Genomic DNA, 56,450 nt, shown 5'->3' with positions numbered 1-56,450 from the left:
CCATGACTTTCATGTCATTGGCCTTGGCCTTGGCGACAATGGCCGGGCCCAGCGAAACATCTGGCGGGCAGATAACGAAGCCCTTGGCGCCGTTGGCGGCAAGGCTGTCGATGGCGGCAAGGGTTTTTTCACCGTCTGGCACGGCGATTTTGATGACCTCGAAACCAAGATCCTTCCCGGCTTTCTCGGCAAAGGCCCATTCCGTCTGGAACCAGGGCTCTTCAGCTTGCTTGACCAGAAAGCCGATCTTGATTGTCTCGGCGGCGGAGGAAATGCCGCTCATGCCCAGAACGGCAGTGGCGACGGCAACACAGCACAGGGAGCGAATCCCGTGGCGACTCAACATAGCTAACTCCTTATTTTTATTGAATAGCTACCAGCGTCCAGCGGAGGGTTGTTGGGACACCGCAAGGACGTCAAAACAACAGAAAACAGTCATATCATATTATGAATGCCGACTATGTAACCTAGTGTCACGGCATCCTGAGGACAGCGAATTCATCCTGCAAAACGGTGGCAGGCCATGCCTTGCACACCCACATCTGCCATCAATAACGCGCCGTCGAACTGCCCCCTGGCATCGGCGGGCGCGGCGCTGGTGACATACAGCGTAGAAAGATCCGGGCCGCCGAATACGCAACTGGTGGGATGGCTGACCGGTAATTCCACCAGCCGGTCGACGCTGCCGTCCGGGGCGAAGCGAATCAGGCAATGACCGTCCCAGCGTGCGTTCCAGATATACCCTTCGGCGTCCATGGCTGAACCGTCCGGCGTGCCGCGAGCATGCTCGGCCGCCCAGACGTCACGCGAACCCAGGCGGCCATCAGCGTGAATCGGATAACGATAGATCACCCCGTCCAGGCTGTCGGCGCTGTACACCTCGTCGCCCGCAGCGTTCCACAACAGCGTGTTGACGATGCCTTGCCCGGCGAGCAACGGCGTGACGCTGGCGTCATGATCGACGCGGAACAGACCGCCCGAACGACGCTTCAACGGCAAGTCGCCGCCTTCTTCATCCAGATTGTTTTGCATGCTGCCCAGCCATAGACGGCCGTGCGCGTCGCAGCGGGCTTCATTGGCGCGGTTGCCGCTGACCGGATCGGCGACACACAGCAGGCGCAAGCGCGGCTCATCGGCGGGGGAATCAAGATCCAGGCGGTACACGCCGTTGGCCAGGGTTACCAGGGCATCGCCAGCATGGGTGGGGATGAATGCAGATACCGCTTCGGGCATCCGCCATTTACGAAAGTGGCCATCAACCAGGCGGCAGGCCAGCCGCGCCGCGATATCCACCCAATACAACGCCAGTGTTTCGTGATCCCAGAACGGTCCTTCGGCCAGCATGAAACGGTGCTCGGTTACGGGCTGCCAGTGCATAAAATCACCCTTGTTATTATTTTTTTTGGTTAATCGGTACTGCGTTTACTCCGCCGATTGCGCGGCGGCCTGACTGGAGAAAAACCCGGCAATCACCACTGCCGCCTGTTCGATCAGAGTCATGCACGCCCAGACACCGCGCGCTGCATCCCGTGTGGCAATCGCATCGGCCAGTTCCTTGTGCAGCGGCAGCGTCTTGCCCAATTCCCCCGGCACTGCCGAGGTCACTTCGAACGACACCGCCAGCAATGCACCCAGCGCCGGCAACATCTGCTCGATGAACTGGTTGTGACTGGCCGCCAGCACCGCCTCATGAAAGCGCCGATCGGCCAGGTTGTAATCGCCCTTGTCCGCCACGGATATCGCCAGGGCCTCGTATGCCATCTGGATCTCCGCAATCTGCTCCGGACTGGCTCTTTCACAAGCCCAACGCACCGCCATCGGCTCGATGGTGCGGCGCAGGTCGAGCAGATCCATCACAAACCCTTGCGACAAACCCTTGCGTGCCAGCCAACCCACAACCTGCGGATCGAACAGATTCCAGCTCCGCATTGGCATGACCCGTGTCCCGACTTTGGGCCCTACTTCCAGCAACCCTTTGGCGACCAGCGTCTTGATCGCCTCGCGAATCACCGTTCGACTGACGCCCAATTCCTCGGCCAATACCGCTTCAACCTTCAACACCTGCCCCGGCGCTACATTGCCTGCCGCGATCCAGGTGCCCAACCGGTCCACCGTCGACGCGTGGAAATTACTGCTCATCGTGCTTACGCCTCGCTATGCGGTTTTTCCGCAGATCGAGGCTAATCATCACATGATTGAGCGTCAAGTCAGCTCAACGGCCCTGCAATCGACTTTGCCAGACGCTGATGAGAACCAATAATCCCGTGCAGCTACTAAATAGTATTACGATTAAATTTTCAAGCACGCTTTTATCGTCTATAAATCCACTTATCGTTAAAATCACGAATGAATAGTCTTACCAATCAAATGAGGTTTACGTACGTCCCACTGCAGATCGAACCATCGGTACTGCGCAAAACAACAAAAAAAGGTAGAACAACCCATGAAACCCTCTTCTCTGCTCAGCAGCTTTGGACTGTCCCTGATGATCGCAACCCTGACGGCCAACGCGGCCGGGCTTTCCAGTGAACACAGCGCCTTTGGTGCTACCAGCGATGGCACCGCCGTCGAGAAGTACACCTTGCGCAACAGCCATGGCATCGAAGCCAACGTCATAACCTATGGCGCGACGCTGCAGTCGCTGCTGGTGCCGGACAAGAACGGCAAGGTCGACGATGTGGTGCTGGGTTTCGATGATGTGCAGGGCTATCAGAACAACGGCACGGTGTATTTCGGCGCGACCATCGGTCGTTTTGGCAACCGCCTTGCGGGCGGCCAGTTCAGCCTCGACGGCAAGACCTATCAGGTTCCGCAAAACGACAAGACCAATGCCTTGCACGGCGGCCCCCAGGGTTTTGACAAGCGGGTCTGGAAAGCCGAGCCGAGCAACGGCAATGGCTGGGTTGGGGTGAAACTGACCTACCTGTCGGCCGATGGCGAAATGGGTTTTCCCGGCGCACTGAACACCGAAGTCACCTACAGCCTGAACGAGAAAAACGAGCTGCGCATTCAGTACCGCGCCACCACCGACAAACCTACGGTGCTGAACCTGACCAACCACAGTTACTTCAACCTGGCTGGCGCCGGCAACGGCGATGTGCTCAAGCAGGTCGCGACCCTGCACGCTTCGCACTACACGCCGGTGAATGAAAAGCTGATCCCTACGGGCGAGCTGCCCGCCGTCAGCGGTACGCCCATGGACTTCCTCAAACCCACGGCCATCGGCAAGAACATCAAGGCCGATCATCAGCAGCTGAAATACGCCGAACCCAAGCAAGGCGGCTTCGATTTCAACTGGGTGCTGGACACCAAAGGCGACGTGAGCAAACTCGCCGCCGAGGTCAGCGATCCGCAATCCGGGCGGCGTTTGCAGTTGTTTACCAGCGAACCCGGCGTGCAGTTGTACACCGGCAACTTCCTCGACGGCAGCATCCATGGCAAGGCCGGCAAGGTCTATCCGCATTGGGGCGCGTTCACCCTGGAAACCCAACACTACCCGGATGCGCCGAACCAACCGAAATTCCCAAGCACGCGTCTGGATCCGGGCAAAACCTACACCCAGACCACGGTGTTCAAGTTCATCGGAAAATGAACCTGTTGGAGCGAGGCTTGCCCGCGAAGGCGATTTTGCTGACGAATCCCGTTTGGCTGACACAACGCCTTCGCGGGCAAGCCCTGCTCCAACGGGACCGTATCGGGTTTACTGCCCTTTCATCGCCGCCGCCAGCTTGTCGACGTTGTAGCGAAACATCTGCGCATAGCTGGCGGCCGGGCCGTCGGCGGGCGACAGGGATTCCACGTACAGTTCGCCGCCTGGCTGGGCGCCGCTGGCGTCGGCGATTTGTTTGACCAGACGCGGGTCGCCAGAATTTTCAAAGAAGTATGCACTGACGTGCTCGGCCTTGATCTGGCGGATCAACTTGCCGACATCTGCCGCCGACGCTTCAGATTCGGTGGAGAAACCCAATGGCGACAGGAAGGTCACGCCGTAAGCATCGCCGAAATAACCAAAAGCATCGTGGGAAGTCAGGACCTTGCGCTTGGCGGCCGGGATCGACTGGATCTGCGTCCGCGCGTAGCTGTCGAGTTCCTGCAACTGCGCCATGTAGCGTGCGCCGTTAGCCTGGTAGACACTAGCACCCTCGGGATCAGCCTTCTTCAAGGCCACGACGATATTGCGCACGTAGATCACGCCATTGGCGGCGCTGTTCCAGGCGTGGGGATCGGTGATGCGCTTGCCGTCTTCTTCCATGCTGCGGGTCTTGATGCCATCGGACAGCACCACCGGCTGGCCCTTGTAGCCCGAGGCTTTGATCAAACGGTCGAGCCAGCCTTCCAGATGCAAACCACTGACGAACGCGACATCGGCCTTTTTCAGGGCCAGCGCATCGGCCGGGGTCGGCTCGTAGACGTGGGGATCGCCGTTTGGTCCGATCAACGACGTGACATGCACCCGATCACCGCCGACGTTATGCACCATGTCGGCAATCACCGTGAACGAAGCCACTGCTTCAACGGGTTTGGCCTGGGCCAGCAGACTAAACGCAGACAGCACAAAAGCTGCCATTGAGCTCAACAGCATGGAGTTCTTCATGACATTTCCTTCGGTTTCAGTGAGCGAGATGGGGTTTGGGGAACAGCTGCCGCAGGATGCCGGTGCGACCGAACAACAGGGAGAACCCGTAGAACGCACTGGCGGTCAGCACAATCGCCGGACCCGACGCGACGCCCAGATGGTAGGAAATGATCAAGCCGATCAAACCCGAGAGCGTCGCCACCAGCGTCGAAATCAACACCAGCGCACTCAGTGAGGTGGCCCAGAAACGCGCCGCCGTCGCTGGCAGCATCATCATGCCGACTGCCATGAGCGTGCCCAGCGCCTGAAAGCCCGCCACCAGATTGAGCACCACCAGCAACAGAAACAGCACGTGATACAGCGAGCCGCGCCCGCCCACCGCGCGCAGAAAGCCGGGATCGAAACACTCCAGCACCAAGGGGCGATAGATCAGCGCCAGCAGAAGCACAGTGAAAGAAGCGATGCCGCCAACCATATAAATCGCGTCAGCGTCGATGGCGAGGATGGTGCCGAACAACACATGCAGCAGATCGACGTTGGAGCCATGCAGCGAGACAATCATCACCCCGGCGGCCAATGACGTGAGGTAGAAACTGGCGAAGCTGGCGTCCTCACGCAGGCTGGTCAGCCGACTGACCAGCCCGGACAGCAGCGCAACGGCCAGACCGGCGATCAACCCACCGATGCCCATGGCGGGCAACGACAAACCGAAAAACAGGAAGCCCAGCGCCGCGCCCGGTAGCACCGCATGACTCATGGCGTCGCCCACCAGGCTCATGCGCCGCAGCATCAGCAACACGCCCACCGGACCGGAACCGATGCCCAGCGCCAGACAGGCGACCAACGCCCTGCGCATGAAGCCGAATTCGACAAAGGGCTCGATCAGCAGCGAATACAGAATCATGCCCGGCGCTCCTGCTCTTCATCGGCATCCAAAGCACACAGCTCGGCGTCGGCACTCCAGAACTCGGCCATATTGCGCGCCTTGCGCAGGTTCACGACGCTCAAGACATCAGCGGTGGCGCCCCAGGCAATCGCTTCCCGAGCCATCAACAAGGTTTGCGGAAAATGCAGACGAACCTGATCGATGTCGTGCAACACGGCGATGACCGTACGGCCTTGGCCATGCCAGACGCGCACCAATTCCAGCAGATCCCGCGTGGTGCGGGCGTCGATGGCGTTGAAGGGTTCGTCGAGCAGAATCACCGAGGCGTCCTGCAACAGCAATCGGGCGAACAGCGCGCGCTGGAATTGCCCGGCCGACAACGAACCAATGCTGCGCCCTTCAAAACCGTCCAGCCCCACGGCCTGCAATGACGCCTGGGTGCGCCGGGCCAGATCCCGACTCAAACCGCGAAACGGGCCGATGCGGTGCCAGGCGCCCATGGCCACGGTGTCGGCCACGCTCAAGGGGAAACTGCGATCAATCTCGGCGGCCTGGGGCAGATAGCCCAGGGTTTTCGCCGCCAGATGGCCGCGATCGACATGGCCCGCAGCGGGTTTCATGGTTCCGGCGATGGCTTTGATCAGGGTGGATTTGCCAGCGCCGTTAGGGCCGACAATAGCCGTGAGGCTGCCGGCCTCGAAGCGTCCGCTGATGTGATGCACGGCGGGGCGGCGTTCGTAGGCGACGGTCAGGTCGTTCAGGGCAATGGCGGCGCTCATGGGATGGCCACCGCCCAAACGATGGCCAGCCAAAGCAGCACCAGCATTGCCAGCGCCAGCACTGTCCGCTTCCAGGCGGATTGGGCCAGCACTGAACCGGTGATGGAGGGAACGCGGGGAGCTTTCATGAGCAAGTAACCTGCAACGATTTGTTACAGTATTACATAGCTCAAATTCTAAGTGTTATAAAATAACACTTAGCCGCGTCATCACCCTTTTATCGCGGCGAAACCTCGGTTCAGGTCCGCTTGCAACGCGGCCACATCTTCCAGCCCGATGTGCAGACGCAGCAGCGGATTCAGGGCCTTGTCGGCCACATTGTTGCGATCACTGACATCCGCCACGGTAATCAGGCTTTCGTAACCGCCCCATGAAGCGCCCAGACCAAACAGCTCCAGGGCGCCAATGAAACGCTCCAGTTGCGCAGGGTCTGCGTCCGCCAGCTCAAAGGACAACAAGCCGTTGCTGCCACTGAAATCGCGTCTGAACAGCGCGTGATCCGGGTGATCGTTCAAGGCCGGATGGAACACGCGTTTGACTTGCGGCCGCGCTTGCAGCCAATGGGCGATTTCCAGTGCCTGGCGCTCATGCACTTCCATGCGCGCCGCCAGGGTTCGGGCGCCGCGCAGCACCAGATACGCATCGTCCGGGCTGACGGTATTGCCGAAACTGTCGCTCATGCGCGCCAACGCAGGCCAGGCCGCTTGCGTGGTACAGACGCTGCCCATGACCACATCGCTATGACCGCACACATACTTGGTCAGGGCCATGATCGAAATATCCGCGCCAAGGGTCAGTGGCCGGTACAGATAGCCCGAGCCCCAGGTGTTATCGACCGCGAGCAGAATGCCTCGCGGTTTGCATAACGCGGCAATCGCTGGCAGATCGCACAGTTCGTACAGCAGCGAACCCGGTACTTCGGCGTAGACCATTTTGGTATTGCTGCGCAGCTGCCCTTCGATGCCCCGCCCATCCGCAGCGAAATACTCCACCTCGATGCCGAATGGCTGCAAAAAGTCTTTAGCCAGGCGGCGAACCGGGCCGTACACCGCATCGGTAATCAGCACATGATCGCCGGGCCGCAGGTACGCCAGGAACGTCTGCGCGACGGCCGCCAATCCGGTGGCGAACAGCTTGCTGCGATGACCGCCTTCCAGTTCGCTGACCAGATCCTCCAGGGCGAAAGCAGTCGGATTGCCACGCGCGCCGTAACTCAATACGCGCTCGCTATCCCGGCGTTTGCGTGCGTCACGCATCTGCCCGAGGCTGTCGAACAGCACCGTGCTTAAACGCGTGACCGGCACATTCACCCCGCGTCCACCGCTGCCCTTTTCAGTGCGCGCGGCATGGACCAGCCGGGTGCGCACCAAAGGATCTGCCGACGAGCGCTCAGGCTTTTTTGCATTGAGCGGCATGAGGCTGGCGATTTCCGCGTCGGTCATCTGCGCCAACAGGCCGATTTCCCAGGCCAGATATTGCCGCGCCGCATCCTTGTTACCGGAGTGACGGTCGTGGGTGAAGAACAGAAAATCGATGCATTGCTCATCCGGTAGCGCGGCGGCATCTTCTATCACCGCCAGCCCCGCGTCCTGCCAGGCTTGTAAACCGCCATCCAGCAGGCGCACATGAGAACGCTGAGCGTCAGGCAGTTCCAGCACGGCCAGCTGGGCCACTTCCGGACTGTCGGCGACCAACACCAGCGGCCGATGCTCGTCAGCAACTGCGGCGGCGAGCAACGAGCGAATCGACCAGCGCGAGCCTTGAATATGGCCCTTGCGAAAACTCATGCTTGGGCGCAGATCGATCACTGCCACGGCGGCGTCTTTTAGCGCATCGCTCAGCTCAGGTGCGCTGATAGTCGGCAACGACGGCCCGGCAACCAGACGTGCGACATCGAGGGCAGCATCAAGCCCAAAACCAGAATCGATTCCGCCTTCCAGCACATAAGCATCGTGGCCCAACTGGCGCAGCCAACTGGCCACAATCGGCGCGCGAATTCCGTCGCTGTCTACCAGCACCAGGCGCGCATGACGCACGCCGACATACAAATCAGTGGACTGAATCAACTGCCCGCCGGGCGTATGGTGCGCACCGCGCAGCGTGCCTGCGGTGAATTCTTCGGCAGTGCGCACGTCACACAGAAACAGACTGCGCTGCGCATCGGCGGCCCAGGTCGCTGCCACCTCGGCACTTACCGTCGTGACGCCAGCGCGCCGAGCCAAAGCCTGGGCAGCGCTGCGTTGTTTCGCCAGAGCGAGCGGCGATACCGCGTCCGGATAGCGACGGCTGCTGCCATGCTCCAGCTGCAAGTCCGCGAGAAACCAGCCTTGGGTGCCGTTTTCCAGGGCATAGACCGGGTTTTTCACGCCCAGATCGATCAAGGTCTGGGCGCCGATGATGCTGCGGGTGCGCCCGGCGCAGTTGACGACGATGGGCGTGGTTTCGTCCTGCAACAGCTCAGGCAGGCGGTAACCGAGTTCACCGTTGGGGCAGCAGATCGAGCCGGGAATGGTCATCTTGCGGTATTCATCGAACGGGCGACCGTCCAGCAACAGCAGCGGCTCGCCACGGGCCTGCCAGCCAGCCAGTTCGCCAGCGCTGATATGCGGCGTGTGACTCGCCTCTTCCACCAATTCGCCAAAGGCCTTGGATGGCACATGCACCCCTGCGAACAACTGCAAACCGGCCGCCTGCCAACCCTCGGCGCCGCCTCGCAGAATGTGCACCTGCGTGTAGCCCAGCGCTTCAAGACGCGCCGCCGCGCGCGCCGCCAACTCAGTGCCGTCCTGATCGTAAATCACCAGACGCACGACAGGATTGGGCGCCAGACGCGGCACTTCCAGTTCCAGTCGGCTGTACGGCAGGTTCTGCCCGTGAAACAGGTGCGCCTCGCCGTACTGACCATGCTCGCGTACGTCGAACAGGGCGATTTCCTGTCCATCAAACAGCCAGTGCTGAAGCTGCGCCGGGGTGATGATTTGGCTCATGGGGTTCTCTGATTTGTTATGAATACAGCTTCTGTACAGACTGTGTGGGAGCGAGCTTGCTCGCGAAAGGGCCAATACAGCCGCCCCGTTTCGAGCCGAAAATCGACTTCGCGAGCAAGCTTGCTCCCACCAGTCTTTGCTTGGATTTACTGCAAGGCCAACGACCGCTCAGCCGCCGCCACTTCCCTGCCCTTGGCATACGCACGCTGCACGGCCGGGCGGGCCTTGATGCGTTCGCGCCAGGCGGTGATGTTTGGATACACAGCCAAATCCTGCCCCTGACGCAGCGGCTGAATCCACGGGAAAATCGCCATGTCGGCGATGGAATATTCCCCCGCCACAAACGGCACCTCGCCAAGACGTTTTTCCAGCACGCCATACAGACGCGTCGCTTCGGCGTTGAGCAGGTCCAGGGCAAACGGAATCGGCTCGGGCGCCTTTTCCTTGAACAGCTGCAACTGGCTCAGATACGGCGTGATATGCCCGACCTGCCAGAACAGCCATTCCTGCACTCGCTGGCGTTCGACGCTGTCAGCGGCAGGCAAAAAGCGCCCGGCCTTGTTGGCCAGATAATTGAGGATCGCGCCGGACTCGAACAGGCTCAGCGGTTCATTACCTGCATCCGGTGCATGATCGACAATCGCCGGAATCCGCCCGTTGGCACTCAGGCGCTGGAAGCTGTCCTGCTTCTGTTCGCCAGTACGAATGTTGATCGGCAGCGTGCGGTACTCCTGCCCGAGTTCTTCGAGCAGGATAGCAACTTTCAGGCCGTTGCCGGTGGGCCAGTAATAAAGGTCGATCATGCGTAGGCCTTGATCGACGGGGCCATTTGCGAGGCGTTGTAATTGAGCACGCGGCCTTCTTCGTTGACGCCGTAACGGCCATTCAACGACTCCAGCGGGCGACCGTACAAGTGGAAGTGCAGCGTCGGTGTTTCACCCTCGACAAGGATGCCGTGCAAGTCATCGCCGAGGAAACCGATCGGCGTACCCGGCTGAACCACAACTTCCTTGTCCAGCACCAGTTTGGCGTACTGCGGATCGCTGCCGTCGTCGCTGCGCGCCCACACGTAATTGATTTCCTGACCCTGCACGGCAACGATCACCGCCCAGGTTTCGTGGTTGTGCGGCAGGGTTTTCTTGCCCGGCAGCAGCGAGTTCATGTACAGCGTTGGCGTCTCGCCATCATCGTTCAAACGGTAGCGAAAGGCGGTGTCGCCCTCGCCCGGCACCGGCGACGGGAACGCGTCGAAATTGAACAGATCGTGACGCGCGGCCAGCCCTTCGAGCAGGCCGATGATTTCCTGCAGCGCAGCACGGTCTACGCCGCGCTTGTTGATGACGCGGACTTGCTCGAGAAGCGTCTCGATGGCTTGGGCACGGGTTTCGGTAGTCATGAAAAATACTCCTGGGAGGTCATTGCAGTCGGTTTTTTATAAAACTGCACGCAGGTAACGCCTGCTTCGCAGGTCTTCTGGTCATTCAAACGGACAAGCTGTAACGGCTGATATTGCTCAACAAAAACGGATCACCCTTGGGCACCGGACGCCGCCCGGCATCGCCCAGGGCATGACGCAGGAATTCGTGGGTACGTTCACTGGTCGGGTGCTGAAAAATCTGTTCGGCACTGCCGTGTTCGACAATCAGGCCGTTTTCGGTGAAATACACCACGTCGCTGATTTCCTCGGCGAAACGCATTTCGTGGGTGACCAGCACACAGGTCATGCCCTCTTCGGTCAGCTCGCGAATCACCGTCAGCACTTCACCAACGGTTTCCGGGTCCAGCGCCGAAGTCACCTCATCGAACAGGATCAATTCAGGGCGCATCGCCAGGGCGCGAGCAATCGCCACACGCTGTTGCTGGCCACCGGACAGTTGCCCCGGATAAGCATCAGCCTTGTGCTCCATGCGAACCTTGGCCAGCAAGGCGCGGGCTTCCTGCTCGGCGTCGGCGCGATTGCGCCCCAGCACCTTGCGCGGCGCGATCACCAGGTTTTCCAGCACCGACAAATGCGGGAACAAGTTGTATTGCTGAAACACGAAACCCACGCGTTTACGCAGTTCGATGCGCTGCGCTTCATTGGCCAGCTTGTCCACTTCGGTGTCGCCAACGCGAATCGTGCCGCGCTGGGTCGGCAACAAGCCGGTGATGCAGCGCAGGATGGTCGATTTACCCGAGCCGGATGGACCGATGATCGACACTGCCTGGCCGCGCTGCACGTCAAGGTCGATGCCTTTGAGCACATGATTGCTGCCAAATGACAAATGCAGGTCACGCAGGCTGACCAAGGGCTGCGAAGCGGTTTCAATAGAAGGCATAACGGCGCTCCAGGCGTTGGGTCAGTCGGGAAATCGGGTAGCAATAAGCGAAGAACAACGCCAGCAAACTGAAGTAGATCAGTACGGTGAACCCAGTCTGGTTGACGGTATTGCTGGCGATCTGCGCGGTGTCGATCACGTCATGCACGCCCACCAAGGAAGCCAGCGCGGTGCCCATGGTGATCACCGCGTACAGGTTCATCCACGGCGGCAACATGCGTTTGAAGCACTGCGGGAGGATGATCGAGGTGAAAATCTGCCAGCGCGTAAAAGCCAGGGAGCGCGCCGCTTCCCATTGCGTGCTGGGGATCGAGGCGATGGCGCCACGGAAGATCTCCGCGACGTTGGCACTGGCGGGCAGCGCCAGGCCGATGGTCACCTTTACCCAATCAGGGAACGATACGTACGAGCTGCCAATATGAATCTCGAACGGGAACACATAGGTCGTGAAGTAGATCAAGACCAGCCACGGCGCGTTGCGGAAGATTTGCACCCAAATGCGTGCCGGCAAACGCAGCAGCCAGGTCGGCGAAAGCGCCAGCGCACCGATCAGCAGCCCCATGACTGAACCCAGACCGATAGCCACCAGGCTGATCAGAATGTTCTGCCCGAAACCTTTCGCCAGCGCCGGGGACCATTGCACCAAGGCCAGAAACACCGGGCTGTGCGGCGCGGCAACTATCAGCCAGGCAAATGCGGCCAGCAGCACGACCAGTTTGCCCATATGGCGACGCGGCCAGGCCAGCGGCGCAACGGCAGATGAATCAATGGCCATAGCCGGGCATCCTCAGGCGCGATTCAAGGGCGCGACCTACACAATTGACGACAAAGCTCAGCAAGCCGAAGAACGACAGGATCAGGATCATGAGTTCCAGCACGTTATCGCTCTGGGTCCAGATCATGATCGCCGCATAAGTGATGTCGCCCACGGCGATGGCCGAGGCAACAGCGGTCATTTTCACCAGGTCGATCAGGTTGTTGATCAGCGATGGCAGCGCAAAGCGCAGGGCCAACGGCAGCTGCACATTCCACAACAACTGGCGACTGCTGAACGCCAGGGAACTGGCGGCTTCCAGAGTCACGGCCGGCACCGCTTCGATGCCGGCGCGCAAGGCTTCAGCGTGAAACGCGCCCTTGTGCAGGGAAATCACGATCACCACCCAGGCAAACGGCGTCAGCGGATTGGCCGCGCCGACCGCCTGGGTCAACAGCATGTTCAACACCAGAAACGCGCAATACAACTGCACCAGCGTCGGCGTGTTGCGGGTGACTTCGATGAATACCCGCGCCGGAGTCGCCAGATAACCTTTGCCCGAGGTCAACATCGCTGCCAGCGCGACGCCAACCAGCAGGCTGCCGACAATGGTGAAAGCGCACAGCAGAATACTGGTCAGCGCACCGTCCACCATCGAGCCGCGTTGATAAGCATCCAGCAGGAAGCTGTAATTGAGACCAAAACCCGCAGTCCAGTGAACGAACAGTTCCAGCCAATGACTCATTGCGGCACCTCGATCAACAGGCGCTCACAGGCAATCGCAATGCGGCGACCCGCTTCGGCAACGCTGCTGGTGGCGGTGGCAATCGACAGGCGAAACCACGGCGATAGACCGTAAGCGCTGCCCGCGACACCGGCGACACCGGATTCCAGCAGCCAGTCCACCACGTCAGCGTCGCTGTCCAGGCGCACGCCGTCCGGGCGATAACGACCGAGCAAACCTGCGCAACGCACAAACACGAAGAATCCGCCTTGTGGCTCCAGCACTTGCAAGCCTTGCACGGCGCTCAATGCCGAAACCAGCAAATCCCGGCGCTGCTGATACGCCGCAACCTGTTCCGGGAGGAATCCCAGCCCGCCCTCAAACGCCGCTAAAGCCGCCGCCTGCCCCACCGAAGACGCGCCGGAGGTGGACTGCGATTGCACCACGGTCATGGCGGTGGTCAGTTCTTTTGGCCCGGCGCCAAAACCGATGCGCCAGCCGGTCATGGCGTAGGTTTTCGACACGCCGCCCACCAGCAGGCAGCGGGATTGCAGATCCGGCGCGACGTTAAGCAGGTTCAGCGCCGAATGATTATCAAAACGGATGTGCTCGTAGAGCTCGTCGAGCAAAACCAGCACCTGCGGATGACCGCGCAGCACCTCGGCCAGCGCCAGCAGTTCTGCCTCGCTGTACACCGCGCCGCTCGGGTTGCCGGGACCGTTGAGGATCAACCAGCGGGTGCGCTCGGTGATGTGTTGCTCCAGTTGAGTCGGCGTCAGCTTGCAGCCCTGCTCCAGACCGCACTCGATGAACACTGGCTCGCCACCGCTGAACCGCACGCTGTCCGGGAACGACGGCCAGTAGGGAACCGGCACCAACACTTCATCGCCGTCGTCCAGGGTCGCGGCAAAGGCGTTGTAAATGATCTGTTTCGCGCCGTTGGCAATCACGATGGACGGCAACGGGTAATCCAGACGGTTCTCGCGCTTGAGCTTGCTTTGCACAGCTTCGCGCAAGGCCCGCACGCCGGGGGTCGGCGTGTATTTGGTGTCGCCTGCGCCAATCGCGGCGTAAGCCGCTTGCTTGATGTGTTCCGGGGTATCGAAATCCGGCTCGCCGGTGGTCAGATCGAGAATATCGACGCCCGCGTCACGCAACGCAGTCACTCGGGATTTCGCCGCTGCATTGGCGGACAGCGTGACGCGCTGCACGCGTTTTGACAGACGCACGCTCATAGGGATTCTCCGTCGTCGTCCAAGGCAAATACCTTGCCCGGATTAAGCAGATTCTGCGGATCCAGGGCGCGCTTGATGCGCCGCATCAGATCCAGTTCCACCGGGCTTTTGTAACGGGGCAACATCGCCAGCTTGCGTTGACCGATGCCATGTTCGGCACTGATGGAGCCGCCGTGGGCATGGGCGCTGTCGTGAACCAACTCGCTCAACGCCACATAGTTCTTCATGTGCGCCTCGACGCTGGAGTCCAGCGGATGCGCTACGTTGTAGTGCAGATTGCCGTCGCCCAGATGGCCGAACGTGAAGTTGCGCACGCCAGGAAAGTGCTCTTGCAGCAGCGCATCGGTGTGCGCCACGAATTCGACGATCCGCGAAATCGGCACTGAAATATCGTGCTTCATGTTGCGACCGGCACGTTTCTGCGCCTCGCTCATGTTCTCGCGCAGCAGCCAGAGCGCTTCACTCTGAGCCAGGCTTTCGGCAATCAAGGCGTCCGCCAGCAAACCCGACTCGAATGCTTCGCCGAGCACCTCTTCGAAGGTTTGTCGTGCATGGGCTTCGCTGTGGTTGTCCGAGAGCTCCAACAGCGCAAACCAGGGCTGCGGCGCATCCAGGAATGGCTGCGGCCCGTCGGGAAACTGTTCGCGCAGCAACACCAGGCAGTCAGCGGTCAACAATTCGAAGGCCGTGAGGCTCGCGCCAAATCCGGCCCGGGCGTGGGACAGCAAATCCACCGCCTGCGCCAATGAATCGAACGCCAGCAAGGCCGTGGCCTGCGCCTTGGGCAGCGGAAACAACTTGAGGGTTGCCGCCGTGATAATGCCCAGCGTGCCTTCGCTGCCGATGTACAGATCGCGCAGGTCGTAACCGGTATTGTCCTTGCGCAAACCGCGCAGCCCGTCCCAGATTTCACCTTCGGCGGTGACCACTTCCAGGCCGAGGGTCAACTCCCGCGTGTTGCCGTAACGCAGCACAGCGGTGCCGCCGGCGTTGGTGCCGAGGTTGCCGCCAATGGTGCAACTGCCCTCCGCGCCCAGGCTCAACGGAAACAGACGCCCGGCATCGCGCGCCACGTCCTGCAGGTTTTGCAGAATGCAGCCCGCCTCGACGGTCAGCGTGTCGTTGTCGGTATCAACCGCACGCACGTGATTCAAGCGGTCCAGCAGCAGCAACACCGACGTGCCGCTGCTGTCCGGCGTCGCTGCGCCCATCAGGCCGGTGTTGCCGCCCTGCACCACAATAGGGGCCGCATGGGCGACGCACAAGCGCACCACGGCGGCGACTTCTTCGGTGTTGGCCGGATGCACCGCCGCGATGACCTGCCCGACATACGTGCCTTGTTTGTCGGTCAGCAACGGGCTGGCCTGTTCGCTGCTCTGCACGTGGTTGGCGCCCAACAGCTGTTGCAAGGCCTGGAACAGGGCTGCACTCATGGCGTTACGGCCAGAGGTGCGGCGCCTTTATACTTTTCGTGCAGCTCACGCAAAGCCTGGGACGGTGCCATGCCAGTGCGCTGACCGACATCGATCAACCAGCCGCTGCGATGCCAGTCGCGAATGATCGCGTCGAGTCTGGCCTGCACGTCGTGTTCACCCTTGCGTACCCAGATCACCGAATTGGACGGGATCAGGTCGCTCGGCAGCGGCGTTTCGTAGCCAGACCAATCGGCATCGTCGAGCAACGCGTGCATGGTCGGGCTGACGTGCACCGCCGCTACGCAGCCATTGCCGCGCAACGACAGCAGCGATTCGGACTGGCTGCGGAAGGCCTTGATCTCGGCGCCGTAGGTTTCCTGCAACGGCTTGATGAAGTTGCTGCCTTGGGACACGCACACCGGTTTGCCTTTGAGGTCTTCCCACTTGCTGATGCCCGCGCCTTTGCGGATCAACGCGGCGCCGCCGACTTCTTCATATGGTGTCGGCGCGTAATCAAGAATCTGCGCACGCTCATCGGTGTACTGCATGTTGGCGATCAGCAGGTCGACCTTGCCCTGTTGCAGGAACTGCACGCGATTGGGCGCCAGTACCGAAACGGTCTCCAGCTCGACGCCCAGTTGCTTGGCGATGCCTTTGGCCAACTCGACGTTGTAGCCCAGATGCTCGCCGGTTTTCGGGTCGATGGTGCCGAACGGTGGTCCGCTGAGAATCACGCCGATGCTGACCTTATGACGCTGCTGGATCTTGTCCAGGGTCGCATCGGCGTGGGCCAGGCCAGCGCAAAGCACCAGGCCCAGGGCGGTCAGGGTTTTGCGGGCGAAGAATGTGTTCATGGAGATTCCTTGACTGGAGAGACCTGTAGGCGCGTGGCTTGCTTCTACAGACCTCAGCCTTTGAATTTGTCGTGCAACTCCACCAACGCTGGAGACGCAGGCGCGATGTGATGGCGTTTTTCCGCTTCGATCAGGAAGCCGCTGCGGTGCCAATCCTTGACGATCGCGTCCAGCTTGGCCTGGGTGTCGGTTTCGCCCAGACGCGTCCAGATCACCGATGGCGCAGGGTTGAGTTCCGGGGAAATCGCGCGGTAATCCTTCCATTCGGCGTTATCAGCCAACAGCGGATTGATCAGCGTGGCATCGTGAACAGCGGCGACGCAGTTGTTACCGCGCAGCGCCAGCAAGGATTCCGACGAGCTTTTGAAGGCTTTGAGTTCAGCACCGAACTCAGTCAGCGGCTTGACGTAGCTGCTGCCCTGAGACGTGCAGACCGGCTGGCCCTTGAGGTCCTGCCAGGTGGTGATCTTGCTGTCCTTGAGCACAGCGGCAGTGCCGCCGACACGGTAGAAAGGCGTGGGCACCGAACCCAGAATCTGCCCGCGCTCGGCCGTCCATTCCATATTGGCAATCAACAAATCAACCTTGCCCTGCTGCAAGAACTGCACGCGGTTGGCGGGCAACACCGGCACCAGCTCCACTTCGGCATTCAGTCGGCGGCCCAAGTCTTCGGCCAGATCGACGTTCAAGCCCTTGGGCTTTTGATTGGCGGGGTCGATGGAGCCAAACGGGCCACCGGACAACAACACGCCGACCACCAGACGATGGCGCTCCTGGATTTTGTCCAGGGTTGCATCGGCCTGAACCAAACCGCTGAATGCCAGCGAGAACAGAATACCCAGCACGGCGGGCATTGATTTTGAAGCTGGCAAACGAGTGTTCGGCATGGAATTCCCCTGGCTGATGATCGGCGTACCCCGACCTGATGTGTGGGCATCCTAGGTACAGCCAGCGACGAACGGAAATTCAAATATCAAATATGGTTATAACTTTCAGTATTCATAGCTGGACATACACGGCAAAAACTCAGTATTTATTGACCTAAACCTGAATACTCAATAAACGCTTTTCACATTCATATAAAAATACGTAATGTATTAAGCCCCTACGTTGATATGAATTCCGTAAAAAACCATGTCCGATAACGATGTCTCGCCCAGCGCCACGCTCGATCTGGATTTGCTCCGCACGTTCATTGCCGTGGTCGATCATCACAGCTTCGCCGAGGCCGGCGCGCAGCTGGCGCGCACCCAATCGTCAGTCACCCAGCACATGCAGCGCCTTGAACAACAGGTGGGCGTGGGTCTTTTTCAAAAACAGGGCAGGCAAAAGCAGCTGACCGAACCGGGCCGCCAGCTGTTGCGGCACGCGCGGCTGATGCTGTCACTCAACGATGAGGCGCTTAATTCCCTGCGTGAAAGCAGCTTGAGCGGCGTGCTGCGCATCGGTTCGCCTCACGATATCGCCGACACCATCCTGCCGCCGATCCTCAGCCACATCGCCCGTTCAGCACCGCGCCTGCGCCTGGAAATCGACGTCGGGCGCAGCCCGTTCCTGATGGATGATTTGCATCGCGGCAAAGTCGACATGGTGATTTCCACCCGGGAAGATCCGACGCTTGAAGGCTTTGCGCTGCGCACTTCACCGGTCTGGTGGATCTGCTCGGCGCAATACATTCATGTGCCAGACGAGCCACTGCCGTTGATCCTCGTCGACGAACCGAGCATCTATCGACGCTACGCGCTGGAGGCGCTGGAGCGCGCCAATATTGCCTGGCGCCAGGCGTATCTGGCCTCGAACCTGATCGGTATCAAGGCCGCCACCCGGGCCGGGCTGGGCGTGACGGCGCGGAGCATGGAAATGCTCGGGCCGGACATGCGCGTATTGGGGGAAAACGACGGCCTGCCGCGTCTCCCCGATGTGACCTACCACTTGTGGATCAGGCCCAACACGGTCAACCCGCTGGCCCGCAAAGCCTATGATCTGATCCGCGCGAGCCAGGGTTTGTAGCGCTTGATTCGACGCTGATCAACGGGGCAGATGCAGGGTCGCCGGATCGATCACTTTGGCCAGTCGTACCACCGTGACTCCAGGCCCAAGGTGACGCAACGAAGGCTGGACCAGCACGCAATTGTCGTACGGGGTGACAATGTCGCGCTCGCCATCACGGGCGATCACCGTACCGGCGCGCTCGATCAGTTCCAGCCCGCGAAAGTCCTCGCTGAAGGTGAAATCCATGCTGCTGGCGACCACCGGCTCAGTCACCTGCAAGAAGCGCTGCGCGACCGGTTTGTCTGCCGACAGGAAGGCCGCGACGTCACTTTCCTCGACCACTTTGGTAGTGATCAGAAAGCGTGCCGCGATATCCAGCGCGACGCGCTCGCTGCGCTTGGAGAAGTGCTGGCCGGTTTCGATCAACAAGGCGTTCTTCTTGCTCGCGGCATCGTTGAAGGCCTGGTAATCGCGCATACGCTTGCCGTTGGGATGCCCGGCATCAACGATCACCGTTTCCGGCACGCCCAGCGCGGCGGCAAATTCCAGCCCTTTGCTGCGTGCGCCGCTCATCATCACCGGCGCGGCTTCTTCGTGCATCGAGTGAATATCGAGCAGCAAGTCAACGCTGTCGATAATCGGTCGCAGCGCCCGCGCCCGGTTCAGTTCGACGGTGGATTCTTCACCGTCGAGCCGCGCAGGCAGCCAGACCCGGTTCATGTCCTCGTCGATATAACGAGTCGCGTCGATGTCCTGCGGATCGAAGCTGTGATACGCGTCGACGTTGCCGAACGCCAGGGTCAAACGGCCCTGACGTGGGCGAATGCCTGCGCGCAACAGCGCATCGACGGTAATCGCGCCGCTGACTTCGTTGCCGTGGGTCAGGGCCATGATCATCACGTGGGGGCCGGGCTCGTCGCTGGCAAAACTGTGCACGTATTCAACGCCATCAGTGCCGGTCTTCCATTGGCTGATGTCCGGAAACTCGACTTCCATGGGGTACGGTTGCAGCGTTGCGCGAACTTGCTCAAGGGTCTTCATTGCAATCTCCGACAGTCAAAAGCGTGTATCCGCCAGCCCCGTTGAGCTGGCATGGAATGATCTTGTTATGGGTGGGTTGAATATCAGTGCTGGACGGTGCCGCGCATACGGCGGCCCAGGGCGACGACGGCGATCACGCTGATCAGCGCAGTGCCCATGACGTAGAAACTCGGCGCCAGCTTGCTGCCGGTGGCTTCGATCATCCAGGTCACGATCAGCGGCGCGAAACCGCCGAACAAGGTGACGGAAAAGTTGTAACTCAGGGCTAGCCCCGTGCCGCGAATGCTGGTCGGGAAGATATCCGCGAGCATGGCCGGAATCGGTCCCAGACACGCCGCAATCAAGACCCCGACGATGGCCTGCACCAGCAACAACGTGGTTACGGTTGGATAGGTATTGAGCAGGACGAACATCGGGTACGACGACAGGCCGGTGATCAACAGCGCAATACTCAGCACCCGGAATCGGCCATGCGTGTCGGACAGCGTGCCGAACACTGGCGCCATGAACATCAAGGTCACGCCGGTCACCAGGGCGCCCATGTACGAGGAAGTCGCAGCAATGTGCAGCTGTTTGAGGGCGTAGGTCGGCATGTACAGCTTGTGCACGTAGTTGAACGCCGTGGCGCCGGCGACGACACCGATGGCCAGCAACAGGCTGACGTGGCCTTTGATCAGCACATCGCGCAGCGGTGTTCTTTTTGGCGAATCGGCGGCTGCGGCGACTTTCTGGAAGTCCGGGGTTTCGTCGATCTGGCTGCGGATGTAGAAACCGACCGGGCCGATCAACAAACCGACGCCGAACGCGACTCTCCAGCCCCAATCGTTGAGCTGCACGTCGGTCAACACATAACTCAGCAGCGCACTGACGCCAGCGGCCAAAACCGTTGCCAGGCCTTGGGTCGACAACTGCCAGCTGGCGAAAAAGCCCCGGCGCTTGGCATCGGCGTGCTCGACCATGAAGGCCGTCGCGGCGCCGAACTCGCCACCAGTGGAAAAGCCCTGCAGCATCCGCGCAACGATGATGATCAACGGCGCGGCGACCCCAATCTGCTGGTACGACGGCGTAAAGGTGATCATCGCCGTACCGATCATCATGATCAGGATCGACATCGTCAGCGAAGCCTTGCGCCCTGCCCGGTCCGCATAGGAACCCAGCACCATCGCGCCCAGCGGACGCATGAGGAAGGAAATACCGAACGAACCGACGCTGAGCAACAGCGACGTGGTTTCATTATCCGAGGGGAAAAACAGCTTGCCGATGACCACCGCGAAGTAGCCGTAGATCAGCAGGTCATAGAATTCGAGTGCGTTACCAATACTGGCCGCAACAATTTCCTTCCACGGACCTCGCTTTGGCCTGGCGATTGAAGCGTGCGTTGCAGTGGTTTGAAGTGTCATGAATGAGCCCCGGCTTCTCAGAGGCAAGTGCTCTTGTCGAATGGTCAGGGCGACAATGCACTTGCGATATTTTTATCAGCGGGAGTGCTCGAACAGCTGAAGATGCCTGATTCGTTCACCCTGGGACTAACTTGAATCAACACTTATGCCGGAACAATTGCTGTTTGGGCACATCCTTGAGCCCAATTGGCACGCCGGGCACCGCTGCTGGCTTTCAGCCGCCGCGACGTCGCGAAGTTTTTTTCATTTGCCCTCTATCGGTGCATCTTCTGCCAGGCCGCGCCAGATCCTCATTACCTGCTCGGCCTGGTTTGAACGGCGTCGATGCAGGGAAATATCAAATCCGATGGTCAACTCCGGCCCACCGGCGACCACCAATTCCCCTTCCTGCAACGCAGCCCTGACCACCATGCGCGGCAGCCAGGCCAGACCATTGCCGCGCTTGGCCATCTGCAGGATCGACTCATAGGAATCGGCTTGATAGGTCATGCGCAACGCCAGCCGCTGGGGCAAGTTGGCCAAGTGCTGGGCGAGTACCCCGCGCAATGCCAGGGTCGGCGAGAAAGCCAGCCACGGAACACTCGAAGCGCCGCCATCCGGCGTGATCTGAAAACGCGGTTGGCCGTTGGCATCAGGTGCACTGACCGGGATCATCTCTTCACGGGCCAGAACCAGCGAATCGAACCGTTCGGGATCGATCAGAATCTGGGTCAAGGGACTGGAAAAAATCAGCAGCAAATCCACGTCCCCCGCCGACACTCGACCGATAGCTTCCTGCGAACCGCTGGTGACCAGGGACACCGGGAACGAGCCAAAACGCTGATTGAGCGTCTCGTACCAGTCCGGGAAAAAATTACTGGCCAGGGTTCGTCCGGTGGCAATTCGCAACGGCTCGTCACGATTGAGCCCGACACTCTGAAATTGCGCGCGGGCCGCCGTCAACAGGCCCAGGGATTGGCTGGCAGCCTCGAGAAACAACAGTCCGGCTGGCGTCAGCGACAGCGGTTGTTTACGTTCGATCAAGGGCACACCGAACCAATCCTCCAGCGCCTTGATGCGTCGCCCAAACGCCGGGTGCGTCACGCAACGAATTTCCGCCGCCCGGGACAGACTCCGCGTGCGCGCCAGCTCGATGAAGTCTTCCAGCCATTCCAGTTGCATGGGTGATTCCTGATGAGAGTGCGCGGCGTTGAACAGTGACCGGCATTGGATTGCGCACATTACCTGCGAATGCCTGCGCAGCGAAGCGCCGTGCGCGTGCGTCGCCTTTCCGACCAGCGTCACGCCGCAGGCGATCCATTCCTTGAACCCGATGCATTGAGCGATTACTGTATATCCAAACAGTAACGGAGTTTTCCATGCAGCTGATCGATAAGCTCAGCATCCTCGCTGACGCCGCCAAGTACGACGCATCCTGCGCCAGCAGCGGCGCGCCCAAGCGCAGCTCCGAGGGCAAGGCCGGATTGGGTTCCAGCAATGGCATGGGCATCTGTCACAGCTATACGCCGGACGGCCGCTGCGTTTCGTTGCTGAAAATCCTGCTGACCAATTTCTGCCTGTATGACTGCCAATACTGCGTCAACCGCCGCTCAAGCGATGTGCCCCGCGCACGTTTCAGCCCTGCGGAAGTGGTCACCCTGACCCTGGATTTCTACCGGCGCAACTGCGTCAGCGGGCTGTTTCTGAGTTCGGGGATCATTCGCTCGGCGGACTACACCATGGAACAGCTGATCGAAGTCGCCCGGCTGTTGCGCGAAGAACATAACTTTCGTGGTTACATCCATCTCAAGACCATCCCGGAAGCTGATCCGCTGCTGATTGAACAGGCCGGCCGCTATGCCGATCGCCTCAGCGTCAATATCGAGTTGCCGACTGACCTGGGCCTCAAGACCCTCGCCCCGGAAAAAGACGTGGTCTCCATCAAGCAAGCCATGCAAACCATTTACACCGGGCAGCAAACCATCCTCAACGAACCGCGGGCGCCGCGGTTCGTGCCGGCCGGGCAAAGCACGCAGATGATCGTGGGCGCCGATGACACCGACGACAGCACTATCTTGCACAGCGCCGAATCACTCTACGGCGACTTCGGTTTGCGCCGCGTCTATTACTCGGCGTTCAGCCCTATTCCCAACAGCCCGAAAAGCGTACCGCTGGCCGCCCCGCCCTTGATGCGGGAGCATCGTTTGTATCAGGCGGATTTCCTGTTGCGCGGTTACGGCTTCAAAGTCAATGAACTGTTCAAGGGACCGGGGCATCTGGCGCTGGATATCGACCCGAAACTGGCCTGGGCCCTGGCCAATCGAGACGTTTTCCCGCTGGACCTGAATCGTGCCGAAGCCTCGCTGATCGCGCGTATTCCAGGGATCGGCATTCGCACCACCAAGCGACTGGTCGAGCTGCGCCTGCAACGGCGGATTCGCTACGAAGACCTGACCCGCCTGCGTTGCGTGCTGGCCAAGGCCAAGCCCTTTATCATCACCAGTGATTACCACCCGCCTCAGGCTGAAACCACCAGCGAACTGCTGCACCTGCAACTGCGCGATAAACCGCAACCACAGCAGCTGGGGTTATGGGGATGATCAGCCTTGATTGCGACAATCTTTTCGAGACTTGGCGGCAGCAAGCGCGCTGGTTGCTCAGCCACGAAATTGATCCCAGTCAGGTGAGCTGGCCGTCAGACGTCGCCAAAGACCTGTTTGCCACGGACGAGCATTACCCACAGCAAGCCGGCCCGTTTCAGGCGCGCATACCCTTGGCGCTGATCGAACTGCTGGCCAACGCTGCAGGTTATCGGGGCGAACAACGCTGGAGCCTGTTGTATGAGGTTTTGTGGCGGGTCAGTCATGGCGATCGCACGGCCATGCTGGCTGGCGACAAGTTGGGCAGTGAACTGCATCGACGGATCAAACAGGTGAGCCGCGAAGCTCATCACTTGCATGCATTTTTGCGCTTTGTAGAGCTGCCGCCGTTGGAATTGCCTGTGGAATTGTCACCCCAGGAGCGATCACGGCTGGAATCGCTTCGTCCCCAATACGTTGCATGGCATGAGCCTGCCCATGACATCCTGCACAGCGCCAGCCAGCACTTTATTGGCCGCATGGGTCTGCATCGCTGGATGATTGCGACACCGGAGGATGGGGTTTATTTCGACGGTAAACAGCTTACCCACGAACGAGTCTGCCCGCTTGCGTGGCAGGAGCTGGCGCGCAACCCCGAGGATCCTCAGGGCGAACTCTGGCTGACCTACTACCGCAACATCTTCAATCCGGCGCGGCTTAATCCCAAGGTCATGCAGGGACACCTTCCCGCCCGCTTCTGGAAGAACCTGCCGGAAGGGCCGTTGATCCCCGCGCTGATCAGCGAGGCCAGGACCGGTAAACAGCGCGACGGCCAAGCCAGCCAGATTGCTGCAAAACCCGGCAAGCGCATCACCCGCGGCCCTGACGCTGTCAAGGCCGCAGAAACCAGCCAGGCCCCAAGGGTTACTGGTTGACTGGCGTATTGAACTGATCGGAGTAACTGCCGCCAACGAACGTAGAGGCAACCCGATCAGAACCAATGCCACCGCGAGGCGAGTAAGCCAGACGTGCTGCGCCGACATGATCCGAGCCATCCGCTGCAACGCGGGCTGCACCGACATGATCCGAGCCACCTTCTGCTACGCGAGCGGCACCGACGTGATCTGAACCATCCGCAGCGACGCGTCCAGCGCCAACGTTATCCGAACCGTCTGCCGCAACACGTCCAGCGCCAACGTTATCCGAACCGTCTGCCGCAACACGTCCAGCGCCGACGTTATCCGAACCGTCTGCCGCAACACGTCCAGCGCCGACGTTATCCGAACCATCTGCCGCAACACGCCCGGCGCCGACGTTATCCGAACCGTCTGCCGCAACACGTCCTGCGCCGACGTTATCCGAACCGTCTGCCGCAACACGCCCGGCGCCGACGTTATCCGAACCGTCTGCCGCAACACGTCCGGCGCCGACGTTATCCGAACCATCTGCCGCAACACGTCCGGCGCCGACGTTATCCGAACCATCTGCCGCAACACGTCCGGCGCCGACGTTATCCGAACCGTCTGCCGCAACACGTCCAGCGCCGACGTTATCCGAACCATCTGCTGCAACGCGGGCAGCACCGACGTGATCCGAGCCATCCGCAGCGACGCGTCCAGCGCCGACGCTATCCGAACCATCTGCCGCGACGGACTGGGCTTCTTGCGCCAATGCATTTGACACAGCGAACGGTGCTATGACCGTGGCCGCAACCGCAAAAACAACGCCTGAAAAAAGCTGATGTTTCATGATTCTTCTCCACCACCTGTTTGATACGAGGCAATCGAGCTCCCTTGACTCAAACTCTCGACCGGAGCTCCACTTACTGTTTATTTCTCTAGACATTCACACGGCGCACCAAATAAGCACACCGACAATTGCAGGGTTTATTTATTACCGCGAGCCATTGACAATAATAGTTCATCAAGCGCCATTTATTGGCGACCTGAATAGCTTTGGCATCAACTTTCAAACAACAGTTCACCCACTGATGAATTTTATTTCCTGGTCAAATTTCGTCCATGCATTGAACGCCTGAATCCTGGTCTCAGGCGCGCGCCAGACAGGTTCCTGGAACGCAGGCAAGCGATTGCCTGATCCTGTCAATGCAGTCGGAAGTTCCGGGTAAGCTCCGGCCAAAAGACGAGTTTCAGATAATGCAATTATTAATAGAGCCTGCAGCTCACCCAAGCGACGGATCAATGACCCGCTGCGATCAGCTCATAACTGAATTGCATAACTTTCGAGCCTTCAAAGTCATAGTGTTCAATACCTTGCCGCGCACGCGCCTTATCACCCACGCGTTGCTGTTGTGAACCGCATTGACACTTCCCTGTAACCCGGCGATATCTGCAATTTAAAAAATACTGATTTTTTTCAGAAGCTTAGTCGGAAAACCTGACTAAGCAGAAAACTAAAGACCCGGTCCATCTGCTAAGCTGCTACGCACAAGGTACGCCTTAGAGTCCTTCAGTCAGAAGGCTTCAGCACCAAGAGAACCCCAAATGGAAGGCATTGGCATCCGGCTAAAATCGGAAAGAAAGAGATTGGATCTTTCCCAGCAGGAGCTAGGAGCCATCGGCGGTATTGAAGCCAACGCCCAGGGACTTTACGAAAGAGGCAAACGGTTCCCGAACGCGGGCTACCTGGGCGCGGTTGCCCGGGCCGGAGTCGATGTGCTGTTCGTGATTACCGGCACACGTAAAGTCCTGGCGCTGGACGCCATCACCGCCGGGGACACCAAGCTGCTCAGGGAGCTGGACGGTTTGCCCGAAGACGTGCAAGAGGATATCAAGCGATTGATCAGCACGCTGTTCATGGCCGATGCCCATGCTTGATCGATAGCCCGGGCATCTGCCGCTGCTTACAGCTCTAGCGTTCCATCGATGCAGGTCACTGCCTCGCCACCGATCCAGATGTCGTCACCCACCCGTTCAACATGAACCCTGCCCTGTCGCCCCATGGCAGTTCCCTGGCTGACGACATAAGTATCCGGCGCCAGTCCGGCTCCCAGCAGCCATTGCGCGATTCCAGCATTGAGACTGCCGGTGACCGGATCTTCCGGCATACCGTCCCCGGCAATGAATGCGCGGACCTCGAACTGTGCTTCGTCACCATCGCGCAGCGGTTCCCAAGGTGCAAAAACGCCGATAGCCAACCCCGCCAGCTGGGCGTAATCGGGTTGCAGCGCCAGCACGGTGGCACGATCCGCCAGGCGAAGCGCCAGCCAGCCTGCACCGTTATCGACCCAGCGCGCTTCGAGGATCGCCCCTTCACTCAATCCCATGCCTGAACGGATGCGCTCAAGCAACGGAGCTTCAACAGCCTCCGAACGCAGCAGTGGCGGAGCCGTGAAGCCCAGTTGTGTGCCTTGTCGGCGAATGCGAACCAGGCCGATACCGCATTCCTGAATGATCTCTTCACCCTTGGGCTGCCCGCCGCTTTCCAGCCAGGCGTGGCAACTGCCCAATGTTGGATGCCCGGCGAAGGGCAGTTCCTGCGTAGTGGTGAAAATACGCACCCGATAGTCCGCATGCGGATCGACAGGTTCAAGCACAAAGGTGGTTTCGCTCAGGTTGGTCCAGCGGGCGAACGCAGCCATTCGTGCATCACTCAGTTCATCGGCGCGCAGTACTACAGCCAACGGGTTGCCGAGCAACGTGTGCTTGCTGAATACATCAATTTGTTTGAAATGGAAACGGCTCATGCAAGCGCACCTTGTGCAACGAAAGAACCCGAGATTGGCACGTGGACCGGGCAAAGGCCAACCCCTCAGCGGCGAAGCGGGCGGCATAAATGCATGGTTTCGTTCGCTATCGGCAACAACCCTCGACTAGTATTCCCCTCAACCTGTGTCCCTTGCCCGCCCAACGGGTCTTGTATCGCCCAGGCCATCGGAGGTTGCAAATGCTCGACAATCCGTCTCTTTCCCCCGTGCAAGCGCTGCGCACGCTACTGGCTGAAAAGCGCTTCATGGTCTTGACCGGCGCCGGCATCAGCACGCCTTCAGGAATTCCTGATTACCGGGACAGCGACGGCGTGCGCCGGGGCAAGGCACCGATGATGTTTACCGAATTCCTCACCCTGCCGGATTCGCGCCGTCGCTACTGGGCGCGAGCCATGCTCGGTTGGCCACGCATCCGTAAGGCGCAGCCCAATCCCGCGCATTTCTCTCTGGCGGCGATGCAGCGCGCCGGAAACATCGCCGGGCTAATCACCCAGAATGTCGATACGCTGCACGATCAAGCCGGCAGCCAAGACGTTATCGAGTTGCATGGCAGCCTGCATCGAGTGTTATGCCTGGACTGCGGCGAGCGCTTTGATCGTGCGGAGATTCAGTTACTCATGGAAGCCGACAACCATTATCTGCTCGGGGTCGATGCAGTCCAAGCGCCTGACGGAGACACCTTGTTGGACGCGGCTTTCGAGGCGAATTTTCAGGTCCCTAATTGCCCTCACTGCGACGGTGAACGGCTCAAGCCGGACGTGGTGTTCTTTGGTGAAAACGTCGCTGCGCCGACTGCGGCCAAGGCGATGGCCAGTGTCGAGGAAGCGGATGGTCTTCTGGTGATTGGCTCATCATTGATGGCGTATTCCGCATTTCGTCTATGCAAGGCGATCAATGCTCAGGGCAAACCGTTGGTGGCGATCAACTTTGGCAAAACCCGGGCCGACGAACTGCTGAATCTGAAAATCGAAATGTCCTGTGATGTGTTGCTGCCCGAACTGGCGGCAAGTCTGCTTGCGACCTAAGTCCACTGGACACACATTAGTTACAGTGCATTGATCCAAACAACTACGCTGAACACCATCCTATTATTACGTTTTTGGTAAAGACTGTTTGCATAATAATGGCTACCTCCCCGTGACGTTTACTTCTACCATACGCGACATTACAAATTGACCTGCAAGATTAACCGGCCACTTACAGCAACCAGCTAACTCAATGCAGGCGTGCAACTTATAACTTTCTCTGTTTATGAATTAGCCATCAGGAAAATCAAATGAATATCAGAGTCGCGCTTATCGCGATCGCATTCACGGGTGCGAGCGCTCATGCGTTGGCCATGGAAGGCAGCACCGTTGCCAACCCACAGAGCACGCCGGTCGAAGATTATGCCTACGGCGACCACCCGGATATCGCCAAAGTTCTCGAGACTTCAGAAGTTCCAAATGTGTGCGGCCCGGTCTCGGTAGAAATGGCCTATGAAGATTCCAGCGGACAACGGCATATCATGCGTTACCAGATTATTGGGAATGGCTGTTCCAACGGCTGACTGTTATTGATTAAGTTACTTCGGGCGAGCCGTTAACTATCCGCTCGCCCGCTTACCTATTACTTCGGTCAAAACAAGCCAAGTTGCCCGCCGATTAAAGTGCTGAATTCATCGTCCACGAAAGGCAGGATTGCATCGGCAATCGGTTGCAATTGACGGGTGACGTAATGGTCGTAGTCGATGGGCGAATGCTGGGTTTCCAGCGGTTCCGGACCGGCCACAGTGATGACGTAACTGATCCAGCCGCCGTTCTGATACTGGCGCGGGCGGTGGTGCAGATCATTGAACTCGTCGGCCAGACGCGCCGCCCGCACATGGGGCGGAACATTGCGTTCATAGTCATCCAGGCGCCGCCGCAAGCGTTTGCGGTAGACCAGCAGGTCGTCAAACTCCCCCGCCAGCGTGCTGCGCACATAGTCGCGCACATAGTCCTGATACGGCTGGCGATTGAAAATGCGCAGGTACAGGGCTTGCTGGAACTGCCGCGCCAGCGGCGACCAGTCGGTGCGTACCGTTTCCAGACCTTTATAGACCATCTCGTCGGAGCCATCGGCACGCCTGACCAGCCCGGCGTAGCGCTTCTTGCTGCCCTCCTCCGCACCGCGAATGGTCGGCATCAGGAACCGTTTGAAATGTGTCTCGAACTGCAGTTCCAGCGCGCTTTCCAGACCCAGTTCCTGTTGCAGATGCTCGCGCCACCATTGATTGACCTGACGCACCAGCGTCTGGCCAATCTGCGCCGCATCCGCTTCGCTGTGGGGGCTTTTCAGCCAGACGAACGTGGAATCCGTGTCGCCGTAAATGACCGTATAGCCTTGAGTTTCAATCAACTCGCGGGTTCTGCGCATGATCTCGTGGCCGCGCAAGGTAATCGACGACGCCAGCCGGGTATCGAAGAAACGGCAGCCGCTTGAGCCGAGCACGCCATAGAACGCATTCATGATGATCTTCAGTGCCTGGGACAACGGCAGGTTGTGTTCGCGCTTGGCGGTTTCCCGGCCTTGCCAGACCCGCTCGACGATGGCAGGCAAACAATGCCGCGTGCGGGAAAACCGTGCCCCGCGGAAACCCGGCACCGAATGTTCATCGTCGGGAAAGCGCATGCCTTCGACCAGACCGACCGGATCAATCAGGAAGGTGCGGATGATCGATGGATAAAGGCTTTTGTAATCCAGAACCAGCACCGACTCGTACAAACCCGGCTGCGAATCCATGACAAAGCCGCCCGGACTTGCCTCGGGCATGCGCTCGCCCAGATTCGGCGCAACGAAGCCCTGGCGGTGCATCAGCGGGATGTACAGGTGGCAGAATGCAGCGACCGAACCGCCGCTGCGGTCCGCAGGCAGACCCGTCACCGATGCCCGCTCCAGCAAAAAGGTCAGTAACTGGGTATTGGCGAAGATGCGCGTGACCAGTTCGCAATCCTTGAGGTTGTAGCGCGCCAGCGCAGGCTTGTCCTCGGCGAACATGCGGTTGATTTCGTCCATGCGCTGATAAGGCGTGCTGATCGCCTTGCCCTCGCCGAGCAACGTCTGGGCCACGTTTTCCAGGCTGAACGACGGAAAGCTCCAGGTCGCGGAGCGCAGCGCTTCGATGCCGTCGATAATCAAGCGCCCGCTGGCATCGGCAAAAAAATGATTATTGCGCGAGCCATGTTCGCGCCAGCCCATGGCTTCACCGCCGCGTCCGAGTCGCAATGGCACTTGAAGACGCTGCGCGTGCTCATGCAGCACTCGCAGATCGAACTGCACCACGTTCCAGCCGATGATGGCATCTGGATCATGGCGTTCCAGCCACTGATTGAGCCTTTCCAGCAGCAGCTTGCGGGTGTCGCAGTATTCAAGCTGGAAATCGACACTGCTGTCGTCGCCGTTAGGTGGCCCGAGCATGTACACCTGCCGCTCGCCGCAGCCCTCAAGTGCAATGGAATACAGCTCGCCCTTTTCCGTGGTCTCGATATCCAGGGAGGCCAGGCGCAAGTTGGGTCGGTAATCCGGAGCGGGCTTGATCTGCGCATTGCACAACGTGCCGCTGGCATCCGCCACGCCGCTGAATTGCACACCAGCGGTGATGAACCGCTCCATCATGTAGCGTTCTGGCGGGCGGATGTCGGCTTCGTAGACATCGACGCCCCCTTTGCGCAGGGATTTTTCGAGGTTCATGAGTTGCCGATGCTGCTGGCAGTAAAGGCCGAGCACGGGGCGATGGCGGAAATCACAGAGGCTCAACGGGCGAAGTTCGACGTCGCGTTCGCTGCGCAGCACGGCTTCGGCGCGCTCGCGATGTTCAGCGGGAATGAAGGCTACCGAGGGTTGAAAAGGCAGGCGGATATGCCGAGGACCGTCATCGGTCGCCAGCCAGAACTCGACTTCGGTGCCGGCTGGCGTGTCACGCCAATGCCGACTCAGGATAAAACCCTGTTGAACATCCACCACCGCAAACCTCAAAAGCCATTCAGGGCGTGATTCTACTTGGCTGCCCGGAAAAAAGATCACCGGTCAGCTCCAGAGGCGAAAACGCTGCTATTCCTTACTATGAAGCAGTCGTTTCAGCACACGACCACGTGGCTTGAACAGACGCGCGTCGGCCATCACGGCGCCAGCCGGATGCGTTCAACACTCAGGTGCCGACCTTCTCAGGAGGTGCCTTATGCTGTTTATCGTTAATTGGTCCATCCACTCGCAAAACCGTAACCGCGCCATCGAGCGCTTCCTCAAGACCGGTGCCGTGGCACCCGCAGGCGTGACCATGCTCGGCCGCTGGCATGCCGTGGGCGGCATGACGGGTTTTGGTATTGCAGAGACCGACGACATCACGCTGATCCAGAAATGGGTCCTGCAATGGAGTGATCTGCTGGTCATGGAAGTGCATCCAGCGTTGACCGACGAGCAGGCGGCGCCACTGCTGGCAGCTGCGCTCAAAGAGTAACCATTCAAAACGCCGCTGCCACGCACGGGTTGCCTTATCGGGCATGCCCGGGCAGCGGTGATTACAGAGGAGAACAGACCATGGATGAGGCAAAACTCGGTGAATTCATGGGCAAGCTGGTCTACGACATGGGCGCAGCGGCAATTGTTGCCAACATGATTCTTGGTGAGGAACTCGGGCTGTATCAAGCCATGGCCGATAGCGCGTTCATGACCCCGGAAACGCTGGCCGGCAAGACCGGCTGCAATGCGCGTCTGGTTCGCGAATGGCTCAGTGCCCAGGCGGCATCCGGGTACGTGGAGCATCGCGATGGCCAGTTTCGCCTGCCCGAAGAACAAGCGCTGGTGCTAGGAACCGAAGACTCGCCGGTCTACATGACCGGTGGCGCGGCGGTGGTCGCGGCGCTGTTTCATGACAAGGACAAAATGGTCGCAGCCATGCGCGGCGATGGCGCATTGCCCTGGGGCGACCATCATCCCTGCATGTTCAGCGGTACGGAGCGTTTTTTCCGGCCGGGCTACCGCGCGCATCTGGTGGCCGACTGGCTACCGGCGCTGGACGGTGTTGTCGAGAAACTCCAGGCGGGCGGCAAGGTAGCCGACATCGGCTGCGGCCACGGAGCGTCGACGGTGATCATGGCTCAGGCGTTTCCGGCCTCGACGTTTATCGGTTTCGACTACCACGCACCCTCCATCGATACCGCAACTCAACGTGCCGAAGAGGCTGGCGTCGGCGACCGGGCCAGCTTCCAGCAGGGCTCTGCCAAGGACTTTCCCGGTAATGATTACGATCTGATCTGTTACTTCGATTGCCTGCACGACATGGGCGACCCGGTCGGTGCCGCACGGCATGCTTATGAGACGTTGCGTGACGATGGCACGGTGCTGCTCGTAGAACCGTTCGCCCAGGATCATCTGGATGAAAACCTGACGCCGGTGGGACGGTTGTATTACGCCGCGTCGACCTTCATCTGCACGCCGAACTCGCTTTCACAGGAGGTGGGTCTGGGTCTCGGAGCCCAGGCTGGCGAGGGGCGATTGCGCGATGTGCTGACCCAGGCAGGATTCACTCGCTTTCGCCGTGCGGCTGAAACCCCGTTCAACCTGATCATCGAAGCCCGCAAGTAGGTATCAGGTCGTACACAAGGCGCCGAACATTCGGCGCCTTGTGCTGACTCAGGCAAATGGCCGCTACTGCACGATCACGCTATAGTCGAGCCCATTCGTTTCCTCAACCGCAGCGCAGGATGCCCGATGTCAGCAGACGCCCGTTTCAGACAAACAGCCGAAGAGTTGGGTTACAGCTTCGACGGAGAAATCAAGATCGGCGGCAATTACGTTCCGCTCATCCGCCACCATAACGAGCTGTACATCAGCGGCCAGATTCCCCGAGTCGGCGATACGGTTGTGGTGACCGGCCGCGCAGGCGCCGATACCAGCCTCGCTCAAGCGCAACTGGCGGCGAAAATCTGCGCCATGCGCGCCTTGGCCCTTTTGCAACGCAGCCTGGGTTCGCTGGATGAGGTCAAGCGTCTGCTGCGCATGAATCTGTACGTGCAATGCGCCGAGGATTTTACCCAGCAAAGCGAAGTGGCGGACGGCGCTTCCGAGATTCTGTTTTTCGTTCTGGGTGATGTCGGCGCCCACACCCGCAGCTCGATTGGCGTTTACCAATTGCCGAAAAATGCCACGGTAGAACTCGACCTGATTGCAGCGGTTTAATCAGGCAACGACTGCTGCGAGCGCCTGAAATCGCCAGATCGCCGGATTGGTGCCTGCGGTCTTGGTGAACATGTGAGAAAAATGCGCCTGATCAAAAAAGCCGCATTCGGCGCTGATTTGCGTCAGGGTCAGGCTGGAATGCTGGATCAGTTGCTGCGCCTGGGCAATCCGCTGATGGCGGATCCAGTCCTGGGGAGACATGCCGGTACTGCGCTTGAAGGCCCGGGAAAAGTGGCTCCGTGATAGCGCGCATGACTGCGCAAGCTCGGGCACGGAAATTTTCTTGCTCAAGTCAGTCAGGATCTGCTGCTTGACCAACTCCAGCCGCCACGGAGCCAGCCCGCCGGTGACTGCCGGAGCGCTGCGTTGCGCGCTGTCCTGATGCTCGTTTTCCATGAGTGTTACCCCTGCGAAGATATCCCTGGATATCTTCGCAGCCGCCCACGGGTAAACAAGACGCACGCAAGGAGCGTAACGGCCAATGCGATGCGCAATAGAGCCACCGGGATCGTTGGAGGCTTGCCCGCGAATCGAAATTCCAGTCGCCACATTTATCGCCTGAGCCAAAACCTTCGCGAACAAGTTCGCTCCCACAGTGACTGCGATTTCGGTGAGACCGGATTTCAGCCCAATTCTGTTGGAGCGAGGCTTGCCCGCGAACCGGAAGTCCAGTCGACACATTTATCGCCTGAGCCGACGCCTTCGCGAACAAGTTCGCGCCCACAGTGACTGCGGTATTTCGGTGAGACCGGATTTCAGCACGTTGGAGCGAGGCTTGCCCGCGAATCGAAATTCCAGTCGCCACATTTATCGCCTGAGACGACGCCTTCGCGAACAAGTTCGCTCCCACAGTGACTGCGGTATTTCGGTGAGACCGGATTTCAGCCCGTTGGAGCGAGGCTTGCCCGCGAACCGGAAGTCCAGTCGACACATTTATCGCCTGAGCCGACGCCTTCGCGGGCGAACCTCGCGCCAACAACAGCGGTGGTGCACTAACCAAATTGCTGGCGATACTGAGTCGGCGTCAGCCCCAACCGTTCGCTGAACAGGTGGCTCATATGCCGCACGCTGCCAAAACCGCTGCGGTGGGCGATGGTCTTCAACGGTAGCGCCGTGGTTTCCAGCAAGCTGCGGGCCTTGTCGATCCGGGCGTTCTGAATGAATTCCATGGGCGTCATCTTCACTTCCCGGACGAACACACGGGAGAAGTGACGTGCGCTCATCGCGGCCATTGCTGCCATGCGCTCGATGGAAAACTCTTCTTCCAGGTGTTCGAGCAGGTAATTCTGCACGCGAGTAATCGGCGAATCCTGGCTCGCCACTGCGGCAACCAACGGACTGAACTGCGCCTGGCCGCCCTGGCGGGTCATCACCACGAGTAGCACTTTGGCGACGTCCAGAGCGACTTTCTTGCCATGATCCTGGGCAACAATCGCCAGCGCCAGGTCGATTCCGGCGGTGACGCCACCTGACGTGATCAAGCGGCGATCCCTGATATAGATCTCGTCGGTGGTGACCTGTGCCGCTGGGAAACCACTGATCAGTCTTTCTGTGTAATGCCAGTGCGTGGTCACGCGATGGCCGTCCAGCAAGCCGGCATGACCCAATATGAACGCGCCGGTGCAGATCGAGCCATACAACCCGGACTGTTGCGCAGCCTCGCTCAGCCAGGCAAACAGGTCGAGGTTTCTATCGTTGTAAGCGCCGGGACCACCTGGCACGAGCAGCAGATCGTAGCTTTTCGCAGCCGTATCGATGGAGATATCGGGCTGCACCGAAACGCCGTTGGAAGCGCGAATGGCTGACGACCGGGTACCGATGGTAGTGAGCTGGTAATGGTTATCGACGTGCAGATAACGGTTGGCGATGGAGAACACCTCGATTGGCCCGGCCATATCAAGGAGCAGGAAGTCGGGAAACAGAATGACCGCAACGGTTTTCATAGGTACTTGATTTCACAGGTATTTGATCGCTTTAAACGGAGCCCGGGCGGGATCGGTAAAATCCCCCCGCTCAGGATGATGGATTTATTCCCATCACCCAAGCCCGGAACATCGTTTTAGCCACACACGGCACATTCCTGCCCGATCAACCTTCCCATGATTGGCGTAATCAGTCTTCCAGCGCCTTGGCCGGAGCGCCTTTCGCCGGTTTGCCGGTTTTCTCTGCCTTGCCTGCTTTCTCTGCCTTGCCGGGTTTGGCTTCGGGCGCGGGGGCTGAAACCGCAGGCGCCGCAAAGTTTTTTTCCTCGGCGGGCAGCGCGTCGATGGTGGTGAAGATTTCCTTGGGACCCACAGGCCCAAGTTTGTCGATTTTCTTCTCGCCGTCCTTGCCGACCAGAATCACCTTGGTACCGGTGCTCGCACCAAGCTTGAGTTCGCGAATCAACGCCATGGTGGTTTGCGCATCGAGATTCTTGCCGTCGCGCTGGCCGATCGTATTGACCACCGTATACAGAACCATATTGCGCTCGGCGAAAGCTTTCTGATTCTCCGGCTCGTCCAGGGCTTTTTTCAGGCTGACCAGCGTTGGGTCCACGGTGCTTGGGGCGATGATGATCAGTGGCCGCGTGCGGCCGCGCTCCTGGGTCAAAGGTGTGTCGTTGTCGGCGGCGAGCAATGGACCCGCACAGGCGAGCAACGTGGCAATGGTCAGCGACCGGATAAACATAAGCAGCTCCTTTCAAATCCATGCGTTGAGACTAAACGCTGAGGTTTTGACGCATGTTCTGATGTTTTGTTCTAACCGGTATAGCTCAATCCCTGCCCCGGTCAGACCCTTTTGCCCTGGTCATCGATTATTACCTGTCCGTCTTCCTTGCTGAAGGTGCCCTTCTGGGCCTGCGTCAGGAGATCCAGCACCACTTCGGACGGCCGGCAGAGCCGTACCCCCAAAGGCGTGACCACGATGGGCCGATTGATCAGGATGGGGTGCTGCAGCATGGCATCGATCAGCTGTTCATCGTCAAGGTCGGGATTGCCGAGCCCCAATGTTTCGTAGGGTGTCCCTTTGATACGGATCACGTCGCGCACAGCGATTCCCATCGTGGCAATCAAACCCTGAAGGGTTTGCCGTGACGGTGGTGTATTCAGATATTCAATGACTTGCGGTTCGACACCGCTGTTACGAATCAACGCCAGCGTATTGCGCGATGTGGCGCACTGCGGGTTGTGATAAATCGTGATATCGCTCATGAAATGCCTCGTCTCGGTCATGCGGGCTAGCTGAATCGCGCCTCGCATTGCCGACTAGATAGAAGATTGATTGACGCGCAGGGAAAGCTCTTCGGCGGATTCCTTGCGTTCAGAATAGCGATCCACCAGGAATTCCTGACGCTCGCGCAATATCCAGGTGAACTTCACCAATTCTTCCATGACATCCACCAATCGATCATAAAACGACGAAGGTTTCATTCGACCGTGCTCGTCGAACTCCAGAAAAGCCTTGGGCACCGACGACTGGTTGGGGATCGTGAACATACGCATCCAGCGGCCCAACACACGCAGCTGATTGACCACATTGAAAGACTGCGAACCCCCGCAGACCTGCATCACGGCAAGGGTTTTGCCTTGCGTGGGCCGGACAGCGCCCATAGCCAGCGGGACCCAATCGATTTGCGCCTTGAACACCGCACTCATGGCGCCATGCCGCTCGGGAGAACACCAGACTTGCCCCTCGGACCAGACCATCAGGTCGCGCAACTCCTGAACCTTTTGGTGACTGTCGGGCGCGTCATCGGGCATGGGTAGCCCCGCCGGATCGAATACCCGGGTCTCGGCACCGAAATGCTCCAGCAAACGCGCAGCCTCCTCGACCATCAGGCGGCTGAAGGAGCGCTCCCGATTCGATCCATACAACAGCAGAATGCGTGGCTTGTGGGTCCACTGCGCGTTATCACTCTGTTCAACCAACAGTGAATCGCTGATCAGTGCTGAATCGAGATTGGGCAGTAAATCATCCATACGTCCTCCTGTTTAGAAACCAAGCCTGATAGCCAGCGTCGCCAGCGTCGCGGCGAGCACTGGAACGGTGATCACCACACCGACCCGAAAGTAATAACCCCAGGTGATACGGATATTCTTGCGGGCCAGTACGTGCAGCCACAACAGCGTTGCCAGGCTACCGATGGGGGTGATTTTCGGTCCCAGGTCGCAGCCGATCACATTGGCGTAAACCATGGCCTGGCGGATCACATCCGTCGAATCACTGGCCTGAATCGACAGCGCGCCAATCAGCACGGTCGGCATATTGTTCATGATCGAAGACAGGATGGCGGTCAGGAAACCAGTGCCGAATGCGGCTCCCCAAACACCGTGCCCGGCAAACACATTCAGGATCCGAGTGACGTAATGACTCAACCCGGCATTGCTGAGGCCGTAAACCACCAGGTACATGCCCAGGGAAAATATCACCACCTGCCAAGGCGCCTCTCTGAGCACTTTGCCGGTCGCGATGGCATGTCCCCGGGCAGCAATCACATAAAGCAACAAGGCGCAGCTCGCCGCCACAGCACTGATGGGCACTCCCAACGCGTCACCCACGAAAAAGCCTGCAAGCAGCAGGAGCAGGACCCACCAGCCCGCCACGAACGTTGCCCGATCGACAATGGCCTCTTCAGGCTGCTTGAGTTGTGACACGTCGTAGGTTGCGGGGATTTCCTTGCGAAAGAACCACAGCAGCATCAGCAGAGTGGCGGCGATGCTGACCAGATCCACCGGCAGCATGACCGATGCGTACTCGCCGAACTCCAGATGGAAATAGTCAGCCGAAACGATATTCACCAGATTCGACACCACCAACGGCAGGCTGGCCGTGTCAGCAATAAACCCCGCGCCCATCACAAACGCCAGGGTGGCGGCAGGCGAAAAACGCAGCGCCGTGAGCATGGCAATGACGATGGGCGTCAGGATCAATGCAGCCCCGTCATTGGCAAACAACGCTGACACAGCGGCACCCAGCACAATGATGAAAGCAAACAGGCGCCGCCCTCGCCCTTTGCCCCAACGCGCCACGTGCAACGCGGCCCACTCGAAAAAGCCCGCTTCGTCGAGTAACAGGCTGATGATGATGACTGCGATAAAAGTGGCCGTGGCATTCCAGACAATGTTCCAGACCACAGGAATATCGCCGAGCCCGACCACGCCGGTGGCAAGGGCAACCAGTGCGCCAGCTGCGGCACTCCAGCCAACGCCGAGACCTTTGGGTTGCCAGATGACAAAGATGATCGTTGCCAGAAAAATCAGTGATGCCGTCAGCATGGAATGTGCTCAATGCGCGTCGTGGAAATGATGAACAGGGGCCTAAACGACCGTGGCCCGATGGCGAGCGATCATATTCGATAATTCATATATACGGAATTACAGATGTAGTCACAATCAGAAAAATGAGTGACTTCATGGCGATCTTGCCGAGCAAGGCTGATCAGGTTCCATAAGCTCATGGACAAAATCATATATTTGCCAAAGTACATCCTTTACAGTTCGGCCATTGATTGATACCGAGGCTGCGATGGCCGATCACCTGACCCCCACCACTGTTTTCAAATGCCTGGCTGATGAAAACCGTATCCGCATGATGCTGCTGATCACCGGCGAGCAGGAACTCTGCGTGTGCGAGCTGACCTGTGCACTGAACCAGAGCCAACCCAAGGTTTCCCGCAATCTTGCAGTGCTGCGCGAGTGCGGGCTGCTGGCGGATCGACGCCAGGGCCAGTGGGTGTATTACCGCTTGCATCCGAACCTTCCGGACTGGGTAAGCGAGGTGTTGCGCACGACGCTCAATGCCAACAAACACTGGCTGACGCCGGACTCCGGACGCCTGTGCGGCATGGGCAACCGTCCAGAGCGCGTGGCTGCCTGCTGCTGATCAACACGCTGTGCTGCGGCAACGTCCCACAACCTTTATCTGTATATCCATACAGATAAAGGTTGCCCAAAACCTTATCACTGCGCATGCTGTACACCTTCGAGAAGCGTGAAAACGACGGTGTTTATGCGGCTGTTTCTGTGTGAAAAACCTTCCCAAGCCAAAGACATTGCTGCCGTGCTCGGTGCGAGCCGGCGTGGCGATGGCTGCTGGGTGGGGCCGAACGCGACGGTCACCTGGTGTATCGGTCACCTTCTGGAAACCGCTCCGCCGGACGCGTATGACACCCGCTACAAGCGCTGGGTACTCGAAGACCTGCCGATCATTCCGGAAAAATGGAAAATGCTGGTCAAGCCGCGTACCGCCAGTCAATTCAAGGCAGTCAAACGCTTGCTGGGGGAAGCCTCGGAGCTGGTCATCGCCACTGACGCCGACCGGGAAGGCGAGATGATCGCCCGGGAACTGGTCGACCACTGTCGTTATCGCGGGCCGATCCAGCGCTTGTGGTTGTCGGCACTGGACGACGCGTCGATTCGCAAGGCACTGGCCGCTCTCAAGCCCGGCGCCGAAACCTTCAGTCTGTATCACTCGGCGCTTGGACGGTCGCGGGCTGACTGGCTGATCGGGATGAACATGAGTCGGCTGTTCACCCTCCTCGGTCGTCAGTCAGGATATCAAGGCGTGTTGCCAGTGGGCCGGGTGCAAACGCCAACCCTGCGGCTGGTGGTGGATCGTGACCGAAGCATTGCCGATTTCATACCAGTCGCCTTCTGGGCCATTGATGTCCAGCTGGAACATCAAGGCCAGACCTTTACGGCGCAATGGCGCGCGGATCCCGACGTTTGCGACGACCAAGACCGCTGCCTGAACCAGTCCATTGCGCAACAGGCCGCCGCCAGCATGAGCGAGGCAGCCAGCGCGCGCCTGATCAAGCTGCGAACCGAACGGGTACGCGAAGCAGCGCCCCTGCCCTTCGACCTCGGCACCCTGCAGGAAATCTGTTCGAAAAAACTCGGCCTTGGCGCGCAGGAAACCCTGGACATCGCCCAAGCGCTGTATGAAACCCACAAGGTCATCACCTACCCGCGCAGCGATTGCGGTTTCCTGCCCTTGAGCCAACACAGCGAAGCGCCGGCAATCCTCGCTGCACTGGGCCGGGCCGATCCGGCGTTGAGCGACTTGCTCCCGCATCTGGACCCGAGTCGACGCTCACGGGCGTGGAACGACGCCAAGGTCAGCGCTCACCACGGCATCATTCCCACCGCAGCAGTCCGGGATCTCGGGCGGCTGGTGGGCAAGCAGCGGGCGGTCTATACATTGATTCGTGCACGCTATCTGGCGCAGTTTCTACCTAACCACGAATACGATCGCACCCAGGCTGACTTTGATTGCGCCGGGCAAGCATTGCGGGCGGTGGGCAAACAGATTGTCGAACCCGGCTGGAAGCGTGCCTTGCCCGAGGCGCTTGCTCCCGCCAAGGGCCGTGAAGCCCCCGCGCCACAACCACTGCCAGCATTGACCCAGGGCTGCGATTGCGCAGTTGCCAAGGTCAATCTCAAGGATTTGTGGACTCAGCCGCCCAAGCCGTTCACCGAAGGCGATCTGATCAAGGCGATGAAAAACGTCGCCCGGCTGGTTGAAGATCCGCTGCTCAAGCAAAAGCTCAAGGACACCACCGGCATCGGTACCGAAGCGACCCGCGCCGGGATCATCCAGGGTTTGCTCGACCGTAGTTATCTGGTCAAACACGGCAAGGCACTGGCAGCCACTGCTGCGGCTTTCGGCCTGATCGATGCCGTACCGCGCGCCATCGCCGACCCCGGCACCACGGCCATCTGGGAGCAAGCGCTGGACATGGTGCAAAGCGGCGAGATGAGTCTGGAGGAGTTTGTCGCCAAACAGAGCGCATGGATGAGCAAACAGGTGACACGCTGCCTGGGCCTGCGCCTGACCATCAGCGGACCCGCGAGCCCCACCGCAGGCGCGACACCCTGGAAGAACAAGCGCAAGACCGGGAAACGCAAAACATCGACACCGACGACGGGTAAGAAACGGCGCGTCGCCGGGGCTGCCAGCAAGACATGAATCAGGAGTAGGATGCGAGTGTGTTCAATCACTTGCATGGAGTTGACGTTCACTTGAATCGCCAGTTCAATGGCTGGCCCTGACTGTTACAAGCCCTTCATGTGCGGCATCTCCAAAGGACGAGGAGAACGATTTCCCTGGCCTCGTTTGCCAGACTTCAGCGTGGTGATGGCCCTGCCCCCCGATGATCTGACAACGAAGCCTGTTGCCCGCCCGGCTATCGGCGAAACACGCGACCGCGCCGTGCACTCACTATCAGATACCACTGAGTCGAAAAGCCTCAGCGGTATCCTTCCAAGGAATACAGAATGCCCCAAAGACAAGTCATCAACGCATCGGTCAGCCCCAAAGGCAGCCTGGAAACGCTTTCCCAGCGTGAAGTCCAGCAACTTAGCGCCGCCGGCTCCGGCAGCATCTACACCCTGTTCCGCCAGTGCGCCCTGGCTATCCTCAACACCGGCGCCCATGTCGATAACGCCAAGACCATTCTTGAGGCGTACGAGAACTTCGAGGTTCGCATCCATCAGCAGGATCGCGGTGTGCGCCTGGAACTGCTCAACGCCCCGGCCGATGCGTTCGTGGATGGCGAGATGATCGCCAGCACCCGGGAAATGCTCTTCAGTGCCCTGCGCGATATCGTCTACACCGAAAGCGAACTGGACAGCCAGCGCATCGACCTGGAGAGCTCGCAAGGCATCACTGATTACGTGTTCCATCTGCTGCGCAACGCCCGCACCCTGCGTCCAGGCCTGGAGCCGAAGATGGTGGTGTGTTGGGGCGGTCACTCGATCAACACCGAAGAATACAAATACACCAAGAAAGTCGGCCACGAACTGGGCTTGCGCAGCCTGGACATCTGCACGGGCTGCGGTCCCGGCGTAATGAAAGGTCCGATGAAGGGCGCGACCATCGCCCACGCCAAGCAACGCATCAATGGCGGCCGTTACCTGGGCTTAACCGAGCCGGGGATCATTGCCGCCGAAGCGCCGAATCCAATCGTCAACGAACTGGTGATCCTGCCGGATATCGAGAAGCGCCTCGAAGCGTTCGTGCGCGTCGGCCACGGCATCATCATTTTCCCGGGTGGCGCGGGCACGGCAGAAGAGTTCCTGTATCTGCTCGGCATCCTCATGCACCCGGACAACGTCGACGTGCCGTTCCCGGTCATCTTGACCGGCCCGAAAAGCGCTGCGCCTTATCTGCAACAACTGCACGCTTTCGTCGGCGCGACCCTGGGCGAAGCTGCACAAGCTCATTACCAGATCATCATCGACGATCCGACCGAAGTTGCCCGGGAAATGACTCTGGGCCTCAGGGCGGTCAAGCAGTTCCGTCGCGAGCGTAACGATGCGTTCCACTTCAACTGGCTGCTGAAAATCGACGCTGGCTTCCAGCGTCCGTTCGATCCAACCCATGAAAACATGGCCAGCCTGCAACTGAGCCGCGATCTTGCGCCACACACGCTGGCGGCGAATCTGCGCCGAGCGTTCTCCGGGATCGTCGCCGGTAACGTGAAGGACAAAGGCATCCGCCTGATCGAACAGCATGGGCCATACGAAATCCATGGCGATGCAGCGATCATGCAACCGCTGGACCGCCTGCTGAATGCCTTCGTCGAGCAACACCGCATGAAGCTACCCGGCGGCGCGGCCTATGTGCCCTGCTATCGCGTGGTGACCTGACTGGCCCCAGACGCTCGCGCCGAACATCCGTTCGTCGCGAGCGTCTGGCATACGCCCTGGACAACGGCGTCCACCTCCTGAGCATTGACCGTCAAAGGTGGCAACAAACGGATCGTCTTGCCGCGCGTCACATTGAGCAGCAGGCCATGATCCCTTGCGGCAATCAGCGCCAGGTCGGGCAGCGCCCGCACCAGTTCGATACCGACCATCAAGCCTTTGCCACGAATCGCCAGCACATCAGGGTGATCACTCAACGCTGCACGCAAACCGGCCAGCAGGCGTTCGCCTTGCACTCGCGCGTTGTCCACCAGTGCCTGATCCTCAAGAATATCCACCACGGTACACCCGACGCGGCAAGCCAGCGGATTGCCACCAAAGGTGCTGCCGTGACTGCCGGGGGTAAACAGCTGCGCCGCCTTGCCCCGAGCCAGACACGCGCCGATGGGAATGCCGTTGCCAAGGCCTTTGGCGAGGGTCATGACATCCGGAACGATGCCTTCGTGCTGGAAAGCGAACCATTGGCCAGTACGGCCCATGCCGGTCTGGATTTCGTCGAGCATCAGCAACCAGCCGCGCCGCGTGCAGCGATCCCGCAGGGCTTTTAGATAACCCGGTGGCGCCAGCTGCACACCACTTTCACCTTGAATCGGCTCGACAAGCATTGCCGTGATGCGATGCCCGTAAGTTTTGCAGGCCTCGTCCAGAGCTGGCAGATCACCAAACGGCACCTTGAGAAAATCTCCCGGCAGCGAGTTGAAACCCAGGCGTACCGCTGGTCCGTCGCTGGCGGATAACGTCCCCAACGTGCGTCCATGGAAAGCATTTTCCATAACCACCACCAAGGGTTTTTCGATGCCTTTGTGCCAGGCGTAGAGCCGCGCCAACTTCAGTGCGGTCTCGTTCGCCTCGGCGCCGGAATTATTGAAGAAAGCCCGTTCCATGCCGGCAAGTCCGGTCAGCTTCAGCGCCAGACGCTCCTGCCAGTCAATGCTGTAGAGGTTGGAGGTGTGCAACAACAACCCGGCCTGTTCGCTGATCGCCGCCACCAGACGCGGATGGGAATGGCCAACGTTGGTCACCGCCACGCCCGCAACAGCATCCAGATATTCGCGCCCGGTTTCGTCCCACAAGCGCGTGCCCAGACCTTTGACGAAACTTAAGGCCAGCGGTTTATAAGTGGTCATCAGGCAGGCGGCGGTCATGGCATAAAGCTCCAGTCGGTTGATATTTCCAGTATCGTTAGTCACCTCAGCTGGATAAACCGCTAAATCCTCCATTCATTTTAAAGTCAGGCTTGATAATGGACCTATTCCAGGCGATGTCGGTGTACGTAAAAGTGGTCGAGACCGGCAGCATGACCGCGGCTGCATTTGAGTGCGGTTTGTCGACGACCATGGTCGGCAATCACTTGCGAGCGCTTGAGCAGCGGCTCGGCGTCGGCCTGCTCAACCGAACCACACGGCGTCAGCGTCTGACCGAGTTCGGCGAGTCCTATTACCAGCGTTGCCTGGAAGTGCTCGGGCTGGTCGCCGATTCCGAGCAGCTGGCCGAACAGGCCCAGGCAGTGCCCAAGGGTACCTTGCGGATCACCGCGCCTTTCACGTTCGGCAACGAGCGACTGGCGCCAGCCTTGACTGAGTTCTCCAGACGCTTTCCGCAGATCAGGCTCGACGTAGTGTTCAGCAACGAGCGAATGGACTTGATCGGCCATGGCTTCGATGCCGCCATCCGCCTTGGCACGCCAGAGAATTCAAGCCTGATTGCCCGTCCGCTTGAGGACTACACGTTGACGATCTGTGCTTCGCCGGACTATCTGCAACGTCGCGGCACGCCGACCGAGCCCATGGATCTGCAACAGCATGACTGCCTCGCCTTTGCTTATCCGGCAGGCGACGACTGGAGTTCCGTGGAAAAACACTGGCGCCTGAGCGGGCCGGAAGGTGAGGTGCTGGTGCCCGTGAGCGGACCGATCACCATGAATACGTCGTCAGGCCTGCACAAGGCGGCACGCGCCGGTGCCGGGATCGCAATGATGCCCGACGCGCTGATTGAAGAAGACTTGCAGAATGGCCGCCTGGTTGCGCTGCTGCCTCAGTACCAGCTCCCCTGTCGGCCGATGCATTTGATCTATGCGCAAGATCGCTACCGATCGCCGAAATTGCGTTGTTTCGTGGATTTCGCCATGGAGCTGTGGAGCAGGCCTGCATCTGCCGAAACAGCGAGACCTGATCCCCGACGCAGCGGCTTTTAACGCGCCGCATCACCCCAGCGATATTCATGAGTGATGTCATCTAGCTGGGACTTGAGTTCCGCCTCCAGCACAAAATCCGCCGCCGCCAGCGTATCGTCCAGTTGCTCAGGACGGCTGGCGCCAATGATCGCCGAAGTCACCAGGGGATTGGCCAGCACCCAGGCCACGGAGGTCGTGGTCATCGGCTTGCCGGCCTGGGTAATCACTTCCTTGAGTTTGGCGATGCTCTGGAATTCCCGCTCGTGCCAGTAGCGCTGCTGGTACATCTCGCCGGCCTTGCCGACCGTCGCCGTGAATCGACCTTCGGAAGGCGCCTTGTCATGGGCGTGCTTGCCGGTAAGCAAGCCGCCAGCCAACGGGTTGTAAGGAATCACTGCCAGACGTTCTTCGCCAGCCAGTGGCAACAGCTCACGTTCGATCTGCCGGAACAGCAGGTTGTAGCGCGGCTGGACGGACACGAAGCGGGTCAGCTTGAGGAAGTCGGCGCGGCCCAGCATGCGTGCCAGCCGATAAGCCAGAAAGTTCGAGACGCCTATGTAACGCGCCTTGCCGTGGCGGACGATGATATCCAGTGCCTCAAGAGTTTCTTCAAGCGGCGTGCTTGGGTCGTCCGAATGCAGCTGGTAAAGATCGACGTAATCCGTGTTCAGGCGCTTGAGCGACGCTTCAATGGCGCCGAGCAAGTGCTTGCGTGAAGCACCGCGCTGCCACGCCAGCTCGCCCATTATTCCGCACGCTTTGGTGGCCAGGATGTAATTGTCGCGCTTGCCCTTGAGCCAGCTGCCGACGATTTCTTCGGTGCGACCGACAGTGTCCAGATTTGCGCCCAGTGGATACACATCGGCAGTGTCGATGAAGTTGACCCCGGCCTCGGCGGCCCGGTCGATGATCTGGTGCGACACCTGCGCGTCGGTTTGCAGCCCAAACGTCATGGTACCTAGACACAGCCGGGAAACACTGAGGCCAGTGTTACCGAATTGACGGTATTGCATGGTGTTTCTCCTCGGATTGGAAAGACAACAACTGACTGACGCACGTCGGCCCGGAGCAGTATCGCTTGGTCACTGTTGCACCGGGGCCAAGCGCTGAACTGAAGCAAATTCATGTTTGCTGCGGGTCCGGATGTGGACCGTCGATCGCGCTAATTGATCGCACAGCTTTTTTAATGGCTATGTGCCATCATCCTATACCTGAACGTCCCGACTTCGACCTGACAGGTCATAAGGAACCTGCATGCCAGTGACTGATGATGACCACTATCCCAGACGATCTGACGACCGGTCCGCCTCTGGGGCTAAAGTCTGGATCGGCGGAGCAGATAACTCATTGTTCGCATTATTTCGAATGTGTGACTGTTCAAGGATTGAACCATGATGCCCGGCCAAAACGCTCGCTCATCCCATAAAGTCCATGTGCCCTTCCTCTGGCTCCCATTACTCCCCGCCGTTGCCGCGGCAATCGTCACGCTAACGCTTGACGGCCCAACCCGTCAAAGCCTGGCCTTCGGTGCTGCGATTCTGGTTGTTGGTTTCGCTGCCAGCTGGTGGAGCACTCGCTCACAACGCGTCCGAATCAATGAAGCTGTCGCCACTGCCGTGGCATTGCATGAGCAGCAGGCCAGCGAAAACCCTTCGCTGAAATCCGCGGCACAACTCAACGAAGTATTTCTCGGTGCAATGCCCATCTGGGCCAAGCAGGTAGAAAGCTCACGTCAGCAGACCGAAACCGCCATTGTCTCGCTGGCCACCCGCTTCACCAGTATTTCTTCGCGGTTGCAGGACACGGTTCACGCGTCACAGCAGGCTGCGGGTGAACTGTCCGGACATAGCGCCGGTGGCGCGCAACACGCGCTGGCCCAGAGTGACGGCGAATTGGTGCAAGTCATCGATTCTCTGAGGGCGACGCAAACCAGTCGCGATGAAACCCTGACTCAAGTGCGCAATCTGACCGCCTACACCGGCGAGCTCAGAACAATGGCTGCCGACGTCGCGGCAATTGCAGCGCAAACCAACCTGCTCGCACTCAATGCGGCCATCGAAGCGGCTCGTGCCGGGGAAGCCGGACGCGGGTTTGCCGTGGTCGCTGACGCAGTACGCAGCCTGTCGAGCAAGTCCAGTGAAACCGGGCAACAGATGTCCGCCAAAGTCGACATCATCAACAACGCTATCACCCAACTGGTGCAAGCAGCCTCCAGTGGCGCAGACCAGGACAGCAACTCGGTCGCGACCTCGGAAAGCAGCATCCAGCAGGTACTGGAGCGCTTCAAGACCGTCACCCAACGTCTTGCCGAATCCGCCGAGATGCTGCAACAGGAAAGCTTCGGCATTCGGGACGAACTCACCGACGTGTTGGTCAGCCTGCAATTCCAGGACCGGGTCAGCCAGATCCTGACTCACGTGCGCGACAACATAGATTCGCTGCACGCGCATCTGCAGCAGGTCAGTCAGTCGCCTGAACAGACCGAACCCCTCAATGCTCGCGATTGGCTGGCACGAATGGAAGCCACCTACGCCACTGACGAACAGCGTCATACCCACCGTGGCGGCACCGGCGCACAGCAGAATTCACAAGAAATTACCTTTTTCTAAGGAGAGCCTCATGGCTAAAAGTGTATTGGTTGTCGATGACTCCAGCAGTGTTCGGCAGGTGGTCGGTATTGCCCTGAAAAGTGCGGGTTATGACGTGATCGAAGCCAGTGACGGCAAGGATGCACTGGGCAAGCTCAATGGCCAGAAAGTGCACCTGATCATCAGCGATGTGAACATGCCCAACATGGATGGCATCACCTTCGTCAAGGAGGTCAAGAAGCTGGCCAACTACAAGTTCACACCGATCATCATGCTGACCACCGAATCTCAGGAATCGAAAAAGCTGGAAGGCCAGGCCGCTGGTGCCAGAGCCTGGGTGGTCAAGCCGTTCCAGCCCGCGCAGATGCTGGCGGCAGTTTCCAAGCTGATCCTGCCCTGACAACGGAGGCTGCCATGCCACTCCTGTGCGAGACATCCAATGACACGGCGCGCGTGCACATCGACGGTGAATTGACGATCTACACCGCCGCAGAACTTGCCGCACAACTGCTGCCACGCCTGGGAGGAACCCCGCGCATGGAAATCGACTTGTCGCAGGTTACCGAAATCGATGGCGCAGGCCTGCAGCTACTGATTCTCGCCAGCCGCGAAGCATCCAGAGCCGGTACCGATCTGACGCTGACGGGCCGCAGCAAGGCAGTCATGGAAACGCTTGAACTGTGCAATCTGGTAGATGCTCTCTAGCGATCTGTCGGTGCGCATCCTGCAACACCCGTCAAAGGAAATGAGCGTGAGCATTAACCTTGATCAGGCACAACAGACCTTCATCCTCGAAGCTCGCGAGCTGTTGCAGGCGATGGAAGAGTCGCTGCTGCAACTGGAAAACGAGCCCGACGACGATGACGCCATCGGCGCAGTATTTCGCGCCGCCCACACTATCAAGGGCTCTGCCGGACTGTTCGGGCTGGACGCTATTGTCAGTTTCACCCACATCGTCGAAGACGTTCTGGACCGTTTGCGCGAAGGCAGCGTTAGCGTGGATGCCGCGCTTATCGCGGTGCTCCTCAAGTCCGGCGATCACATGCTGGAGCTGATCGAAGTCGTCGCCAGCCAGGGAGCACAATTGCAGGCTCCGGCGCTTGCCCGGGAATCTGCCCTGCGCCAGGCGCTGCAAAACTATCAGGCGCCTGGCGCCGCCCTGGAAACATCGACCGCCAACGAACCTGCCGTTGAAAATGTCGCCGCACGCCCTGCCAGCGCAACGCTCTGGCACATCAGCTTGCGTTTTGGCGTTGACGTTTTCCGCAACGGCATGGATCCGCTGTCGTTTCTGCGCTACCTCAACACCCTTGGCGAAACCGTCGAAATCGTCACGCTGTCCGACGGCATGCCTGCCCTGGAAGCCTGGGACGCGGAGTCCTGCTACCTGGGCTTCGACATCGCGTTTCGTTCTGCCGCGACTCATGCAGAGATCAACGAAGTGTTCGATTTCGTCCGCGAAGACTGCCAGATCGAAATTGTTGCGGCGCACGACATCGGCGCCGACACGTCTCAAGACACCCAGCTAGTGGCTCAGCGACAGGACGACTCTGCTCAAGGCACAGCGTTGGTGGCGACGGGTGAACTCATGGCAGACCAGCGAGCGGTGCCGCGTCAGCCTGAGCAGATTGCCTCCGACAAAAGTGTCGCCCCGGTTGAAAACAAAGCGAAGGACGGCCGCTACGTACGGGTCAACGCCGACAAACTGGACGAGTTGATCAACCTGGTGGGCGAACTGGTGATCGCCAGTGCCGGCGCCAGCCTGCTGGCACGCACCTGCAACAATGATCCGCTGCAGGAGTCGACGTCGACAGTGTCAGGCCTGGTCGAAGAAATCCTCGATGGCGCCTTGCGTCTGCGCATGATCCCCATCGGCGACACGTTCAACCGTTTCCGGCGGGTGGTACGCGACGTCAGCCAGGAACTCGGCAAGGACATCGACCTGATCATCAGCGGCGCGGAAACCGAACTGGACAAGACCGTTGTCGAGAAGATCGGCGATCCGTTGATGCACCTGTTGCGCAACGCCATGGACCATGGCATTGAAACCGCCCAAGCGCGCTTGGCGGCCGGCAAGCCGAGCAAAGGTCATTTGCATCTCCATGCCTATCACGACTCGGGCAGCATCGTCCTTGAAATCGCTGATGACGGCGCGGGGTTGAACCGCGAGCGCATTCTCGAAAAAGCGCAAGAGCGCGGCCTGATCGCCAGTGGCGCGAGTCTGACCGATCAGGAAATCTACAACCTTATTTTCGAGCCCGGCTTTTCCACCGCTGCGGCCGTGACCAATCTTTCCGGACGCGGCGTCGGCATGGATGTGGTCAAGCGCAATATCACGCTCCTGCGCGGCACCGTGGACCTGGACAGCAAACCCGGCCAAGGCACCGTGGTGCGCATTCGCCTGCCACTGACGCTGGCGATCATCAATGGTTTTCTGGTCAGCATCGGTCAGTCCACGTACGTCATCCCGCTGGACATGGTTCAGGAATGCATCGAACTCAACGAGGTCGATCGACAGATCAGCCGGGAGCAGGGCTATCTGGATCTGCGCGGCGAAGTGCTACCGCTGGTTTACCTGCGCGACCACTTCAATCACGAAGGCCCCGCTGCCCGTCGGCAAAACGTGGTGGTGGTGCGCTATGCCGAACATAAGGCTGGCCTGGTGGTTGACGATCTGCTCGGCGAATTCCAGACCGTAATCAAGCCGCTGGGCAAGCTGTTTGGCGCCCTGCGCGGCATCAGCGGCTCGACCATTCTCGGCAGTGGCGCCGTGGCATTGATTCTTGATGTACCGGCGCTGCTCGCGCAAATCGTTCAGCTGGAACCTCGTTACACCTCAATTCACGCCGCAACTCTCACCACACTGCAAGCCAATGGCCGCTGACGCTTACGCAATTACATGGAGTATCACCCGATGAAATGGTTTTACGATCTCAGAATCGCGACTAAATTGATCGCTTCATTTCTCACGGTTCTGGCGCTGACCGCCGTCATGGGCGTGTTCTCGATCTTCCAGCTAAGCTACGTGAATGAGGCCTCAACGGAGATTCGCGAAAACTGGATGCCGGCCATGCGTGCGGCATCCGGCATGCGTTTTTACGCGGCGAGCTACCGCCTCAAGGAAAACCGCTACATCACTGCCGACACAGCTCAAGAACAAGCCACCGTCGAACAGGAAGCCGTCGAGGTCAGGAAGCAGTTCGAAACCCGCCTGGCTACCTACGAGAAGCTGATTTCCAGCCCTGAAGAGCGACAACTCTACGACACCGCCGTCACTGACTGGGCAGCCTACCTGGCCTTGAGCAAAAACCTGCTCGCCCTTTCTCAGCAGGGCCTGGACAGCGAAGCCCGGACGTTGATCAGAGGCGACTCAAAACGTACTTTTGAGCTGGTCACCTCCGCCCTGCAGAAAATGGTCGAGCTCAACGACGCAGGTGCTGAAGGGGCCAGTACTCGAGGCACCCAACTGTACCTGAACGCGCGAATTTCCATTGTCGCCGCCCTCATCGTCGCGTTGCTGGTGGGATTGGGACTCGCCCTGTTCATCTCGCGCATCATTTCCCGCCCGCTTAAACAAGCGGCTGCCGTCGCCGAGCAACTGGCCGAAGGCAATCTCAACGCACGCATCGACGTCAGCTCCAGGGACGAAACCGGCATGGTGCTGCTGGCCATGCAGAACATGGTCGGCAAGCTCTCGCACATCATCGGTGAAGTACGTAATGCCGCTGACAACCTGGCCAGCGCTTCGGAAGAAGTCAGCGCCACTGCGCAATCGATGAGCCAGGCCACCAGCGAACAGGCTGCCAGCGTCGAGGAAACCAGTGCTTCCATCGAGCAGATGAGCGCCAGCATCAATCAGAACACGGAGAACGCCAAGGTCACCGACGGTATGGCCAGCAAGGCCGCCAAGGAAGCCACCGACGGCGGCGAATCGGTGCAACAGACCGTCGTGGCCATGAAGAAGATTGCCCAACGCATCAGCATCATTGACGACATCGCGTACCAGACCAACCTGCTGGCACTCAATGCCGCGATTGAAGCGGCACGCGCCGGCGAGCATGGCAAAGGCTTCGCGGTGGTGGCGGCGGAAGTGCGAAAACTTGCAGAACGCAGTCAGGTGGCCGCTCAGGAAATCGGCGAATTGTCTTCCAGCAGCGTCGACATGGCCGAGAAAGCCGGCAAGTTGCTCAATGAAATGGTCCCGTCAATCAACAAGACATCAGATCTGGTCCAGGAAATAAGTGCCGCTTCGGAAGAGCAGGCGTCGGGCGTTGCGCAGATCAATACGGCCATGACCCAATTGAATCAGGTCACGCAGCAGAACGCTTCGAGCAGCGAAGAACTGGCCGCCACCGCCGAGGAAATGAGCAGTCAGGCCGAGCAGCTGCAACAGGCGATGAGCTTCTTCACCCTGGACACGCCGCCCAAGTCAGCCAGCCAGCCGTCAAGACTCGACAAAACGCCTGGGAACTCCAGCCGCAAACCACTGCGCCAACCCGCACAAGCCTCGACCAAAGCGTTTGCCTACAACATGGCAAGCGCGCCGGACGAGTCCGAATTTACCCGATTCTGATTGTTGGTTATCACAGGGTTCGCTTAAAAGGAGACAGGCATGGGCGCCATAGCCACAACACGTCAAGTCGCAGCCCCCGTCGAAGAGGAGGCGCAATACCTGACCTTCATGCTCGGCGCGGAGATGTTCGCCATCGCCATCCTGGGCATCAAGGAAATCATTGAGTACGGCAATCTGACCGTCGTGCCGATGATGCCGGCCTTTGTCCGCGGGGTAATCAACCTGCGCGGCGCCGTCGTACCGGTGGTGGATCTGTCGGCACGGTTTGGCCGACCTGACTCGGACATTACCCGCCGCAGTTGCGTGGTCATCATCGAAGCCAGCGCCGAGGACGGCCAGCCACAGGATATCGGGCTGCTGGTCGATACGGTGTCTGCGGTACTGGAAATACCCGCGTCGCAAATCGAGCCGCCGCCGAGCTTCGGCGCGCGGATTCGCGCTGACTTCATCAGCGGCATGGCCAAGGTAGACGGCAAGTTCGTCATCGTCCTGGAAGTCGGTCGTGTGTTGTCGATCGATGAAATGTCGCGACTTGCCGAGACTGAGCACGCGCCGTCAACCGAAGCCGACGCGCGTTAAATAATCACTAGCGAGCAAGGAATGCCCCGTGAGTGCATCAGCGTTGAACGATATCGAATTCAACCAGTTCCAGTCCTGGCTGTATCAGGCTGCGGGCATCAATCTGTCATCGGCGAAAAAAGCGCTGGTGGCCGGCCGCTTGTTCAAGCGTCTCAGGCATTACGAGCTGGACAGCTACGGCGATTACTTCAAGCTGATCATGAGCGGGCAGCGCGCCGATGAACTGCAGGTTGCGCTGGACCTGCTGACCACCAACGAAACCTATTTCTTTCGCGAGCCCAAGCATTTCGACTTCCTGCGCCAGCATGTGCTGCCCAATGCCGCACCGGGCAAGACTTTCCGGTTGTGGAGCGCCGCCAGTTCGTCAGGAGAAGAACCCTACAGTCTGGCCATGACCCTCGCCGAAGGCCTGGGCACTACGCCGTGGGAAGTGATTGGTTCGGATATCAGCACCCAGGTCCTGGCCAAGGCGCGATCCGGTCATTACCCAATGGAACGCGCCGGTACCCTGCCCCAGCCATTACTGGTCAAATACTGCCTCAAGGGCACGGGCCGCCAACACGGCACGTTTCTGATTGATCGGGCCCTGCGCAACCGGGTCAATTTCTTGCAGGTGAACCTCAATGAAACGCTGCCTGAACTGGGCGAATTTGACGTCATCTTCCTGCGCAACGTGATGATCTACTTCGATCAGCCGACCAAGGCCCGGGTGGTCGCCCGCCTGATCCCCAGACTCAAGTCGGGGGGCTATTTCATCGTCAGCCACTCGGAAAGCCTGAACGGTGTCTCGGATGCCCTCAAGTTGGTGGCACCCTCCATCTATCGCAAACCATGAAAATAGCCGCCGAAGAACACTTTCTAGCCCCAGGCGAATTTCATTTCGAAACACGTCCGGTCCAGCTGCGCACCCTCCTCGGCTCTTGTGTGGCCGTAACCCTGTGGCATCCGGTGCGCAAAATCGGCGCCATGTGCCATTTCATGCTGCCCAGCCGCGTGCGTAAATCCGCGACGTTGAGCGGCAAGTACGGTGACGAAGCCATCGAGCTGTTTATCGATCAGGCATTGGCGCACGACACCGTTACCGAGGATTACCAGCTGAAACTGTTCGGTGGCGGCGAGATGTTTCCGGACCTGCGCCAAGGCCTGCATTTCAATGATGTAGCGCGGATGAATGTAAGCGCCGCGCTGAAACTGGCTGACCACTATCACCTCGACCTGATCGCTCACGACATGGGCAGTACCGGGCACAGGAACATCATTTTCGACATCGGCACCGGCCATGTGTGGGTCAGTCACAAACCAATCAGGACAAGTACGAACAATGCCTACGAAAAAAATAAATGTACTGTTGGTTGACGACTCGGCAGTGGTTCGTCAGGTATTGCTGGCAATTCTCAGTGACACCCCGGACATCCATGTCATGGGCGCGGCCTCCGATCCTATTTTCGCCATGGACAAGCTGGCCCGGGAATGGCCGGATGTCATCGTTCTGGATGTGGAAATGCCCCGAATGGATGGCATTACCTTCCTCAAGAAAATCATGAGCGAGCGCCCAACCCCCGTGGTGATCTGCTCGTCATTGACCCAGAAAGGCGCTGAAACCACCTTGCAGGCCCTGGCGGCGGGCGCGGTGGAAATCATCACCAAGCCCACCAGCGGGCTGAAAAACTTTCTCCTCGAGTCGGCTGCCGAACTGGTTTCGGCTATCAGGGCCGCCGCCCAGGTCAATGTCAGAAATCTGGGCAAGCGGCCAGCCGCTGTGCACTTGACGCCAGCGACCCGGCTGTCGGCTGACGCCATCCTGCCAGCAGCCAGCGGACAAGCGATGGCCCAGACGACCGAACGTATCGTCGCCATGGGTACGTCCACCGGCGGCACTCAGGCTCTGGAAGCTGTGTTGACTGCGCTGCCACGGGTGTGTCCGGGCATTGTCATCGTCCAGCACATGCCGGAAAAATTCACCGCATCCTTTGCCGCGCGGCTCAACGGCTTGAGTCAGATAGAAGTACGCGAGGCGAAAAACAATGACCGTATTCTTCCGGGTCTTGCGCTGATCGCCCCCGGCGGCAAGCACATGATGGTGACCCGCAGCGGCGCGTTCTATCACGTCCAGGTGATCGACGGTCCGCTGGTCAATCGGCATCGCCCCTCGGTGGATGTGCTGTTTCGCTCGGTGGCGAAGTTCGCTGGCCGAAACGCAACTGGCATCATCATGACCGGCATGGGCGATGACGGCGCAAGGGGACTCAAGGAAATACTCGACGCCGGTGGCGCGACGGTCGCTCAGGACGAGGCCACCTGTGTGGTTTTCGGCATGCCCAAGGAAGCGATCAAGCTCAATGCCGCTCAGCGGATCCTGCCGCTGCAGGACATTCACCAGGCAATTCTGCACAAATAGGCGCGTGGTTCGCTTCGTCGTGAGGCCAAAAGGCGTTATTAGTGGCGTGAAAGCCGCTTTGGTGCTTGCTCAACCGGTATCTGTCTACGATTCTGTAGAGAACAACGTCAGGGCAGCCATCGCTGACCCGGTCATCACCGGAGCATCTGCATGAAAACAGTCGCACAACTTCTGAAACTCAAGGTCTTGCACAATCAACAAGTGCATACCATTGCGCCCGACCAGATGGTGCTCGACGCGCTCAGGCTGATGGCCGAGAAGAATATTGGTGCGTTGCCGGTGGTCGAGAACGGTGCACTGGTCGGCGTGGTCAGCGAACGTGACTATGCGCGCAAGATGGTGCTCAAGGGACGCTCCTCTATCGGCACGCCAGTCAGCGTGATCATGAGCACCAAGGTGATTACCGTGGATTCCCTGCAGACCGTCGAGACCTGCATGGGCATCATGACCGACAACCACCTGCGCCACTTGCCTGTAGTGGAAGAAGGCCAGCTGCTGGGCCTGTTGTCCATCGGCGACCTGGTCAAGGAAGCCATCGCCGAACAGGCCGACCTGATCCAGCAGCTGGAGCAGTACATTCGCGGGGCGTGAGCCTCTTCTGTTGGAGCGAGGCTTGCCCGCGAACCAGACGCCTCGGTGGGCTAGACCTACCGCGTTATCGTTCTTCCCGGACAAGTCCGGTCCTACCGGGCCGATGCAAAACCGGTAAGAGGGGACTTGTCCCCGAGACGCCAGCCCCGCCCACCTCTATCCACCTGACCCACCGTCATTGCCTGCGCTAATGCGGTTTTGTTGGAGCGAGGCTTGCCCGCGAATCAGACGCCTCGGTGGGCTAGACCTACCGCGTTATCGTTCTTCCCGGACAAGTCCGGTCCTACCGGGCCGATACAAAACCGGCAGGAGGGGACTTGTCCCCGAGACGCCAGCCCCACCCACCTCTATCCACCTGACCCACCGTCATTGCCTGCGCTAATGCGGTTTTGTTGGAGCGAGGCTTGCCCGCGAA

At 59.4% G+C, this 56,450-nt stretch carries 55 protein-coding genes (1 of these 55 running past the window's edge); 24 read left to right on the top strand and 31 right to left on the bottom strand.

Going from position 1 to position 56,450, the window contains the following annotated elements; all coding sequences use genetic code 11:
• The 3 genes from AFK24_RS28520 to AFK24_RS28510 all read right to left on the bottom strand — a co-directional run.
• Positions 1–346, bottom strand: partial view of a substrate-binding domain-containing protein gene (locus AFK24_RS28520; RefSeq protein ID WP_065836433.1) — the beginning only. It extends 659 nt beyond the left edge of the window; 346 of the gene's 1,005 nt are visible here — the first part of the coding sequence; the start codon lies at positions 344–346; its stop codon lies off the left edge, out of view.
• A gap of 152 nt (positions 347–498) precedes the next feature.
• Entirely contained in the window at positions 499–1,377 is an 879-nt protein-coding gene (locus AFK24_RS28515; RefSeq protein ID WP_065836432.1) for an SMP-30/gluconolactonase/LRE family protein, read from the bottom strand.
• 45 nt (positions 1,378–1,422) lie between these two features.
• Positions 1,423–2,139, bottom strand: a complete 717-nt coding sequence (locus tag AFK24_RS28510) for a FadR/GntR family transcriptional regulator (RefSeq protein WP_065836431.1) — start codon at positions 2,137–2,139, stop codon at positions 1,423–1,425.
• Positions 2,140–2,443: 304 nt separating this feature from the next.
• Here AFK24_RS28510 and AFK24_RS28505 point away from each other — a divergent pair, with 304 nt between their 5' ends.
• Positions 2,444–3,592, top strand: coding sequence for an aldose epimerase family protein (locus AFK24_RS28505; protein ID WP_065836430.1), 1,149 nt, complete (start codon positions 2,444–2,446; stop codon positions 3,590–3,592).
• Between the two features lie 108 nt (positions 3,593–3,700).
• Here AFK24_RS28505 and AFK24_RS28500 read toward each other — a convergent pair whose 3' ends face one another.
• The 14 genes from AFK24_RS28500 to AFK24_RS28440 form a co-directional block, all read right to left on the bottom strand.
• Positions 3,701–4,594 (bottom strand): metal ABC transporter substrate-binding protein, encoded by an 894-nt coding sequence (locus tag AFK24_RS28500; protein ID WP_065836429.1) that lies wholly within the window; start codon positions 4,592–4,594, stop codon positions 3,701–3,703.
• Between the two features lie 16 nt (positions 4,595–4,610).
• Entirely contained in the window at positions 4,611–5,480 is an 870-nt protein-coding gene (locus AFK24_RS28495) for a metal ABC transporter permease (RefSeq protein ID WP_065836428.1), read from the bottom strand.
• Positions 5,477–6,241: a zinc ABC transporter ATP-binding protein AztA gene (aztA, locus tag AFK24_RS28490; protein WP_065836427.1), complete on the bottom strand. Its 765-nt coding sequence runs from the start codon at positions 6,239–6,241 to the stop codon at positions 5,477–5,479. The genes AFK24_RS28495 and aztA overlap by 4 nt, the downstream gene beginning before the upstream one ends.
• Positions 6,238–6,369 (bottom strand): hypothetical protein, encoded by a 132-nt coding sequence (locus AFK24_RS31840; RefSeq protein WP_276205006.1) that lies wholly within the window; start codon positions 6,367–6,369, stop codon positions 6,238–6,240. The genes aztA and AFK24_RS31840 overlap by 4 nt, the downstream gene beginning before the upstream one ends.
• An 81-nt stretch (positions 6,370–6,450) precedes the next feature.
• Positions 6,451–9,228, bottom strand: a complete 2,778-nt coding sequence (gene metC, locus AFK24_RS28485; RefSeq protein WP_065836426.1) for a cystathionine beta-lyase — start codon at positions 9,226–9,228, stop codon at positions 6,451–6,453.
• 146 nt (positions 9,229–9,374) lie between these two features.
• Positions 9,375–10,031 carry a glutathione S-transferase N-terminal domain-containing protein gene (locus AFK24_RS28480; protein WP_065836425.1) on the bottom strand — a complete coding sequence of 219 codons (657 nt, stop codon included), beginning with the start codon at positions 10,029–10,031 and terminating at the stop codon, positions 9,375–9,377.
• A complete protein-coding gene (locus tag AFK24_RS28475; RefSeq protein ID WP_065836424.1) occupies positions 10,028–10,624 on the bottom strand; it encodes a cysteine dioxygenase in 597 nt (198 codons plus the stop codon). The genes AFK24_RS28480 and AFK24_RS28475 overlap by 4 nt, the downstream gene beginning before the upstream one ends.
• Before the next feature lie 85 nt (positions 10,625–10,709).
• On the bottom strand, positions 10,710–11,546 hold the full coding sequence (locus AFK24_RS28470; RefSeq protein ID WP_065836423.1) for an amino acid ABC transporter ATP-binding protein: 837 nt from the start codon (positions 11,544–11,546) through the stop codon (positions 10,710–10,712).
• Positions 11,533–12,321: an amino acid ABC transporter permease gene (locus AFK24_RS28465; protein WP_065836422.1), complete on the bottom strand. Its 789-nt coding sequence runs from the start codon at positions 12,319–12,321 to the stop codon at positions 11,533–11,535. Before AFK24_RS28465 ends, AFK24_RS28470 begins: the two co-directional genes overlap by 14 nt.
• Positions 12,311–13,045 carry an amino acid ABC transporter permease gene (locus AFK24_RS28460; RefSeq protein ID WP_065836421.1) on the bottom strand — a complete coding sequence of 245 codons (735 nt, stop codon included), beginning with the start codon at positions 13,043–13,045 and terminating at the stop codon, positions 12,311–12,313. Before AFK24_RS28460 ends, AFK24_RS28465 begins: the two co-directional genes overlap by 11 nt.
• The gene (locus AFK24_RS28455; protein ID WP_065836420.1) at positions 13,042–14,259 is read right to left on the bottom strand and encodes an aminotransferase class I/II-fold pyridoxal phosphate-dependent enzyme; all 1,218 of its coding nucleotides are present in this window, start codon (positions 14,257–14,259) and stop codon (positions 13,042–13,044) included. The genes AFK24_RS28460 and AFK24_RS28455 overlap by 4 nt, the downstream gene beginning before the upstream one ends.
• Positions 14,256–15,692 (bottom strand): FAD-binding oxidoreductase, encoded by a 1,437-nt coding sequence (locus AFK24_RS28450; protein WP_065836419.1) that lies wholly within the window; start codon positions 15,690–15,692, stop codon positions 14,256–14,258. The genes AFK24_RS28455 and AFK24_RS28450 overlap by 4 nt, the downstream gene beginning before the upstream one ends.
• Positions 15,689–16,528, bottom strand: a complete 840-nt coding sequence (locus AFK24_RS28445) for a transporter substrate-binding domain-containing protein (RefSeq protein ID WP_065836418.1) — start codon at positions 16,526–16,528, stop codon at positions 15,689–15,691. The genes AFK24_RS28450 and AFK24_RS28445 overlap by 4 nt, the downstream gene beginning before the upstream one ends.
• A gap of 53 nt (positions 16,529–16,581) precedes the next feature.
• The gene (locus tag AFK24_RS28440) at positions 16,582–17,415 is read right to left on the bottom strand and encodes a transporter substrate-binding domain-containing protein (RefSeq protein ID WP_065836417.1); all 834 of its coding nucleotides are present in this window, start codon (positions 17,413–17,415) and stop codon (positions 16,582–16,584) included.
• A gap of 247 nt (positions 17,416–17,662) precedes the next feature.
• Here AFK24_RS28440 and AFK24_RS28435 point away from each other — a divergent pair, with 247 nt between their 5' ends.
• Complete coding sequence (locus tag AFK24_RS28435) at positions 17,663–18,538, top strand: LysR substrate-binding domain-containing protein (RefSeq protein WP_065836416.1); 876 nt, start codon at positions 17,663–17,665, stop codon at positions 18,536–18,538.
• An 18-nt stretch (positions 18,539–18,556) separates the two neighbouring features.
• Here AFK24_RS28435 and AFK24_RS28430 read toward each other — a convergent pair whose 3' ends face one another.
• The 3 genes from AFK24_RS28430 to AFK24_RS28420 all read right to left on the bottom strand — a co-directional run bounded on the left by AFK24_RS28430 (position 18,557) and on the right by AFK24_RS28420 (position 22,122).
• Complete coding sequence (locus tag AFK24_RS28430) at positions 18,557–19,561, bottom strand: succinylglutamate desuccinylase/aspartoacylase domain-containing protein (RefSeq protein WP_065836415.1); 1,005 nt, start codon at positions 19,559–19,561, stop codon at positions 18,557–18,559.
• A gap of 83 nt (positions 19,562–19,644) precedes the next feature.
• Positions 19,645–20,961 carry an MFS transporter gene (locus AFK24_RS28425; RefSeq protein ID WP_065836414.1) on the bottom strand — a complete coding sequence of 439 codons (1,317 nt, stop codon included), beginning with the start codon at positions 20,959–20,961 and terminating at the stop codon, positions 19,645–19,647.
• A gap of 243 nt (positions 20,962–21,204) precedes the next feature.
• Entirely contained in the window at positions 21,205–22,122 is a 918-nt protein-coding gene (locus AFK24_RS28420) for a LysR family transcriptional regulator (protein WP_065836413.1), read from the bottom strand.
• A gap of 197 nt (positions 22,123–22,319) precedes the next feature.
• Between AFK24_RS28420 and AFK24_RS28415 the strand changes: the two genes are divergently transcribed.
• Complete coding sequence (locus tag AFK24_RS28415) at positions 22,320–23,540, top strand: putative DNA modification/repair radical SAM protein (protein ID WP_065836412.1); 1,221 nt, start codon at positions 22,320–22,322, stop codon at positions 23,538–23,540.
• Entirely contained in the window at positions 23,531–24,454 is a 924-nt protein-coding gene (locus AFK24_RS28410) for a TIGR03915 family putative DNA repair protein (RefSeq protein WP_240500475.1), read from the top strand. The genes AFK24_RS28415 and AFK24_RS28410 overlap by 10 nt, the downstream gene beginning before the upstream one ends.
• On the opposite strand, the gene AFK24_RS32180 is transcribed toward AFK24_RS28410, so the two are convergent.
• Positions 24,444–25,268 (bottom strand): hypothetical protein, encoded by an 825-nt coding sequence (locus AFK24_RS32180; protein WP_205884888.1) that lies wholly within the window; start codon positions 25,266–25,268, stop codon positions 24,444–24,446. The two genes, AFK24_RS28410 and AFK24_RS32180, sit on opposite strands and share 11 nt — an antisense overlap.
• Positions 25,269–26,023: 755 nt before the next feature.
• Here AFK24_RS32180 and AFK24_RS28395 point away from each other — a divergent pair.
• Positions 26,024–26,356 (top strand): helix-turn-helix domain-containing protein, encoded by a 333-nt coding sequence (locus AFK24_RS28395; RefSeq protein WP_065836409.1) that lies wholly within the window; start codon positions 26,024–26,026, stop codon positions 26,354–26,356.
• 26 nt (positions 26,357–26,382) lie between these two features.
• Here AFK24_RS28395 and AFK24_RS28390 read toward each other — a convergent pair whose 3' ends face one another.
• Positions 26,383–27,225: a PhzF family phenazine biosynthesis protein gene (locus tag AFK24_RS28390; protein ID WP_065836408.1), complete on the bottom strand. Its 843-nt coding sequence runs from the start codon at positions 27,223–27,225 to the stop codon at positions 26,383–26,385.
• 200 nt (positions 27,226–27,425) lie between these two features.
• Between AFK24_RS28390 and AFK24_RS28385 the strand changes: the two genes are divergently transcribed.
• Positions 27,426–28,271: an NAD-dependent protein deacetylase gene (locus AFK24_RS28385; RefSeq protein WP_065836407.1), complete on the top strand. Its 846-nt coding sequence runs from the start codon at positions 27,426–27,428 to the stop codon at positions 28,269–28,271.
• 251 nt (positions 28,272–28,522) lie between these two features.
• Entirely contained in the window at positions 28,523–28,795 is a 273-nt protein-coding gene (locus AFK24_RS28380) for a DUF2790 domain-containing protein (protein ID WP_065836406.1), read from the top strand.
• 68 nt (positions 28,796–28,863) lie between these two features.
• On the opposite strand, the gene AFK24_RS28375 is transcribed toward AFK24_RS28380, so the two are convergent.
• The gene (locus tag AFK24_RS28375; RefSeq protein ID WP_065836623.1) at positions 28,864–31,227 is read right to left on the bottom strand and encodes a DNA polymerase II; all 2,364 of its coding nucleotides are present in this window, start codon (positions 31,225–31,227) and stop codon (positions 28,864–28,866) included.
• 217 nt (positions 31,228–31,444) lie between these two features.
• Here AFK24_RS28375 and AFK24_RS28370 point away from each other — a divergent pair, with 217 nt between their 5' ends.
• From AFK24_RS28370 to AFK24_RS28360, 3 genes are all read left to right on the top strand, one after another.
• Positions 31,445–31,723, top strand: a complete 279-nt coding sequence (locus tag AFK24_RS28370) for a DUF3303 domain-containing protein (protein ID WP_065836405.1) — start codon at positions 31,445–31,447, stop codon at positions 31,721–31,723.
• A gap of 80 nt (positions 31,724–31,803) precedes the next feature.
• Positions 31,804–32,850: a methyltransferase domain-containing protein gene (locus AFK24_RS28365; protein WP_065836404.1), complete on the top strand. Its 1,047-nt coding sequence runs from the start codon at positions 31,804–31,806 to the stop codon at positions 32,848–32,850.
• Positions 32,851–32,976: 126 nt separating this feature from the next.
• Positions 32,977–33,444 (top strand): RidA family protein, encoded by a 468-nt coding sequence (locus AFK24_RS28360; protein WP_065836403.1) that lies wholly within the window; start codon positions 32,977–32,979, stop codon positions 33,442–33,444.
• Here the strand turns inward: AFK24_RS28360 and AFK24_RS28355 are convergent, their stop codons facing one another.
• The 6 genes from AFK24_RS28355 to AFK24_RS28330 form a co-directional block, all read right to left on the bottom strand.
• On the bottom strand, positions 33,445–33,840 hold the full coding sequence (locus AFK24_RS28355) for a helix-turn-helix domain-containing protein (protein ID WP_065836402.1): 396 nt from the start codon (positions 33,838–33,840) through the stop codon (positions 33,445–33,447).
• 596 nt (positions 33,841–34,436) lie between these two features.
• Positions 34,437–35,387, bottom strand: coding sequence for a GlxA family transcriptional regulator (locus tag AFK24_RS28350; protein ID WP_065836401.1), 951 nt, complete (start codon positions 35,385–35,387; stop codon positions 34,437–34,439).
• Positions 35,388–35,556: 169 nt separating this feature from the next.
• A complete protein-coding gene (locus tag AFK24_RS28345) occupies positions 35,557–36,114 on the bottom strand; it encodes a DUF4174 domain-containing protein (RefSeq protein WP_065836400.1) in 558 nt (185 codons plus the stop codon).
• 101 nt (positions 36,115–36,215) lie between these two features.
• Positions 36,216–36,638 (bottom strand): arsenate reductase (glutaredoxin), encoded by a 423-nt coding sequence (gene arsC, locus AFK24_RS28340; protein WP_065836399.1) that lies wholly within the window; start codon positions 36,636–36,638, stop codon positions 36,216–36,218.
• Between the two features lie 54 nt (positions 36,639–36,692).
• Positions 36,693–37,406, bottom strand: a complete 714-nt coding sequence (arsH, locus tag AFK24_RS28335) for an arsenical resistance protein ArsH (RefSeq protein ID WP_065836398.1) — start codon at positions 37,404–37,406, stop codon at positions 36,693–36,695.
• A gap of 12 nt (positions 37,407–37,418) precedes the next feature.
• A complete protein-coding gene (locus AFK24_RS28330; RefSeq protein ID WP_065836397.1) occupies positions 37,419–38,702 on the bottom strand; it encodes an arsenic transporter in 1,284 nt (427 codons plus the stop codon).
• A gap of 250 nt (positions 38,703–38,952) precedes the next feature.
• Between AFK24_RS28330 and AFK24_RS28325 the strand changes: the two genes are divergently transcribed.
• The 3 genes from AFK24_RS28325 (at position 38,953) to ppnN (ending at position 43,076) form a co-directional block, all read left to right on the top strand.
• The gene (locus AFK24_RS28325) at positions 38,953–39,309 is read left to right on the top strand and encodes a metalloregulator ArsR/SmtB family transcription factor (protein WP_065836396.1); all 357 of its coding nucleotides are present in this window, start codon (positions 38,953–38,955) and stop codon (positions 39,307–39,309) included.
• A gap of 126 nt (positions 39,310–39,435) precedes the next feature.
• The gene (locus tag AFK24_RS28320) at positions 39,436–41,394 is read left to right on the top strand and encodes a DNA topoisomerase III (RefSeq protein WP_065836395.1); all 1,959 of its coding nucleotides are present in this window, start codon (positions 39,436–39,438) and stop codon (positions 41,392–41,394) included.
• Between the two features lie 308 nt (positions 41,395–41,702).
• The gene (gene ppnN / locus AFK24_RS28315; protein WP_065836394.1) at positions 41,703–43,076 is read left to right on the top strand and encodes a nucleotide 5'-monophosphate nucleosidase PpnN; all 1,374 of its coding nucleotides are present in this window, start codon (positions 41,703–41,705) and stop codon (positions 43,074–43,076) included.
• Here ppnN and AFK24_RS28310 read toward each other — a convergent pair.
• Positions 43,058–44,278, bottom strand: coding sequence for an aspartate aminotransferase family protein (locus AFK24_RS28310; protein WP_065836393.1), 1,221 nt, complete (start codon positions 44,276–44,278; stop codon positions 43,058–43,060). The two genes, ppnN and AFK24_RS28310, sit on opposite strands and share 19 nt — an antisense overlap.
• A 98-nt stretch (positions 44,279–44,376) precedes the next feature.
• Here AFK24_RS28310 and AFK24_RS28305 point away from each other — a divergent pair, with 98 nt between their 5' ends.
• Positions 44,377–45,327 carry a LysR family transcriptional regulator gene (locus AFK24_RS28305; protein ID WP_065836392.1) on the top strand — a complete coding sequence of 317 codons (951 nt, stop codon included), beginning with the start codon at positions 44,377–44,379 and terminating at the stop codon, positions 45,325–45,327.
• Here the strand turns inward: AFK24_RS28305 and AFK24_RS28300 are convergent.
• On the bottom strand, positions 45,324–46,319 hold the full coding sequence (locus AFK24_RS28300) for an aldo/keto reductase (RefSeq protein WP_065836391.1): 996 nt from the start codon (positions 46,317–46,319) through the stop codon (positions 45,324–45,326). The two genes, AFK24_RS28305 and AFK24_RS28300, sit on opposite strands and share 4 nt — an antisense overlap.
• A 378-nt stretch (positions 46,320–46,697) precedes the next feature.
• On the opposite strand from AFK24_RS28300, the gene AFK24_RS28295 reads away from it, so the two are divergent.
• From AFK24_RS28295 to AFK24_RS28250, 10 genes are all read left to right on the top strand, one after another.
• Positions 46,698–47,915 (top strand): methyl-accepting chemotaxis protein, encoded by a 1,218-nt coding sequence (locus AFK24_RS28295; RefSeq protein WP_080482359.1) that lies wholly within the window; start codon positions 46,698–46,700, stop codon positions 47,913–47,915.
• 10 nt (positions 47,916–47,925) lie between these two features.
• Positions 47,926–48,294: a response regulator gene (locus AFK24_RS28290; protein ID WP_065836390.1), complete on the top strand. Its 369-nt coding sequence runs from the start codon at positions 47,926–47,928 to the stop codon at positions 48,292–48,294.
• Between the two features lie 14 nt (positions 48,295–48,308).
• Positions 48,309–48,599, top strand: a complete 291-nt coding sequence (locus AFK24_RS28285; RefSeq protein WP_065836389.1) for an STAS domain-containing protein — start codon at positions 48,309–48,311, stop codon at positions 48,597–48,599.
• A 46-nt stretch (positions 48,600–48,645) separates the two neighbouring features.
• The gene (locus AFK24_RS28280; RefSeq protein WP_065836621.1) at positions 48,646–50,778 is read left to right on the top strand and encodes a chemotaxis protein CheA; all 2,133 of its coding nucleotides are present in this window, start codon (positions 48,646–48,648) and stop codon (positions 50,776–50,778) included.
• Positions 50,779–50,808: 30 nt separating this feature from the next.
• Positions 50,809–52,467 (top strand): methyl-accepting chemotaxis protein, encoded by a 1,659-nt coding sequence (locus tag AFK24_RS28275; RefSeq protein WP_065836388.1) that lies wholly within the window; start codon positions 50,809–50,811, stop codon positions 52,465–52,467.
• Between the two features lie 39 nt (positions 52,468–52,506).
• Positions 52,507–53,046: a chemotaxis protein CheW gene (locus tag AFK24_RS28270; protein ID WP_065836387.1), complete on the top strand. Its 540-nt coding sequence runs from the start codon at positions 52,507–52,509 to the stop codon at positions 53,044–53,046.
• Positions 53,047–53,074: 28 nt separating this feature from the next.
• Positions 53,075–53,881 carry a CheR family methyltransferase gene (locus tag AFK24_RS28265; RefSeq protein WP_065836386.1) on the top strand — a complete coding sequence of 269 codons (807 nt, stop codon included), beginning with the start codon at positions 53,075–53,077 and terminating at the stop codon, positions 53,879–53,881.
• Positions 53,878–54,402 carry a chemoreceptor glutamine deamidase CheD gene (gene cheD / locus AFK24_RS28260; RefSeq protein WP_065836385.1) on the top strand — a complete coding sequence of 175 codons (525 nt, stop codon included), beginning with the start codon at positions 53,878–53,880 and terminating at the stop codon, positions 54,400–54,402. Before AFK24_RS28265 ends, cheD begins: the two co-directional genes overlap by 4 nt.
• Positions 54,368–55,444, top strand: coding sequence for a protein-glutamate methylesterase/protein-glutamine glutaminase (locus tag AFK24_RS28255; RefSeq protein WP_065836384.1), 1,077 nt, complete (start codon positions 54,368–54,370; stop codon positions 55,442–55,444). Before cheD ends, AFK24_RS28255 begins: the two co-directional genes overlap by 35 nt.
• Positions 55,445–55,594: 150 nt before the next feature.
• Positions 55,595–56,035, top strand: coding sequence for a CBS domain-containing protein (locus AFK24_RS28250; protein WP_065836383.1), 441 nt, complete (start codon positions 55,595–55,597; stop codon positions 56,033–56,035).
• Positions 56,036–56,450: the final 415 nt, after the last annotated feature.

Source organism: Pseudomonas syringae, from assembly GCF_001698815.1.
Taxonomy (GTDB): domain Bacteria; phylum Pseudomonadota; class Gammaproteobacteria; order Pseudomonadales; family Pseudomonadaceae; genus Aquipseudomonas; species Aquipseudomonas syringae_A.
Note: the sequence above shows the minus strand (reverse complement) of the source record. Positions and strands in the feature narration are given on the sequence as shown.

What these genes read in the sequence shown, in the direction of transcription:
- AFK24_RS28515 (WP_065836432.1), bottom strand. Translation starts at nt 1,377, where the DNA reads ATGCACTGGCAGCCCGTAACCGAGCACCGTTTCATGCTGGCCGAAGGA.
- AFK24_RS28510 (WP_065836431.1), bottom strand. Translation starts at nt 2,139, where the DNA reads ATGAGCAGTAATTTCCACGCGTCGACGGTGGACCGGTTGGGCACCTGG.
- AFK24_RS28505 (WP_065836430.1), top strand. Translation starts at nt 2,444, where the DNA reads ATGAAACCCTCTTCTCTGCTCAGCAGCTTTGGACTGTCCCTGATGATC.
- AFK24_RS28500 (WP_065836429.1), bottom strand. Translation starts at nt 4,594, where the DNA reads ATGAAGAACTCCATGCTGTTGAGCTCAATGGCAGCTTTTGTGCTGTCT.
- AFK24_RS28495 (WP_065836428.1), bottom strand. Translation starts at nt 5,480, where the DNA reads ATGATTCTGTATTCGCTGCTGATCGAGCCCTTTGTCGAATTCGGCTTC.
- aztA (WP_065836427.1), bottom strand. Translation starts at nt 6,241, where the DNA reads ATGAGCGCCGCCATTGCCCTGAACGACCTGACCGTCGCCTACGAACGC.
- AFK24_RS31840 (WP_276205006.1), bottom strand. Translation starts at nt 6,369, where the DNA reads ATGAAAGCTCCCCGCGTTCCCTCCATCACCGGTTCAGTGCTGGCCCAA.
- metC (WP_065836426.1), bottom strand. Translation starts at nt 9,228, where the DNA reads ATGAGCCAAATCATCACCCCGGCGCAGCTTCAGCACTGGCTGTTTGAT.
- AFK24_RS28480 (WP_065836425.1), bottom strand. Translation starts at nt 10,031, where the DNA reads ATGATCGACCTTTATTACTGGCCCACCGGCAACGGCCTGAAAGTTGCT.
- AFK24_RS28475 (WP_065836424.1), bottom strand. Translation starts at nt 10,624, where the DNA reads ATGACTACCGAAACCCGTGCCCAAGCCATCGAGACGCTTCTCGAGCAA.
- AFK24_RS28470 (WP_065836423.1), bottom strand. Translation starts at nt 11,546, where the DNA reads ATGCCTTCTATTGAAACCGCTTCGCAGCCCTTGGTCAGCCTGCGTGAC.
- AFK24_RS28465 (WP_065836422.1), bottom strand. Translation starts at nt 12,321, where the DNA reads ATGGCCATTGATTCATCTGCCGTTGCGCCGCTGGCCTGGCCGCGTCGC.
- AFK24_RS28460 (WP_065836421.1), bottom strand. Translation starts at nt 13,045, where the DNA reads ATGAGTCATTGGCTGGAACTGTTCGTTCACTGGACTGCGGGTTTTGGT.
- AFK24_RS28455 (WP_065836420.1), bottom strand. Translation starts at nt 14,259, where the DNA reads ATGAGCGTGCGTCTGTCAAAACGCGTGCAGCGCGTCACGCTGTCCGCC.
- AFK24_RS28450 (WP_065836419.1), bottom strand. Translation starts at nt 15,692, where the DNA reads ATGAGTGCAGCCCTGTTCCAGGCCTTGCAACAGCTGTTGGGCGCCAAC.
- AFK24_RS28445 (WP_065836418.1), bottom strand. Translation starts at nt 16,528, where the DNA reads ATGAACACATTCTTCGCCCGCAAAACCCTGACCGCCCTGGGCCTGGTG.
- AFK24_RS28440 (WP_065836417.1), bottom strand. Translation starts at nt 17,415, where the DNA reads ATGCCGAACACTCGTTTGCCAGCTTCAAAATCAATGCCCGCCGTGCTG.
- AFK24_RS28435 (WP_065836416.1), top strand. Translation starts at nt 17,663, where the DNA reads ATGTCCGATAACGATGTCTCGCCCAGCGCCACGCTCGATCTGGATTTG.
- AFK24_RS28430 (WP_065836415.1), bottom strand. Translation starts at nt 19,561, where the DNA reads ATGAAGACCCTTGAGCAAGTTCGCGCAACGCTGCAACCGTACCCCATG.
- AFK24_RS28425 (WP_065836414.1), bottom strand. Translation starts at nt 20,961, where the DNA reads ATGACACTTCAAACCACTGCAACGCACGCTTCAATCGCCAGGCCAAAG.
- AFK24_RS28420 (WP_065836413.1), bottom strand. Translation starts at nt 22,122, where the DNA reads ATGCAACTGGAATGGCTGGAAGACTTCATCGAGCTGGCGCGCACGCGG.
- AFK24_RS28415 (WP_065836412.1), top strand. Translation starts at nt 22,320, where the DNA reads ATGCAGCTGATCGATAAGCTCAGCATCCTCGCTGACGCCGCCAAGTAC.
- AFK24_RS28410 (WP_240500475.1), top strand. Translation starts at nt 23,531, where the DNA reads ATGGGGATGATCAGCCTTGATTGCGACAATCTTTTCGAGACTTGGCGG.
- AFK24_RS32180 (WP_205884888.1), bottom strand. Translation starts at nt 25,268, where the DNA reads ATGAAACATCAGCTTTTTTCAGGCGTTGTTTTTGCGGTTGCGGCCACG.
- AFK24_RS28395 (WP_065836409.1), top strand. Translation starts at nt 26,024, where the DNA reads ATGGAAGGCATTGGCATCCGGCTAAAATCGGAAAGAAAGAGATTGGAT.
- AFK24_RS28390 (WP_065836408.1), bottom strand. Translation starts at nt 27,225, where the DNA reads ATGAGCCGTTTCCATTTCAAACAAATTGATGTATTCAGCAAGCACACG.
- AFK24_RS28385 (WP_065836407.1), top strand. Translation starts at nt 27,426, where the DNA reads ATGCTCGACAATCCGTCTCTTTCCCCCGTGCAAGCGCTGCGCACGCTA.
- AFK24_RS28380 (WP_065836406.1), top strand. Translation starts at nt 28,523, where the DNA reads ATGAATATCAGAGTCGCGCTTATCGCGATCGCATTCACGGGTGCGAGC.
- AFK24_RS28370 (WP_065836405.1), top strand. Translation starts at nt 31,445, where the DNA reads ATGCTGTTTATCGTTAATTGGTCCATCCACTCGCAAAACCGTAACCGC.
- AFK24_RS28365 (WP_065836404.1), top strand. Translation starts at nt 31,804, where the DNA reads ATGGATGAGGCAAAACTCGGTGAATTCATGGGCAAGCTGGTCTACGAC.
- AFK24_RS28360 (WP_065836403.1), top strand. Translation starts at nt 32,977, where the DNA reads ATGTCAGCAGACGCCCGTTTCAGACAAACAGCCGAAGAGTTGGGTTAC.
- AFK24_RS28355 (WP_065836402.1), bottom strand. Translation starts at nt 33,840, where the DNA reads ATGGAAAACGAGCATCAGGACAGCGCGCAACGCAGCGCTCCGGCAGTC.
- AFK24_RS28350 (WP_065836401.1), bottom strand. Translation starts at nt 35,387, where the DNA reads ATGAAAACCGTTGCGGTCATTCTGTTTCCCGACTTCCTGCTCCTTGAT.
- AFK24_RS28345 (WP_065836400.1), bottom strand. Translation starts at nt 36,114, where the DNA reads ATGTTTATCCGGTCGCTGACCATTGCCACGTTGCTCGCCTGTGCGGGT.
- arsC (WP_065836399.1), bottom strand. Translation starts at nt 36,638, where the DNA reads ATGAGCGATATCACGATTTATCACAACCCGCAGTGCGCCACATCGCGC.
- arsH (WP_065836398.1), bottom strand. Translation starts at nt 37,406, where the DNA reads ATGGATGATTTACTGCCCAATCTCGATTCAGCACTGATCAGCGATTCA.
- AFK24_RS28330 (WP_065836397.1), bottom strand. Translation starts at nt 38,702, where the DNA reads ATGCTGACGGCATCACTGATTTTTCTGGCAACGATCATCTTTGTCATC.
- AFK24_RS28325 (WP_065836396.1), top strand. Translation starts at nt 38,953, where the DNA reads ATGGCCGATCACCTGACCCCCACCACTGTTTTCAAATGCCTGGCTGAT.
- AFK24_RS28320 (WP_065836395.1), top strand. Translation starts at nt 39,436, where the DNA reads ATGCGGCTGTTTCTGTGTGAAAAACCTTCCCAAGCCAAAGACATTGCT.
- ppnN (WP_065836394.1), top strand. Translation starts at nt 41,703, where the DNA reads ATGCCCCAAAGACAAGTCATCAACGCATCGGTCAGCCCCAAAGGCAGC.
- AFK24_RS28310 (WP_065836393.1), bottom strand. Translation starts at nt 44,278, where the DNA reads ATGACCGCCGCCTGCCTGATGACCACTTATAAACCGCTGGCCTTAAGT.
- AFK24_RS28305 (WP_065836392.1), top strand. Translation starts at nt 44,377, where the DNA reads ATGGACCTATTCCAGGCGATGTCGGTGTACGTAAAAGTGGTCGAGACC.
- AFK24_RS28300 (WP_065836391.1), bottom strand. Translation starts at nt 46,319, where the DNA reads ATGCAATACCGTCAATTCGGTAACACTGGCCTCAGTGTTTCCCGGCTG.
- AFK24_RS28295 (WP_080482359.1), top strand. Translation starts at nt 46,698, where the DNA reads ATGATGCCCGGCCAAAACGCTCGCTCATCCCATAAAGTCCATGTGCCC.
- AFK24_RS28290 (WP_065836390.1), top strand. Translation starts at nt 47,926, where the DNA reads ATGGCTAAAAGTGTATTGGTTGTCGATGACTCCAGCAGTGTTCGGCAG.
- AFK24_RS28285 (WP_065836389.1), top strand. Translation starts at nt 48,309, where the DNA reads ATGCCACTCCTGTGCGAGACATCCAATGACACGGCGCGCGTGCACATC.
- AFK24_RS28275 (WP_065836388.1), top strand. Translation starts at nt 50,809, where the DNA reads ATGAAATGGTTTTACGATCTCAGAATCGCGACTAAATTGATCGCTTCA.
- AFK24_RS28270 (WP_065836387.1), top strand. Translation starts at nt 52,507, where the DNA reads ATGGGCGCCATAGCCACAACACGTCAAGTCGCAGCCCCCGTCGAAGAG.
- cheD (WP_065836385.1), top strand. Translation starts at nt 53,878, where the DNA reads ATGAAAATAGCCGCCGAAGAACACTTTCTAGCCCCAGGCGAATTTCAT.
- AFK24_RS28255 (WP_065836384.1), top strand. Translation starts at nt 54,368, where the DNA reads ATGCCTACGAAAAAAATAAATGTACTGTTGGTTGACGACTCGGCAGTG.
- AFK24_RS28250 (WP_065836383.1), top strand. Translation starts at nt 55,595, where the DNA reads ATGAAAACAGTCGCACAACTTCTGAAACTCAAGGTCTTGCACAATCAA.